Source organism: Patiriisocius sp. 208BN25-11 (genome assembly GCF_058147145.1).
Genome location: NZ_JBYVJY010000013.1, coordinates 1 through 57,671, shown reverse-complemented (window position 1 = coordinate 57,671; position 57,671 = coordinate 1). Strand labels below are relative to the sequence as shown.

Below are 57,671 nucleotides of genomic sequence, written 5' to 3'. Positions count from 1 at the left end.
CGATCTTATTAAAGTCTACGAACAATATGCCCAAGATGGCTATGGAACTCCAGCGATTTACAAAAAATTAGCGAACGGCTATTATTTTAAAAGTGAGTACGTAGCTGCAAAGAAATGGTTTGAGAAGTTATTTCAATCAGAGCAACCTATTTCACAAACACATAGAACACGTTACATACAAACATTACGTGCCTTACAAATGGATGTTACAAACAATCCGTATGTGGCAACAGTAAGTTCTAATTAAACTTCTTGATGCCTAAAACAATAGGTAGCATGATCATTCACCATACCAGTGGCCTGCATATGCGCATACACAACGGTGGTGCCTACAAATTTAAATCCGCGTTTTTTTAAATCCTTACTTATTTGATCACTCAATGGGGTATTAGCGGGTACTTCTTTCATAGAGCCAAAGTGATTGGTAATGGGTTCTCCATCTGTAAAGTTCCAGATGTACCTAGAAAAACTCTCAAATTCCTCTTGAATTTTCATAAAGTTTTGCGCATTGGTAACAGCACTGTACACTTTTAGTTTATTTCTTATAATACCAGCATCCTGCAACAGACTTTCTATTTTTTCACCTTCATACAGTGCAATTTTTTTATAATCGAAGTTGTCAAATGCTTTTCTGAAATTTTCTCGTTTTTTTAATATGGTAATCCAACTTAACCCCGCTTGAAAGGTTTCTAATAACAAGAATTCGAATAAGGTTTTGTCATCACGAACAGGCACTCCCCATTCGGTGTCATGATACGCTACATAGAAGGGGTCTGTGCCACACCATTCGCATCTTCTTTTGTCATCCATAGTTAAAATTTATTAAAAATTTATTTTCAAAAAATTAAAGATAGTAAGTTTACAATAATAAAATCGTCTTAAAGTCTATGAAGACAGAAACCCTACAAACTATCAAAACAAAAGAACAATTATTAACAGATGCTCTAGATACTGCAATATCTTATGAAGCATATCGCGAACTGGTATCAAATCATGTAGCAACAGAAACCAGTACAGGCCCAAATCAAACCGGAGCCTTAAGCAATTATACCAAGCTCAATGATGTGCGCATGCGACGCCTGGATAAAACCATTAAAATTTCAGAAAGTGCACAAGAACTTTTTTCTCATTATGAAAGGAAAGTAACTTGGTTGGTCATGACCGAAAGCTGGTGTGGAGACGCAGCACAATCAATGCCAGTGCTCAATAAAATTGCAGCAATTGCGCCTCATGTAGATTTCAAAGTAGCATTGCGTGATGAGCATGTAGCTCTAATGCAACACTTTTTAACCAATGGCGGAATGTCTATTCCTAAACTAATTGCTATTGATAATGCATCAAAAGTAGTGTTAGGAGAATGGGGCCCTCGACCTTCTGTGGCAACGCAAATGGTAGCCAATTATAAGGCAGAACATGGTTGGTTAACGCCAGAATTTAAAGAAGATTTGCAAGTTTGGTATACCAAAGATAAAGGGGTGTCTATTGTAGAAGACATAGAACGCTTGTTGAAATAAACATTATCCTTGTCCAGGAAATAAATAGGTAATCGTACCCAATTGCTTAGTTGCGCCTGCTTTGGTGTTAAATCGAGATTTATTTGCATACTCAAGTGCGCTGTCTATTAAACAACCATTGGTGGTCGTAGAAGATGCTTTGTTATAGCTTGCTTTTAAAATCTTACCAAGTTCATTTACTTCAATAGTAATAACTACTTTGCCACCAGCCTCACACACATACACTGGATTAGGAAGCTGCATGGCTTTCCTATCTTTTAGGCTATAGCGTATGGTAGTTTTGGTATTAGCACCTTTTTCTTTTGAAGCCTTCTTGGCTTCTTTTTTTGTAGCTGCTGCAGCTTTTTGTTGTTGCAATCGTTGCTTGGCTTCTTGTAAAGCATCTTGCGTATTTGTGCTAAAATCTTCGGAAATGGTAGCTTCCGTTTCAGTTGTTTCTTGGGTGTCTTCTGTCTCGAGGCGTTCGTTTTCGGCTTCTTTTATAAATCGTTCTGCTTCATTATAGGCCCTATTGGTCGTTATTTTTGTAGGGGCTTCGGCTGCGAGTGTTTCCTCTGGAGCGGGCAACATTTCATATTCAATAGGAAGTGTTTCTTGTGTTTCGGGAATTTCCGAAGATAAGCGAATGCTCCACAAGGTAAGGAACAAGATTCCAAACAAAAGGGAGGTGACTAAAAATGCTCGGTATGAATAGTTGAAATTCATAAGTTTAAGATAGCAATTTTGTGGCTTAGTTGTCTTTGCAATTGGTAAAATAAGCCATAAAATCTTCTAGACTCATCGCATTTTCAACGGAAAAGTTTCCAATTTTAGTACGACGTAGCGCAGATAAGTGTCCGCCATTGTCTAAAGCTTTTCCAAAATCGTGTGCCAAAGATCTAATGTAGGTTCCTTTGCTACAAGCGACTCTAAAATGCACATGTGGCATTTCGATACCCGTAATTTCAAAGTCCAAAATATGCACAGGTCGCTTTGGGATTTCAACAGTTTCGCCAGCTCTAGCATATTCGTATAAGCGTTTTCCTTCTTTTTTCAAGGCCGAAAAAAGGGGAGGTTGTTGCAAGATATCGCCTATAAATTGTTGGGTGGCCTTTGTAATGTTATCTTCGGAAATTTTAGTAGTATCAAACCTTTGGTCTACCTCGGTTTCAAGGTCGTAACTAGGTGTGGTAGCACCAAGGGTAATGGTTCCTGTGTATTCTTTATGTTGCGCTTGGTAGCTTTCAATTTGTTTAGTGAATTTTCCTGTACAAAGAATGAGTAATCCAGTGGCTAAAGGATCCAGCGTACCGGCATGGCCTACTTTGATCTTTTTAATGTCAAATTCTTTACGAATTAACCAACGTACCTTATTCACTACCTGGAAAGAAGTCCAATCAAGGGGTTTGTCAAGTAACAACACTTGCCCTGCTTGATAGTCTTCTTTTTGTAGTGATGCTATTTCCATTTGTTACCTGAATTTTACTAAGATGAAATTTATAGTTTTTTCCTCAATCCTAAAAGATGAACTAAAAATTTCATTGATAATCCCTTTGTGCCTCCGCTAAAGCTTCAGCGACACGCGGAAGGGTTTGGGAAATATTAATACAATTTTCATTTTAATTATAAAGCCCTACGCCAATTGCAATGAGTCCTACAATCACACAGTAGATGGCAAAGTAGGAGAGCTTACTTTTCTTTACCAGTTTGATCATCCAAGTACAAGCAATCAAGCCACTTACAAAAGCAGCTACAAAGCCTAAACCTAGTGTTGTAAAATTAGTCGCCTCAGAGGTTAATTCGCCTCCTAGTAGGTCTTTAGCAATCTTACCAAAGATAAGCGGAATTACCATTAAAAAAGAGAAACGCGCTGCTTTGCTTTTATCATTTCCTAGCAACACTGATGTCGAAATGGTAGCACCACTTCTAGAAATACCCGGTAGCATAGCAATAGCTTGAGAAACTCCAATAATGAGAGAGTCTTTAAATGATACAGGTTTTCCTGTATTTTTTGATCGATCTGCCAACCAAAGGAGCAGAGCAGTAACCAATAGCATGGCGCCTACAAAGGCAATATTACCTCCAAAAAAAGCTTCCAGTTGTTCTTCAAATAATAAACCAACAATCACAGCGGGGAGCATAGAAAGCACAATTTTGGTGACAAATTGTGTTTCTTCGTTCCAAGAAAATTTCAGTAAGGCTGTTATAATTTCTAGAATGTCTTTTCTAAATACTACGATGGTACTGAGCGCTGTTGCAAAGTGAAGCACTACGGTAAACAATAAACTTTCTTCTGGGATTGAATTGTCTCCTAAAATGGCTTTTCCGAGTTCTAGATGTCCGCTAGAAGACACAGGTAGAAACTCTGTAAATCCTTGAATGACACCAAGGATAATCGCGTCTAATACTTCCATTTATTTCTTTTTACGCGTGTCTAGTAATATGGCATATACTTCGATGCCAAAGCCAATTAAAATAAGTGCAGGAGCTAAGCGTATGCGTCTCCAGCTATAGATTTCTGGATTAAACACATTAGGGTCGTCGCTACCACCACCGGCCATAAGTATAAAGCCTAAGGCAATTACAGCAGCACCAATGCCCATAAAAATGTAATTTTTACGTTCAAAGATAAAATGTGTTTTAGCGGTTTCTTTTCTTTTTTTCTCTCCCATAGGCAATACCCAAAAATGGGTGTGTTTTATGTTCTTAATTTCAAATCCTGTAACATCCCTCTAAATCTCCCTTCAAAGGGAGACTTTTTTCTTCCTTTTTAAATGAAGGGTGATAATAATATTATTTACAGATTTTAAAGTCTAATGATCTTTTCGAAGCTGCAAAGGTAGGAAATTAAAACTCTGAAAATACAATTTCATCTTCCAAAGCAAGTCTGCTTATATGATTACTTTCTGATCCGAACCAGAATTCAAATACATGTAAGGTGATTTCTTTATTGAGTAACTTTTTTTCTAATTCTTCTAGGGTAAGTCCTTGTTCAAGGCCCCTGTTTATGTAGTAATAGTCACCATTTGCTTCTTCAAATACAATGTCTTTTACGCCGCCTTCATATATTTTATCGACTGTTATTTTCTTGATAACACAGTCCTCTGCCTTTGTGTTGCCTCCGATAATGCAACTTTGAAATAAAAATAAGATACCTAGTACTGCTGAAATTTTAGTAATATAAGTCATCTGTTCTAAGATTTAAAAAGCGCTGTGTTGCAAAATAGGTGCTGGCCCACGAAATGAAGATTCCCATTAAGAATACAAAGCCAAATAAGGCCCCTAGCATTACTTTGTCTTGCAGTAATTGAAGGTCTGGAAAACTTTTGTTGCTGTAATACAATACCACTGCCATTCCCACCATTGCCAACAAGGCACCTACAATTCCAAAACGAATGCTCTTCCATATAAAAGGACGCCTAATAAATCGTTTGGTTGCGCCCACCATTTGCATGGTTTTTATGGTAAAGCGTTTTGCATACACCGATAAACGAATCGAACTATTGATCAATAAAATTGCAATCACTAAAAACAAGGCAGCAATGACCAATATCCAGAAACTAATTTTGGTAACATTATCAGTGAGTTTTTCTATCAAGGGTTTGTCATAGACAATATCATCCACAAAGTCTTTGTCTTTGAGTTCGCTCACAATAGCTTCAATTTTTTCTGGGGTTACAAATCCTGCACGTAGACGTACATCAATACTATTTTGCAGCGGGTTATCTCCTAGGTATTCCATGAAATCTTCACCAATGGTAGCGCTGTGTTCTTCTGCAGCTTGTTCTTTGGTAACGTAAATTGCTTCTTTGGTATACTCGGCTAATGCTAAACTTTGCTTTAATTGGGTAACTTCACTTTCTTTGGCGGTATCTTTTAAAAACACCACTAAAGGTATTTGCTCCTTAAAGTAATCGCCTACTTTTTTACTGTTTAAGACCAGCAAGCCAAGAATACCTAGTAAAAATAAGACCAATGAGATACTAAGTACCACCGAAAAATAAGAAGAGATTAATCTGCGTTTCTGAAATTTTTCGAAAGATGATGCCATAGCTATATAACTAGAATTAGTTGGAATTGTTGTGCCGTAAAAGTACGAAAATCATTGAAACAGTGTAGCGGAAATAGACCGCTTTGCTATTGGACCGTTCACTTGCTCCTTCGCTAAAGCTTCGGCGGCACGAAGTCGTTCTCTGCAAGAAGATAGACCGCTTCGCTATTAGATGTTTTGTTGAAGGTGCAAAGATGCAAAGGGACAAAGTAGTTTATAAGTTTATGGGTTTATGTGTTTAGAAGTTGATGAATGCAAAAAAGCTTCTACTCCCGAAGTTTCGGGACAGCATGCCATGTTTAATTTTCTACCTTTTGATTATTGACACTCTGTCCCGAAACTTCGGAAGTCAAAGGGTTTAAGACACTATGTTTTTAAAAAGACATTTTTTTAAAACGTTACAGTTATCAATAACATTTCCCAAGCGCATTTCAACCTTCAACACAAATTTTCTAACTTTTCAAATTCGATTTCAGTTTCGATTTCGATTTCAACAAGACATCCGTCATCAAACTTCTAACAAAGATAAACCCCTTCATCCCTTTAACATTTCAAACAATACCTTTAAATTTGCCCCTTCAAAAAGCAGGAGTAATGAGCAAGTATCATTTTAATAAAATAGAAGCCAAATGGCAAAAACATTGGGCTGAAAATGGAACCTTTCACGCGAGCAATACCAGCGATAAGCCTAAGTATTATGTGTTAGATATGTTTCCTTACCCTTCTGGTGCAGGACTGCATGTGGGGCATCCGTTAGGATATATTGCAAGTGATGTCTATGCGCGTTACAAACGCCATAAAGGATTTAATGTATTGCATCCGCAAGGCTACGATTCTTTTGGTTTGCCTGCTGAGCAGTATGCTATCCAAACCGGACAGCATCCTGCGCAAACTACCCAAGTAAATATCGAGGGAGGAACAGATAAGCAAGGAAATGTGATTGCGGGGTATAGAAAACAGTTAGATACTATTGGGTTTTCATTCGACTGGAGTAGAGAAGTACGTACTTCAAATCCGGAATACTATAAATGGACCCAATGGATTTTCACCGAGTTATTCAATAGTTGGTATTGCAGACACGGTAACAAAGCATATCATATTTCAGAACTAATCAAAGTATTTGAAGCAGAAGGAAATGCAAATGTAGATGCGGTGTGTGATGACAATGCACCCCTGTTTACAGCAAAAGAGTGGGCTGGTTTTTCTTCGGAAATGCAACAGGAAATTCTATTGGATTATAGGCTTACTTATTTGGCTGAAACGGAAGTAAACTGGTGTCCAGAATTAGGAACCGTGTTGGCAAATGATGAAATTGTAAATGGGGTAAGTGAGCGTGGAGGATATCCAGTTGTTCGTAAAAAGATGAAACAATGGAGCATGCGTATCTCTGCATATGCAGAACGTTTGTTGCAAGATTTAGATACAGTAGATTGGAGTGAGTCAATTAAAGAAACACAGCGCAATTGGATTGGAAAATCTGTTGGGGCTACGGTTACTTTTAAAGTAAAGCCCGATGTCTCGTCGAGCGCAGTCGAGACGTCCCCGACCATTGATGTATTTACCACACGCCCAGACACCATCTTTGGGGTGAGCTTTATGACCTTAGCACCAGAACACGAATTGGTGGCAAAACTCACCACTCCAGAACAAAAAGAAGCAGTTGAGGCCTATGTGCAAGCTACCGCAAAGCGAAGTGAGCGCGAACGTATGGCAGATGTAAAAACCATTAGTGGTGTCTTTACAGGAGCCTATGCAGAGCATCCATTTACCAAAGAACCTATCCAGATTTGGATTGGCGATTATGTGTTGGCAGGCTATGGAACAGGAGCTGTCATGGCAGTACCATCTGGAGATCAACGTGATTACGATTTTGCAAAACATTTTGACTTGCTAATTCCTAATGTGTTTGAAGGGGTTGATATTAGCGAAGGTGCCTTTAGCGATAAAGACACTGCAGTGATTGCCAATAGCGATTTCTTAAACGGTTTGAAATATAAGAAAGCGGTAAAACTTGCCATTTACGAATTAGAGAAAATTGGAGCAGGCGCTGGGAAAACAAACTACCGTTTGCGTGATGCCGTATTTTCAAGACAACGTTATTGGGGAGAACCATTTCCAGTATACTACAAAAACGGAATGCCGCAAATGATCGATGCAGCGCACTTACCAATAGAGCTTCCAAAAATTGAAAAATACCTACCCACCGAAACAGGTGAGCCACCTCTAGGTCGCGCCGATGTTTGGGCTTGGGATACAGAAAAGTGCGCAGTGGTCAGTAACCAGTTGGCAGATAACAAAACAGTGTTTCCTCTAGAACTAAACACCATGCCGGGTTGGGCAGGAAGTAGTTGGTACTTTTTTAGGTACATGGAAAAAGCGCATCGCGATACCGTTTTTGCGAGCAAAGAAGCCTTAGACTATTGGCAAAATGTGGACTTGTATATTGGTGGTAGCGAACACGGTACAGGACATTTATTGTACAGCCGTTTTTGGGTAAAGTTTTTATACGATATGGGACATGTGCCTGTAAAAGAACCCTTCCAGAAAATGATTAACCAAGGAATGATTCTGGGAGAGAGTGCTATTGTTTATAGAGTTTCTGGAACCAATAAATTTGTTTCTAAAGGATTGAAAGATTCGTACGAGGTTGAGGAATTACGTGTTGATGTTAATATTGTGAATACTTCTAATGAGATAGATATTGATGCATTAAAAAAGTGGCAACCGCAATTTGAAAATGCTGAATATATTCTTGAAGATGGAAAGTATTTTGTGGGACGTGAGGTTGAAAAAATGTCTAAACGTTGGTTTAATGTCGTCAACCCAGATGATATCTGTAGCAAGTACGGCGCAGATACTTTGCGTATGTACGAGATGTTTTTAGGTCCGTTGGAGCAAGCAAAACCTTGGAACATGGCTGGGATTTCTGGAGTACACAGTTTCTTGAAAAAGCTCTGGCGTTTGTTTCATACGGGCGCAGAAGAGGCATTTAACATTTCCGAAGCACCTGCAAGCAAAGAAGCTCTAAAGGTGTTGCATAAAACCATTAAGAAGGTAGAAGACGATATCGAGAATTTTAGTTTTAATACCTCTGTATCTACATTTATGATTGCTGTAAATGAGCTAACCGCTCAGAAGTGTAACAATAAAGAAATTTTGGAACCTTTAACCATCTTAATTTCTCCTTACGCACCGCATATTGCAGAAGAATTGTGGAGTAAGCTTGGCAATACCCAGAGTATTTCTGAAGCCCCATTTCCACTATTTGAGCCAAGTCATTTGGTAGAGAGTAGCAAAGAATATCCTATTTCTTTTAATGGTAAAATGCGCTTTAAAATGGAGTTACCACTAGATATGAGCAAAGAAGATATCGAAGCTGCTGTGATGGCGCATGAAAGAACCATACAACAACTCGACGGCCGCACGCCTAAGAAAGTGATTGTGGTACCCGGAAAGATTATTAATATTGTTGGATAACCCTCACCAAGTTCTTGTTCTTTTTGCAGGCTTTACTGAAGTTACAAAGGCTCAACGAAGCAAAGTTGGGGAGTAGCTTAGAAGTTTATGTCTTTAAGAGTTGAGGTTTTGAAGTGAATCTAAAATTTTATTCGGCACCAAGCTTTGTGTACCCCTCCCGAAGCTTCGGGACAAAAGGGAGCAAAGCATCTATGTTATTGATACCATTTTCAAATTATTCAATCTGCCTACTGTATACTTTATTTAAATTTCGACATTCGACATTCAACACCCGTCATCGGTCATCGGTCATCCAACATCTTAAAACGCTTTTTTGTCAGGTATATTGAAATAGCACACTTTTTGTTATCTTTAAATCAAACAAAAAATGAGACTATTATGATGGGATATTATATTGTTGCGGGACTAATCTTTTTGGTGAGTTCTTTTGTAAGCAACAAGTTAAAGAGCAAATTCAAACATTATTCGCAACTTACCTTACGCAATGGCATGAGCGGTAAAGAAATTGCCGAGAAAATGCTGGCAGACAACAACATTACCGATGTTGAGGTGATTAGTGTGAAAGGGCAATTAACAGATCATTACAATCCGCAAAACAAAACCGTTAATTTGAGTGAAGTAGTCTATCATGAGCGCAATGCTGCTGCTGCAGCGGTTTCTGCCCATGAAGTTGGTCATGCCATACAGCATGCCACTGCCTATAGTTGGTTGACCATGCGTAGCAAGATAGTACCTGCAGTAGGGATTGCTAGTAAGTTATCGAATATTGTAATTATGGCAGGGTTAGCACTTTCGGTTGGAGGTTCTGCTTTTGGAAGCAATATATTTCTATTAGGTATTTTGTTATTTGCGGTTACAACTGCTTTTGCTTTTATTACCTTACCTGTAGAGTATGATGCTAGTAATAGAGCCTTGGCATGGTTAGAGAATGAAAACATAGTAACGCAAGATGAATTGGCAGGATCTAAAGACGCTTTAAAATGGGCAGCAAGAACCTATTTGGTTGCTGCGCTTGGGTCTTTAGCAACTCTACTATACTTTATAATGATGTTTTTAAATAGACGATAGTAGCGTAACAATACAAAGAAAAGGTGATTTTGTCAGGTTGAGCGCTCCCGATACTTCGGGACGAAACCTCTTTGACAAAATCACCTTTTATTATCTCACCAATCAACAATCGTTAATCAATTACCCAACTACACTCATCGGGTTGTAGCCTAAATACGGCACTTCTTTTTCCGTAAAGTGAATACCAAACTCTTGTAATTCTTTCAAGATAGGTTCGTACACTTCTTTCTTGATTGGTAATTGCACTCCTGGAGTTGTAATCTCTCCATTAAGTATTCGTAATGCTGCCATGGCTACTGGTAAACCAACTGTTTTTGCCATCGCGGTGTAGGTTTGATCATCACCAATGGCTACCATATTACTATCTATTTGGTGTTTTTTACCATTGAGTTCGTATCCAAATTTGTGATACATTACAATCATATCTTTGTCTTCTGGCGCTAGTGTCCAGCTATCCATCAATATTTTTTGAAGGGCCTGAGCTGGCGTGGCATCTTTAATACCAATGGTTTTGGTCGGATTTAAAAAATCGAGGTCTTCAATTTTTTCCCACATTAAATCGTCTTGGTCAATTTTTAGACTATGACGTAGTTTTAGTTCCACACTATCGGTCGGTGAGTAGGGTAAAAAGCTATTTACAAATTCGCGGTAGCTTAAGTTTTCAGAATTTGGTAAGGTGTAGGTGTCGTCTGTCATTCCTAAGTGTACAAACATGTTCCAAGCTTTGCTAAATCCTACACGACGAATGGTCCCTCTATATAAAGTAAGCACATCTTCAAGACCGTAGACACTTTGGTATTTTAAACTGTTTCGGTTGGCATAGACTTCAAATTTGCCGTAACCTTCCACTTCAATAAATTCTGTTCTTCTAAAGAGTCTGTTGTACGGGATGTATTTAAATTTTCCTTCTTGAATAAACTCTGCGGCGCCTCCTTGTCCAGCCAATACCACATTTCTAGGATTCCAAGTAAATTTATAATTCCATAAATTGTTGTCGCTTTCTGGTGCTACGAGTCCTCCTGTAAAGCTTTCAAACAAAAGCATTTTTCCACCTTTGTCTTTGATGTCGTCTATAATTTGCATGGCACTCATGTGGTCGATACCTGGGTCTAGACCAATCTCGTTCATAAAGACCAAGCCTTTGGCTTTTGCCATAGGATCTAAGAGTTGCATTTCATTACTAATGTAGGATGCAGTCACTAAGTGTTTTCCAAATTCAATACAATCGCGCGCTACTTCAATATGAAATCGTGCTGGAAGCATAGAAATCACTAAATCACTATTTTCTACCGCTTCTCTACGTTGCGGTTCGTTAAATACGTCTAGTAAAATACCACGCCCGTTAGGGTGTCCGCTGGTAAATTTTTGTGCATTTTGTATGTTGAGGTCGCCAATGGTTAAGAATAATTCTTCTGCTTCACTTCTGTCTAGTAAGTACTTTATTAAACTTGTAGCAGAACGTCCGGCGCCTATTATTAATATGTTTCTCATCTGTATGGTTTTGGTTACCTTTATAGCAAGAAAAGGCAGTGACGAAAATACAAATTTGAAGCGTACACCATGATAAAATACCATAAAAAAATAGTGATTACTGCTAGTGTCTTGGCTGCCATAGCTATTGTGCTAGGTGCCTTTGGTGCACATGGTCTAAAAGCACGTATTCCCGAAGCCTCTTTGGCTATTTTTGAAACAGGTGTTAGCTACCAGATTTACCACGCATTGGCATTGTTTACAATAGGGTTGTCTAATGTATTGCCTGCAAAAACAACGAAGTGGGTCCTTCGATTTTTTGTTTTTGGGGTGTTGTTTTTTTCGGGGTCCTTATATTTTCTGGCTTTAAAAAGCATAGTACCCTTTTCGGTTTCTTTTTTGGGTCCCATAACGCCTATTGGAGGTCTGTTATTTATCTTGGGTTGGGCGCGTCTTGTGTATGGTGTTGTAAAAGAAGGAACTCAAATTTCTTAAGTTGTACTTCGGAAATATTAGAAGTCAAATTCTTTGCTTTTTTGAGCGTACAATTGCACTATCCTTTTTGGTTTGATCACTAGTATAAATACATAGGAAGGTTTTTGAGTATTAAAATTTCCGAAGGATGGCACCATATTGTTTTTTAACGAAGAACTTATTAACAGTAAATTAGGATAAATAAGGAAATATAGTCCTAGTATATAGGGATGTTTTGTTACTTTTGCGGGACAACAATTAAACAAAAGTATGGCGGCTGATAACCAAACTACGAAATCGATTTCGATTGCACAATACGGAATCAAAAATGCAAAAGTAAACTACCAGCTTTCTGCAGCAGCATTACACCAAGAAACATTACAAAAAGGACAAGGAAAAGAGTCGGATAACGGCGCACTTGCAGTACATACTGGCGAGTTTACAGGGCGTTCTCCTATGGACCGTTTTATTGTAAAAGATGCTGTGACAGAAGATAAAGTGTGGTGGGGAGATATCAACATTCCTTTTGATGCTGATAAATTTGATGCCTTATATGAAAAGGTCACAAACTACCTTTCAGACAAAGAAGTGTATGTACGCGATAGTTATGCTTGTGCAGATGAAAATTATAAATTAAACATACGTGTGATCAATGAATATCCTTGGTCAAACATGTTTGCCTATAATATGTTTTTACGCCCAACAGAAGCTGAACTTGAAAGTTTTGATCCTGAATGGGTAATTGTAAATGCACCTGGGTTTATGGCAGATGCTGCTGTAGATGGAACACGTCAACACAATTTTGCAATTTTAAATTTTGAAAAGAAAATTGCACTTATTGGAGGTACAGGATATACTGGAGAAATTAAGAAAGGAATCTTTTCTGCCTTAAATTTCATTTTGCCAGTTTACAAAAATACGTTACCAATGCACTGTTCAGCCAATGTAGGAGACAATGGCGAGACGGCTATTTTCTTTGGTTTGTCTGGGACAGGAAAAACAACCTTGTCTGCAGATCCAGCGCGTAAATTAATTGGTGATGATGAACACGGTTGGACTTCAGAAAACACAATTTTCAACTTTGAAGGTGGGTGTTATGCAAAAGTAATTAACCTTTCTGCAGCTAATGAGCCAGACATTTATAATGCAATTAAACCAGGAGCCATCTTGGAAAATGTAATTATGGATGCCAATGGAAAAGTTGATTTTGAAGACATTTCTATTACCCAAAATACACGTGTAAGTTACCCAATACATCATATTGATAATATACAGGTGCCTTCTTCAGGGAAGAATCCTAAAAACATATTCTTTTTAACTGCAGATGCCTTTGGTGTACTGCCTCCTATCTCGAAGCTAACTCCTGGCCAAGCTGCGTATCACTTTATTAGTGGGTATACAGCAAAAGTAGCAGGAACCGAAGCTGGAGTTACCGAGCCAGTACCAAGTTTCTCTGCTTGTTTTGGAGCACCATTTATGCCATTACACCCTACAAAGTATGCAGAGATGCTCAGTAAGAAAATGACAGAAGCTGGTGTAAATGTTTGGTTGGTAAACACAGGTTGGACGGGTGGTCCTTACGGAATAGGTTCAAGAATGAAATTGAAGTACACGCGTGCCATGATTACTGCGGCAATGGACGGATCATTAGACGCGGCAAATGCTGATAATTACCACATACATTCTGTATTTGGATTAAACCAACCTAGAACGTGTCCTAATGTGCCAGACGAGGTGTTGAGCCCAAGAGGTACTTGGAATAATGACGAAGGTTATTACGAAACTGCTCATAAATTAGCAGCTTCCTTTAAGGCAAACTTCAAACAGTTTGAATCGTATGCAAACGAAGAGATTTTAGCAGGAGCTCCTTTAAAAGGATAGCAGCTCACTGGATGATATATAAAAAGCCCGATTTCAGATTTGAAACCGGGCTTTTTTTGTTGGTGTGATAAGAATGTTACTTCTTATTCATTTCTTTAATATATTTTTCAAGAGCCATCGTCATGGACGGTGTTTCTGGAGTAGGTGCTTGGATGTCTACACGCAATCCTTTTTCTACAGATGCTTTTACTGTGGTGTTTCCAAAGACAGCAATGCGCGTATCGTTTTGTTTAAAGTCTGGGAAGTTCTCAAAAAGAGATTCAATTCCACTTGGACTAAAGAATACCAAGATGTCATAATAAACATCTCTTAAATCGCTTAAGTCACTAACTACCGTTTTGTAGAATACAGACTCTGTCCAATCTACTTTTAAGTCGTTTAAAACTCTAGGTACTTCCGATTTTAGTTTATCACTTGCAGGAAGTAAGAATTTTTCTGTCTTGTATTTTTTAATGAGTGGCGATAGCTCGGTAAATGTTCTTTTACCTACATAAATTTTACGCTTACGGTACACCACATATTTTTGAAGGTAATAGGCTACTGCTTCACTTTGGCAAAAGTACTTCATTGTATCTGGTACTTTAAAGCGTAGTTCTTCTGCAATTCTAAAAAAGTGATCAACAGCGTTACGACTTGTTAAAATAATTGCAGTGAAATTATTTAGATCTACCTTTTGAGAGCGTACTTCTTTTCCAGAGACACCTTCGACATGGATAAAAGGAATAAAGTCTATTTTTACCTTTTGTCTGTCGATAAGATCAAAATAAGGGGAGTTTTCTACCTTTGGTTCAGGTTGAGAAACTAAAATAGTTTTCACTTTCATAAGCTTAGTCTGTTTAAAAATCACGCAACTACATAAATACTCTATAAAGTATGATATAAGGTGAAATTTCTAGCGCGCAAAGATACAAAATAAAATAGAAGAAATTGCTAAAAATTAATTTTCCATTTGTTTTGTAGCTGTAAAACAGCGCAATAGCATTGAGGCTGGTAAATACAAGAGATAAGACTATTAAAAACGTTTTGTTAAAAGGAGTGATGTAGACTAAAAAAAATAGGCTTATGAACAGCACCATAGCCATAAGATTGCGATAGCTTAGTTTTTGGTAGAGATATTGATTTACAAGAGACTCAATATTAAAGGCAATTCCTACAATTTTTTCAAAGAGTATTTTTACTATTACAAAGACAATAAAACCAGTGCAAAGTTGAATAAACAAAAAAGGATTTGCGACTGTCATCTCTGGATACCTCCATTGAAGTGCTAAATAAACAACTAATGGAATGCAAATACTTTGAAGCACAAACAATAGTATAGTAAAAGGATGGTAAAAAGGATCGTTTTTACCAAAGACAAAAAAATACTTATTGGTTAAAGGTAGTTTTAAAAATTCTTGAAATCGAAGCGGGTACAGCATTTTTGCTATGGTAATCACAATAACACAGGCTACTAAAAGAAGCGTAATCCAATCGGTAGCGGGGGATATTCTTTCCAGATACTGCACGGTACTTTTTTGCGTTAAAGATAGCGTATTATTGAACATGCAAAGGGGTGTAATTACACTTTTTTACATACAAGATGTACTTAAAAAAAGTACCTTTGCAGTATAAAAATAGATTATGTCAAATGCCTTGGTGGTAATACCAACGTACAATGAAATTGAAAATATCGAGCGCTTGCTTTGTACGGTTGTATCCTTACAGCGAGACTTTGATATTTTGGTAGTTGATGATAACTCACCCGATGGCACGGCAGCGCTTGTTAAAAAAATAGCTAAAGATTTTCTAGGGCGTATACACATCCTTGAACGAGAAGGAAAATTGGGCTTGGGAACTGCTTATATAGATGGCTTTAAATGGGCATTGACAAAAGAGTATAGTTATATATTTGAAATGGATGCCGATTTTTCACACAATCCAAACGATTTAATACGCTTGTATAATGCTTGTGAAAAAGAAGGGGCAGATATGGCCATTGGCTCTCGATATATTACTGGTGTGAATGTGGTAAACTGGCCCATGAATAGAGTATTACTTTCTTGGGGAGCCTCAAAGTATGTGCGGTGGGTCACAGGAATGAATATTCATGATACCACAGCAGGATTTATTTGTTACAAACGCCATGTGTTGGAGACTATTAATCTAGAAGCCATAAAGTTTGTGGGGTATGCTTTTCAAATTGAAATGAAATTTAAAACACACCTTAGTAAATTTAACATAAAAGAAGTCCCCGTCATTTTTACAGACAGAACAAAAGGTACTTCTAAGATGAGTAAAGGCATTATCTCTGAAGCTATTTTTGGAGTCCTAACCATGAAATTGAAAAGTATATTTAACCGATTAGAAATCTAATGAGCACAGTTTTAATAAAAAATGCACAAATTGTCAATGAAGGAACCATCACTAATGGAGACCTTTTAATTGAGGGAGATCGCATTGCCGAGATCGCTAGTAGTATTAGTGTAAAGAGTGCAGACACCAAAGTAATCGATGCAGATGGATGTTATTTAATTCCAGGTATGATAGATGATCAAGTGCATTTTAGAGAGCCAGGACTTACGCACAAGGCAACGATAAAAACAGAGTCTCGAGCTGCTGTTGCTGGTGGGATCACTTCTTTTATCGAAATGCCAAATACAGTACCTCAAGCAACTACCATAGAGTTGTTGGAAGAGAAATTTGCTGTTGCAGCCAAAGATGCACACGCCAATTACTCTTTTATGTTTGGGGGCACTAATGATAATTTATCTGAAATATTAAAAGTCGATAAGACGAAGGTTGCCGGTTTAAAGTTATTCCTCGGAAGCTCTACAGGGAATATGCTTGTGGATAATCCTAAAGTATTAGAGGAAATTTTCAGTAAGACCGATTTGCTAATTTCAACTCATTGCGAAGATGAAGCAACCATCAAGAAAAATCTTGAAGCAGCTATCGCTGAGTTTGGAGAGGATATTCCCATAGAAAAACACCCCGAAATACGTAGCGAAGAGGCTTGTTACATTTCTTCTTCCCAAGCCATTGCGCTTGCTAAGAAAACAGGGGCAAGGTTGCATGTTTTTCATCTATCTACTGCGAAGGAAACTGCACTTTTTGATAAGAAAAAGGCCTTAAAAGATAAAAAAATTACAGCCGAGGTTTGTGTACACCACCTTTGGTTTACCAATGAAGATTACGCTACAAAAGGAACCAAAATAAAATGGAATCCCGCTGTAAAAACGCAAGCCGATAAAGATGGACTCTGGAAAGCACTCAATGAAGGTCGTATTGATGTTATTGCTACCGATCATGCACCGCATACTTTGGAAGAAAAGGATAATGTATATACCAAAGCACCTTCGGGAGGACCTTTAGTACAACATGCATTAGAAGCCTTATTCGAAATGCACCGAAAAGGATATATTACCGTTGAAAAATTAGTCGAAAAAACGGCACACAATCCTGCTATTTTATTCGAGATTAAAGAGCGTGGTTATATTAGAGAAGGCTATAAAGCAGATTTGGTGTTAATTAATCCAAACGCTCCCTGGACTGTCACCAAAGATAATATTGTATACAAGTGTGGGTGGTCTCCTTTTGAAGGCACTACCTTTACCGCAAGAGTAACACATACGTTTGTAAACGGTCACCTTGCCTATGAAAATGGCAAAATATCTAATGTATCAAAAGCAGAGCGTTTAACCTTTAATAGATAATGATGGCTACCATCAAATACATGACTTTTGTAATTACATTTTTGGCTGTCATAGCATGTCAAGATGTAAAGCGACCAGAAGCTCCTGCTAATCTTATACCTGAAGATACCATGGCTGGAATTTTTACAGAAGCCTACTTGATGAATGCGGCGAGAAGTATCGATAATAGAACCATCGTAGCAAAAGGAATTGTATTAGATTCTATTTTGTATTCGAAATATAAGATTGATAGTTTGCAATTTGCACAGAGCAATGCATTCTATTCTTCAGATTTAGAAGCATATAAAACACTATTACTAAAAGTAGAAGAGAATCTAAAAATCGAAAAAGAAAAAAGAGACACCCTATATGCGCAATACAAAAGATCCCAAGAGGCCATTCGTATAAAAGATAGCATTAAAGAGGCAAGAATAGATAGTATGGAATTGGTGTTCCCAAAATTAGAACGGGATAGTTTATTTCAATTATTAAAAACGGCCGATGCAGCGGCATTGTCTAAAATTCAAAAGATTTCTTCAAAAGAATAAGGGCTTACTTTTCTTTATGAAAACGATCTACAATGCGCGATATCGTTTCAGAAAAAGGAATAAAGCGAAGGTTTAAAGCTGTTTCAATTTTTTGTGAACTGTAGTTGCTTATTGTGTACATAGAATGCACAGTTTCTTTTAGTAATCTTCTTTTGTATCCAAATAACAGACTCCCAAAACTATCGACACTACTTGCTAATAATAATTTCCATTTTGCAATTTGCTTTTTAGGAGGTTTTTTATCAAATGCCACCGCTAGTACTGTAATGAGTTCTTGATAAGTTACATTGCTTTCAACAAGAATGTATCGTTCGTTTTCTATGGAGCTATCCATCAATAATTGTAGCGTGTGTACTACATCTTGAACATCAACAACACCTAAACTTCCTGAAGTGAAATAGGGAATTCCTTTATTTGCCATTTTAAATATGGTGCCACTTCCACTATCCCAAAATCCCGCACCTAAAATAACACCTGGGTTTACAATCACAGCAGATAGTCCTTCTTGTGTACCACGCCATACTTCCATTTCTGCGGCATATTTTGTGAGATTGTACACATTGTTTGTGGCGTCTGGATTAAAATCAACTTCTTCTGTAATAGGTGCGCCATCTGGAGTACTTCCTAGTGTTGCAATAGAACTTACATAACATAATTTTGTAATGTTGTGGAGTAACGATAGATTTACAATATTGGCAGTACCCTCTACATTTACCTTTTTTAAGGTTTGATAATTTCGTGGGTCAAAATCGATACGAGCTGCGCAGTGATATACATGTGTACAGTTTGCAAATGCTTTTTGAAGTGCTGGCACATCTGTAATATCTGCCTCTACCCATTCTATACTATTAAAAAGTGTTTTGGCATGTGCTGTTTCAGTATAATATCCAAAGACCTTTTCTACTTGAAACAAGTTGCTAGATGCTCTGTAAATAGCTCGAATTTTTGAGCCAGATGCTGCCAAAAAATAGAGCAGGTGACTTCCAACCAATCCAGTACCTCCAGTAACTAAAATCATCGCACTAAAATACGCTATTATGAGCGGTAAAAAAAGATGATTTATGTAAGTTTGCTGAAATTTTAGAGCGATGAATATTTCAGATTTTGTAGAAGAATTACAATGGCGTGGGATGGTACATGATGTGATGCCAGATACTCAAAAGCATTTACTTGAAACCATGCGAAGTGCCTATGTAGGTTTTGATCCTACTGCAGATTCACTACATATAGGGAACTTAGTACCTATTATGTTATTAGCATTTTTCCAGAAAGCTGGACATAAGCCAGTTGCTTTGGTTGGAGGTGCTACAGGTATGATTGGAGACCCTTCTGGAAAGTCAAGCGAACGTAATTTGTTAGATGAGGCTACCCTTAGACATAACCAAGACTGTGTGAGAAATCAATTGTCGCAATTTCTAGATTTTACATCTGGCGCAGCGAATGAAGCGGTAATGGTAAACAATTACGACTGGATGAAAGAATTCTCTTTTCTGGATTTTATTCGTGATGTAGGGAAGCATATTACCGTAAATTATATGATGGCAAAAGATTCTGTAAAGAATAGATTGTCTGGAGAAAATGCCGACGGAATGTCTTTTACAGAGTTTACCTACCAAATAGTACAAGGGTATGATTTTTTACACTTATACAAGAATAACAACTGCACCTTGCAAATGGGAGGTAGCGACCAGTGGGGAAATATCACCACTGGTACAGAACTTATTCGTCGTATTGGAGGCGGAAAAGGCTATGCGCTTACCTGTCCGTTAATCACCAAAAGCGATGGGAGTAAATTTGGAAAAAGCGAAGGAGGCAATGTTTGGTTAGATCCAAAGAGAACCTCGCCGTATAAGTTTTACCAATATTGGTTGAATACAAGCGATGAAGATGCAGCCAAGTATATCAAGATTTTTACCTTTTTGGATAAGGAGACGATTGATGGTATCATAGCAGATCACGAAGGACAGGAATATGCAAAAGGACTTCAAAAAAGATTGGCTCAAGAAGTAACAACAACAGTGCATGGGGCAGAAGCTTATGCAAAAGCGCAGGAAGCTTCTACTATTTTGTTTAGTAAAACGGCAGCAGAAGACATCAAAAAAATTGACGAAGACACATTTCTAAGTATTTTTGAAGGGGTGCCACAGGCAACCATAGCAAAAGGTGAATTAGAAAATGGCTTAGATATCATAGGAGCCTTAGCAGAGAAAACAGGATTTTTGAAATCGAATGGAGAAGCTAGAAGAGCACTCAAAGAAAACTCGGTTTCTGTAAATTTTTCTAAAGTAAAAGAAGGCCATGCCATTACTACTACAGATTTAATACATGATAAATTTATTTTGTTGCAAAGAGGTAAAAAGAATAAATATATTATTGAAGTAGCATAACCCTACTTAGTCGTATTTAAAACAAAAATGCCCAGACACTGTCTGGGCATTTCCTACATTAACTAACCAACCAATCATGAGTAAGGAGTATCTTCCTTTTTCATATCAATTACTATACTAGTCTTAGTTTTTTGAGTCTCCTTACAAAAAAAGGCTTTTTTTTATAAAAAATTTGTCACACTTGGGTAAGGTACTAATGCACTGATGAGTACTGCAATGCTATTTTTTACAATTAAGGTAATGCTTATTAAAATAGCTACCACTAGAATGGCCACAGCGATATTGTTTTGTTGAATTTCCCTAAACTCATTGACTCCTTTGGTGAGTATAGAAAACAATAAAAAGACGGCACCATTAATAATAACCGAAATAATAAAGCCTATAAATAAATAGAGGCCACTATACATTAATAAATCGGTAACACTCACGGCGGTTTCTTGACGAAGGGAAATGCGAACAACGTTGGTGATGGATGGTAAAATTTCAGAAAGAATCAACCCAATAGAAATAATAATTCCAGAAGTAAATATGGAAAAAGCCATATTGTTTTCTTTTACATCTAGGCTTTTAAAAAAAACTTGCTTGAGTATTTTGTACGATGCAAACATGATAAAGATGGCAAGTACTATAGAAAATAGAATTTCTAATAAAGCAAGGGTGAAAAGTTGTGAGTTCATAAAATGGTTATTTACTTGTGAGTACTATGTTCCAGTGAGAAACATCGTTTGTGGTGCTTGGTAATTCTCCAATGGGAAAATATTTTGCAGTTGTCTCCCAAAGGGTGTATGTTTTGCCTCTGTATTTTTTTTGTTTTCCAGAAGCGGGAATATTAAGTCCTAAAATAGAATGCCTGTAAAAATCACTATTGGCAATCGCTACATCGTAGTTAAAGTGTTTTAAAATGCTGTAAATAAGCACCGTCCTGGTGTCGCAATCTCCTTTTAAATTTTTAATAAAAGACACGGGGTTTTGAATTCCAAATGGGATATTACCAATACAACAATCTGGACAATCTTTTAGCACATACTTTATGTCATCTTCATAGTTATTTGCTGGCAAACAGGTTTCTTGGAACACAAAAGAATAGGGGATATCTTGCACGCAACTCACTACCATTTCTGCAAATTCCATCTGATTCAGATTCTTTTGCTCATGTACATTCGTAAACATTTGCATCACTAAATCTAAGCTAGAGGCATCTTTTTGCTCCATATGTTGGTACAAATCTCCCCAAAAATTTGTGTTGTTTCTTGGCGTGTATTGTTGCATGTAACCGCGAAGTCTTTTATAGTCATTAGCGCGAACCATGAGTTCTCCAGAGTAGGTATTACCAAAGTTGTCCTTCCATCGGCGGTTGCTTTTGTATACGGGAACGGTATCTTGTTGTTCTATGATATAATTTGTGGTAACCGTTTCTTCTTCTGTGAAAACAGCGTGATCTTGATGTGATAGATCAATTAAAAAAGAGCCTACAAATCGCAATCCTGCAAATAGAATACAAAGCACTACCACGTTGTTTATAATGGATTTTAGAGAAGGGATTCCTAAAATTTTATACGTAAATAGAATAGAAATGATAATAGCAATTACAACGGTAATACCTTCATGTAATCCAACAAAAAACTGCAATACACCAAAGGCAACAACGGCAAAAACAAACGTGAGAAATATCCACAGGCAGCCATTACTAAAATTTTGGTTGTTTTTTCTCATTATTGAATCATCAAGTTACATCCGCGAATGTCACTATCATCAAATCTACCTAAAATTTCAAAACTTCCATCAGGATGTATTTTTCCTAGGTCTTGGGTGGCGATAAATGAACAGGAATATTGATTTGCGAGATCTATTACATTAATACCGCCTGTTTTTCCAGCGACCCAAGAAAAAGGGTCTTCTGTATCTCTTGTGAGGATCTTCATCCATGGCGGACAGGTAAATATCCCTTCTCCTTTAGAGTATCCTTGAGAGAGTAACTCTGTCATGCCATATTCGCTGTGAATCGTAGTTAGGCCAAACCCTTTACAAAGCAGTTCATGAAGGGCTTCTTTAATGAGTTCTTTTCTTCTTCCTTTCATGCCGCCAGTTTCCATAACAATAGTATGCTTAAGCTCAAAGTTGTTTTTTTCTAAAAGGTCTAACAATGCATAAGAAACACCTATTAATAGTGTTTTCTTTTTCTGAAATTCTAAAGATCTTAGTGTAGTTGCTAGTTCCTCTAAATTATGGAGATAGAATCCACTCTTTGGTTGTTTGCTTTTTTTGATAAGGGCGTCTACCATATACACTAACGAAGAACCTTCTCTTTCAAGGTAATTTGGTAATAGTGCTAGTATGGTGTAATCTTCAATAGCATCGTATTGTTGTTTGAAAGCTTTTAAAAAGCTGGTTTCATATACCGAAATATCTGCAACGTAGTGCTTGCTTGTCATACTCCCTGTGGTGCCACTGCTTGAAAATGTTTTTTCTGAAGTCATTCCATTTGCAATGATAGCTTCCTGTTTAAAAAACTGAATGGGTAAAAAAGGAATGTCTTTTAGTTCTGAAATGGTATTGGGGTCAATTTTTAATAGCTCACAATACTTTCTATATACAGCCACATGCTCAAACTGAAATCTGAAAACCTGAAGTGTTTTCTCTTTAAATTCAGTTTCTGTTTGTATGTTAAAAATAGGTGTTGTGGGCATGTTAATATTTCCGAAGTGAATACCTCAAAAATACATAATTTAATGATGAGATTTATGGACAAAAAAAAGAGGCCGCCTTAAAAAAGACAGCCTCTTAAAAAGTTTTTTGTTTGCTTACTCAACAATCAACTTGGCAGCAGAAGTTGCTCCATTTTGAGTTGCTTTTACAATATACATTCCACTTGTTAAAGCTTCAATGTTTACACGAGTTGCATCTTGAGTCGCTAATACTTCTTTTCCTAATAAGTCAAAGATTTGTACAGCAATTGTTGCATTGTTTGCAGCACGAAGCTCGATGTGAGTATTCGCCGGGTTAGGAGTCATTACAAACCCTTCAATAAGGTTGTCGTTTGTACCTAAACTATCTCCAAAATCACTTAGTTTTCTAGCAGTGATAAAATAAGAACCATTGTCACGCTCTGTAATAATACCAGATACTAGTAAAGTGTTTATGGTTGGTACATCTCCACCAATGTAATCTGCATCAAAGAAAGAAGTTCTAAAGATATAGTCTCCTCCACCTGTTATCATTTGGTACTCAGTACCAGTAATCCATGTTGGGTTTGTTGCAGCATCTATGATGGTGTTAGAATTGATACGTACATACTCAGATTCGTAGTCATTTGGGTTTGCATTTAAGTCGTCTGCTTGAACCAATTGAGGAACAACAGCGTTTCCTGTAGAAGAAGCAGCGATGTCCATGTTTGGTCTAAACTGCATCATTCCTTGGAATTCTCCTAGTGTACCAGAAAGTCCAGTAATACCATCACCTTCTACTAAAGCAGTAGTGATAACACCATTATTATCATCAATTAAGATAGCTGCAGTAGCATCTTCGATAAATTTCTGTCCTCTAAATTCTTGTACAAATGTTACGATTGCTTCTCCAGAAAGTGTGTATTCATTTCCAATAACTCCAGCTCTTAATTCTGCAATAGTAGCTACAGTTGCAGCAGGCTCACAGGTTGGAGCATTAATAGTGTTTGAAATATCACAAGTAGTACTTGTTACTGTGTAACTGAAATCAACACCTTCGTCTACTCCAGTGATTGTAATTTCTCCTTCATCCATAGTAGATGGGTTGTCACCACCAATAGTACCATCAGTAGCATTGATTGTGTATGTTTCGGTTCCACCACCTGTAAAGTTTAATGTCGTTGTGTAGGTATCTGTACCAGGAGTTACAGTGTCACACGTTACACTTACTACAAATACACTTAAAGGACATACTCCAGAACAGTCTATGTTTGCTGCTCTTGGGGTTGGTGTACCTGCACAAAAGTTGCCAGTAGAGAAATCGTATTGAATAGATTCTACATCTTTCATTCCGTTAGCATTCTCATCCCATTGCGTTGTTTGGTTTAATCCCATTAATAATTCCATATCATCATCATCACTTGTTCCATACACAACTGCGTTAATTAAGTTTGCGTTTGTTACGGGAGTATCATCAGGGAAATTAGCTGCTGAATCTTGGTAGATAGCAATAGCATCTGCACCATTTTGGATAGTATTATCTGGTCCAATTGTTATATCTGCATCAGTAAAAAGGTCTCCTCCAATAAGAAAATATCCATTCGCATCTGATGTAAATCCCGTAAGGTCTATGGTTCTGTAACTTTCATTATCACTTCCATTGTAAAAAACAACAATGAAACCGTCTAATGAAAAATTATCAGATCCTGTTAATATCTCTACAAACTCCATCTCGTCTGTTCCAGTTTGATCGGCATCAATCTCTACAATTTGCAAAGAAAAACCTTCGTTTGACGGGTTTGTAACTGCTTGTTGCGCAAATGTTAAGGTTGTAAAAACAAGCGCAAGTAGTAACGTAATTTTTTTCATTATAATATAAGGTTTAAATTTTGCGCAAAGATACTAAATTAGAGATCTTTAAAAGGAGATTATTTTAATTATTTAACGATAGCTTAATATTGGTTCTATTCTGCCTTTATATCTTTAAAAAATTATAATTTTACAGTACACTTGTTGCTGTATTTATTCAATACGATGAAAAAGAAAGATACCACCATTTTATTAGTTGATGATGAACCAGATATTCTAGAAATTATAGGATATAACTTATCTGCGGAGGGCTACAACGTAATTACTGCCGAGAATGGTATCGTTGCTATTACAAAAGCAAAGAAGCACAAACCTCAATTAATCATCTTGGATGTAATGATGCCAGAAATGGATGGTATTGAGGCCTGTGAAAAACTAAGAACCATACCTGAGCTATCTGAAACGGTGATTACTTTCTTAACCGCTCGAGGAGAAGACTATTCTCAAGTTGCAGGTTTTGATGCTGGTGCAGACGATTATATCACAAAACCAATTAAACCAAAAGTGCTTACTAGTAAAGTTAAATCGTTGTTACGAAGATTCAAAACCCAAGAAGAGCCACAGACTACTATTAAAATTGGAAATATTACAATCGATAGAGAAGGGTATAAGATTTTTGTTGGCAAAGAAGAAATGGTATTGCCAAGAAAGGAGTTCGAATTATTATCCTTGTTAGCCTCCAAACCGGGAAAAGTTTTTAAGCGTGAAGATATTCTCGATCGCGTTTGGGGAAACGATGTTGTTGTTGGCGGACGTACTATCGATGTTCATATTCGTAAACTGCGAGAAAAAATAGGGGATAATGCCTTTAAAACAATTAAGGGTGTAGGCTATAAGTTTGTGGTATAATGTTTAAAAAACTAAATAGAACATACCGTTTCGCAACCCTTACTGCAACGTATATAACCATAGTGCTTAGCATCTTGTTGAGCATTTTTTTTTACACCACTTCGAATGGTAACGTTTGGTATGTAATTGTTTTTGCACTTTGTTGTTTTGTAATTTGTTTTGGATTGATACAACACAGGCTAGAGAAATTTATTTACAACCGTATTAAAAAAATATACGATGATGTTTCACTGCTAGATGCTACCTCTTTTAGTGAAAAGAAAATTTCTACAGATATGGAAACCCTTACTGCTGAGGTAGGCCGTTTTGCAGAAAACAAAAAAATTGAGATTGAAACCTTAAAAATCAGAGAAAACTACCGTAAAGAATTTATCGGTAATGTCTCTCATGAACTTAAAACCCCATTGTTCACAGTACAGGGTTATATCTTAACCTTGTTAGACGGCGCCTATAAAGACAAGTCTGTAAGAAAAAAATATTTGAAACGAGCCAATAAAGGTGTGGAGCGATTGCTTTACATCATCAAAGATCTTGATATGATCACCAAGTTAGAGGCCGGCGGACTTACCCTAGAGAAAGAAAATTTCAATATCATTAAACTCATCAAGAACGTATTTGATTTGTTAGAGATGAAAGCCGCTAAGAAGAATATATCCTTGGTGTTTGATATCGATTATAAAGAAAGTATAAAAGTGTATGGAGATCAAGAGCGCCTCCAACAAGTGCTTACTAATCTTATTGTAAACTCGATAAAATATGGTAAAAAGGATGGCACTACCGAGGTAAGTGTGGAGCACCTTATAAAAAATAAAGTCATTATTAGAGTCACAGACAATGGCGAAGGGATTGAACAAGAGCATATGCCTCGATTGTTTGAACGTTTTTACAGAGTAGACAAAAGTGGTTCCAGAAAAGAAGGGGGTAGTGGTTTAGGACTGGCTATCGTAAAGCATATTATCGATGCCCATGATGAGAAAATCTATGTGGAGAGTCAGCATGGTATTGGTTCAGAATTCTCATTTACCATGGAAAAGTCCAAATAAGGATTCAAAATCTTGATCTGTTTGGTTCATTGAAAATCCTTTATACTGTGCTATTTCGTCTATTTTTTCTTTTCTGAAATATTCTTGGCTACTATAAGGTAGCACACCATGTTCCTGTAATCTTTTTGCCAAATACTCTTGCTCGTACTGTCCAGGTGTGGGTACAAAAAATGCCTTTTTATCCAATACCGAAAGATCCATAATGGTCGTGTAACCAGATCTACAAATAATCAATTCACTTTGGTTCATACACGTTTCGAGTGCAGCTGTTTGTAAATAATTAACAGCAACTATGTTGCCAAAATGCCTTTTAGTTTCTATTGCTTCAACAACACCGCGAACCATAAAAATAGCCCTAGGATCGTTTTTAAATTCGTTGATGAGTTGGGTTTCAAAAATGCTGCGTTGCGGTTCTGGGCCAGAAAGTAATAGCAAGAGATCGTATTTTTTTGGCAACTCTTTTGGGGCCATTCTACTTAGCGGACCTATATATAGTACAGGCAATTTTATAGTGTTACCGTGTCCAAGAATACCGCTTAAATTCTGTGGTCCTGCATGATCTGGCACCCAGCATTGTGTGAACCTTTTTATAAGGCGTTGGTGCATCCAGCTTGATAGTTTTGAGGTGCTACCACTTAGCACGTTTAGTTGGTGTGTCAAAAAAACAGAGGGCACTTTTTTATGTCGTATTCCCCAACGGTTGTCACTTATAATGCCTTGTATATTGTACTGGGCTACCAGTTTTGCTACTTCTTTCTTTTCTTTTGAAATAGTTTTTAAAATATGCGGCATTTTAAGCAGCATCATAGTTTTAAAAAACCGACCCTTCTTGGAATACTTGATGTTATAAGAGGGCAGTGTACATGTGTTTATAGTAGGAAATTCTTTTTGCAGCAATTGCAAAGCAGCGCCATCACTTGCTATAAGAACTTTAAAATTATGGGCAAGGAGCGCATTAATGATGGGAATGCAACGTGTAGCATGTCCTAAGCCCCAGTTAAGAGGTGCTACTAAAATTGTTTTTGGTTGCATCATAAAACAAAAGTACTAATAATTGTCACTGCGTTATATTTCCTTAATTTTGCTAAAAAAATATAGTTTGGGTAGTAAAAATAAATTAAAACGATTTAAAGAGAATGACACCTTTGCCAATGTAGTACAACCTACAAGAGAAGAGGCTGTAAACGATGGTCTAAATTTAAAAGGAAATTGGAACAAAAACTTTTTTAAAAACAACAAACCTATTGTTTTGGAATTGGGTTGTGGTAAGGGAGAATATTCTGTTAATCTAGCCAAAATGTATCCAGAAAAGAACTTTTTGGGAGTCGATATAAAAGGCGCTAGGTTTTGGAGAGGTGCTAAAACTGCTCTTGAAGAAGGATTGGATAATGTTGGATTTTTAAGAACCCAAATAGAACTCATAGATGGTCTTTTTGATGAAAATGAAGTCGATGAGATTTGGATTACTTTCCCAGACCCTCAAATAAAATACAAACGAACCAAACATAGATTGACTAACGAAGACTTTCTTAACAAGTACAAAAAAATCTTAAAGAAAGATGGCCTCATGCATCTTAAAACAGATAGTGAATTTATGCATGGCTATACCCTTGGGTTGCTGCATGGCTTACGATTGCCTATCGAGTTTGCACATCATGATGTGTATGGTATAGGAGACGAAGCACCCAAAGAAGTAACAAGCATTCAAACCTTTTATGAAAGTCAGTATCTAGAAGTAGGTAAAAAAATCACCTATATTAGATTTCGTTTTTCTTCTTAAAAAAAGCGTATCTTGACCGAGTACTTATGACGATACTTTTCAATTTTGTTATTGGTTTTACAGCTGCCTTTATAGGGGTGATACCTCCTGGTTTACTCAATATGTCAGCAGCTAAAATAAGTATGAAAGAAGGCAGAAGAAATGCCATGCTTTTTTCTTTAGGTGTATGCGTTACGGTGATGCTACAAACCTATATTGCCTTATTATTTGCAAGATACCTAGATAAAAACCCCGAAATCATTGAAACCCTACAACAGGTAGCTTTGGGTATTTTTATTTGTTTAACCATCTATTTCTTTTTTATTGCCAAAGACACACGCAGAGATGTGCCCAAAGATTTGGTAAGCAAATCTAAAAAAAGACGTTTTTTTGGCGGTATTTTTATTGCCCTACTTAATGTCTTGCCATTGCCGTATTGGGTGTATATAAGCGTTACGTTTTCTGTCTTTGGATGGTTTTCGTTTGGTACGCCAGAATTGTTGGCTGCCGTATTCGCTTCTGGGTTAGGAACCTTTATTATGCTCGCGTTATACATTCAGTTTTTTAAGCGAAAAGAAACCTCACAAAACACCCCGCCTAAAGTAAATATGAACTACATTATTGGTGGCATTACTGCCATTATTTCATTGATTACGGCATTTAAAATCTTTAAGGATTTGTAGTATGGAAGAGCTGTCTTTTTTTCAAAAAGTGTATCAGGTGGCGGCTCAAATCCCTTGTGGTAGAGTGACCAGTTATGGTGCCATTGCCAAGTATTTAGGTGCCTCCGGAAGTGCCAGAATGGTAGGTTGGGCTATGAATGCTAGTAAAAAGCAAGAAGACGTCCAAGCGCACCGCGTGGTAAATAAAAAAGGCTTGCTCACAGGGAAACATCATTTTGAAGGCACTACCCTAATGCAGCAGTTATTAGAATCTGAAGGGATTGAAGTGGTGAATCATCAAATTCAAAACTTAGAGACCCATTTTTGGGATCCTAGCCTAGAATTGCCCCCTATCAATAGCAGGGGTATTTAACAATAGTTGTTTTTTTAAAGGTTTCTGAAATACTCATATTTCCGAAGTAATTGCTATAAAAACAATCGTTATAGACCCATAAATCATTTCAATAGCAGCCCTTTCTTTTCTTAAGTTTTACGAGTATCTTTGTACTTTAGAATCAATCTAAATATAGAAAAAGAAGTGTTGATGAAATTGAATAAAGGAGACATCCTAAAAGCCCTGGAAACCATTACCATAGCTGGAGCAGGAGAGAATATGGTAGCAAGTGGTGCCGTGACCAATGTAATGACCTTTGCAGATGAAGTAGTGGTTGATATCACCATGGCAACGCCAGCACTGCACATTAAAAAGCGTGCTGAGGCAGATATTATTAAAACCATTCATGAAAAAGTGTCTAGTGAAGCTAAAGTACAGGTGAACATCAAGGTGCAGGCTCCTGAAAAAAAGGAAAATCCAAACCTTATTAAAGGAAAACCAGTACCAGGGATTAAAAATATTATTGCGGTAGCTTCTGGAAAAGGAGGCGTTGGGAAGTCAACAGTAACCGCTAATTTGGCGATTACCCTTTCTAAAATGGGTTTTAAAGTAGGCGTATTGGATGCCGATATTTATGGACCTTCTGTACCCATCATGTTTGATGTAGCGAGAGAGCGACCTTTATCGGTTACGGTAGATGGGAAAAGTAAAATGAAACCAGTAGAAAATTACGGCGTTAAAGTATTGTCTATTGGATTTTTCACAAAACCAGATCAAGCAGTAATTTGGAGAGGACCTATGGCAGCCAAAGCTTTAAATCAATTAATTTTTGATGCGGCTTGGGGAGAACTCGATTTTATGTTATTGGATCTTCCTCCAGGAACGGGTGATATTCATTTAAGTATCATGCAATCGTTGCCTATTACGGGTGCTGTGGTTGTAAGTACACCGCAAACAGTGGCTTTGGCAGATGCTAAAAAGGGAGTGGCAATGTTTCAACAAGAAAGCATTGATGTGCCTGTGTTAGGAATCATTGAGAATATGGCCTATTTTACACCACCAGAATTACCAGAGAATAAATACTATATTTTCGGAAAAGAAGGTGCAAAGCATTTAGCAGAAGATTTAAACACACCTTTTCTAGGAGAGTTGCCTTTAGTGCAAAGCATAAGAGAAGCTGGAGATGCAGGTCATCCTGCAGCTCTACAAACAGGTACAGCCATTGAAGATGCTTTCATTGAAATTACCAAGAATGTAGTGAGTGAAACCGTAAAAAGAAATAAAAACTTGCCTCCTACCGAAGCAATTCAAATTACTACTATGGCAGGATGTAGTGCTGTAAAATAAGACTATGGAACAACAAGATTTAGTGACAAAAGTAGAAACAGCTTTAGATGAAATCCGTCCCTTTTTACAAAGTGATGGCGGAGACATATCTCTTCTTGGAATTGAAGAGGGCACCATTGTTAAGGTACAATTGCAAGGAGCTTGTGTAGGGTGCAGCGTTAACCAAATGACTTTGAAAAGCGGTGTAGAGATGACCATAAAGAAGCATGCTCCTCAAATTGAAAAAGTGATAAACGTAGAAGCGTAATATTGATGTATATCATTTTACAAAGCAAGAATTTAGAATAGTTTTACGAGCGAAATAGCGATTTAAGTACATGATTAAAACAGATATACTAATAATTGGTGCAGGACCTACGGGTCTTTTTACTGTTTTTGAAGCAGGATTATTAAAGTTAAAATGCCACCTTATTGATGCATTACCACAGCCTGGTGGACAATGTAGCGAAATTTATCCCAAAAAACCTATTTACGATATTCCTGCATTTCCTGAAATATTAGCGGGTGATTTAGTATCTAATTTAATGAAACAAATTGAACCGTTTCAGCCCGGATTTACCTTGGGTGAACGCGCTCAAACTATTGAAAAGCAGGAAGACGGATCTTTTATAGTAACAACCAATAAAGGAACCCAACACCATGCTCCAATAGTCGCTATTGCAGGAGGTCTTGGCAGTTTTGAACCAAGAAAGCCACCCATAGCAAACATTACTGAATTTGAAGATGCTGGGGTTGCCTACATTATCAGAGACCCAGAAGTATACAGAGATAAAGACGTAGTGATTGCTGGTGGTGGAGACTCTGCTTTAGATTGGAGTATCTTTTTAGCCGATGTTGCTTCAAGTGTGACCTTAGTGCATAGAAGAAATGAATTTAGAGGCGCCTTAGATTCTGTTGAGAAAGTACAAGAATTAAAAGATCAAGGTAAAATAGATCTCATTACACCTGCCGAAATTGTTGATATCGTTGGCGATACTCATGTAAAAGGTGTGATGATAAAACAAGGTGATACCATTACAGAAAAACCATGTGACAACTTTATACCTTTATTTGGCTTGGCACCAAAATTAGGTCCTATAGCAGACTGGGGACTTGAGATTGAAAAGAATGCCATTAAAGTAGACAATACCTTAGATTACCAAACAAACATACCTGGTATATATGCAATTGGTGATGTGAATACCTATCCTGGAAAATTAAAGCTTATTTTATGTGGTTTCCATGAAGCAACTTTAATGTGTCAGAGTGCCTACCAAAGAATTTTCCCTGACAAAAGATATGTTATGAAATATACAACGGTTGGAGGTGTAGAGGGCTTTGACGGAACGAAAAAAGAAGCTCCAAAAGCCGTGGTAAAAGCAATTAATTAATCGCTATGGAAAACCCAGACATTATACTACACATAACAGATCGAGAAGGCGCAGTACATGAAGTGAAAGCGCCAACCGATATGAATATGAACTTAATGGAAGTGATTCGCTCTTATGAATTAGCTCCAGAGGGGACTATAGGAATTTGTGGTGGTATGGCCATGTGTGCTTCTTGCCAGTGTTATATAGAAAGTGAACATGATCTCCCTGAAATGAGTGATGACGAAGATGCCATGCTTGCCGAAGCTTTTTATGTACAAGACAATAGCAGGCTTGGTTGTCAGTTACACATACACCCAGAACTAGAGGGATTAAAAGTAACCATAGCTCCAGAGTAGTAGGAAAATTAGTACAATTAAAATATAATTGTATATTTACAATCCCCTAATTTACTGAATGTTGTGAGACTACTACAAATTTTAACCTATCTGTGCCTATTATTCTGTGCTGTGATTTCTGCACATTCACAAGAGATAGAGAAACTTCAAGATAATTTTAAGAATGCTATTTCCCCAGAAGAAAAAGCAAAAGCCCTCGGTGATATTGGTGATTATTATGCTTCGAAAGAAGTCTATTATGACAGTGCTTATTTTTATACTGAGAAATCACTTGAAATTGCTCAAAAAGAAAAACTTACAGGACATGAAATTCGAGCGATATTCAATCTAGGTTTCATAAATAATGAAGTAGGTAAAAGAACAAAAGCGATAGGTAATTATGAAGATGCTATTGACTTACTCCTTACATTGGAAATAAATACTACTTTAGGAAATGCATATAACAACCTTGGAGCTGTAAATTTTGAAATTGGAGCTTATGATAAAGCAGAAGTGAACTACAGGAAATCTTTGGAGGTTGCAAATCATTTGAAAGATACCGTAGGGCAAGCAGTATGTTACATGAATATTGGAGAAGTAAATTACATTCAAAAAGATTTACTAGCCTCTAAGGAAAATTTTGAAAAATCTAAGTCAATGCTAGCATCAGCTAATGTTGATTTTCCTACCATTCATCTTTTCTATTCCAGAACTTTGTTTGAATTAGGAGAACTAGAAAAAGCTAAGAAAGAGGCATTTGCTTCACTAAAGCAAGCTAAACAATCGGAATCAATAAAATATATTTCTGAAGCTTCGCAACTATTGGCTCAAATTTTTGAAAAGGAGAATGATTTTAAAAATGCTTTTGAATATCAAAAACAGTACATTGCTTACAATGAAACTTTGAATGAGGCAAAAGAGCTAAATGAAATTGAAAAATTAAAACTCAATTTTGAGCTAAAAGAAAAGAAAGAAGAAATTGCAGTAATATCGCAACGCAATAAATATCAAAACATTATTGCTGTATTGGCAGCAGCTGGTTTGTCACTCCTGGTAGTGCTTATTTTTAGGCAACGTAAGATTGTAAGAATGACTAAAAATATTCATGACATTCAAAAAAGATTAGTAGAGACAGAATTAAAAAATAGAGAGCAAATTGCCTTGAAAAATGCCACAGGTTTTGAAGCTGCAATCTCACAAGATTTAGAGTGAATCTATCTAATCTATTATACACTTTTTGTACCTTTAGATGCATAAATATATGGTATCAAAATCTAAATACTTCACTTTTTTTATAGTGCTATTATGTAGTACTATTTCTGTTTTAGGCCAACACAAAGTTGTTGATAGCCTTAGACAGCAATTACTTACAACAGAAGTTTTAGAGGATAAAGCGAGGCTCTATGGTGATATGGCTAAGGCATTTATCAATACACAAGTATATAACGACAGTAGTTATTTTTATAACAACAAATCGTATGAAATTGCTCTAGAAATAGAAAATAGTGAATTAGAGGGAAGAGCCTTATTTAATTTTGGGATGATCTATAATAATTTAGGAGATTATGATCTCGCATTATCTTATTATCTTAAAGCATTAAACTTCTATGAAGGAACAAGTAATTATGTGAACCAAAGTGTTCTAAATAGTAGTATTGCTGCTTTATATTACAATAAGAAGGATTATAGTTCTTCCAAATCGTATTTTGAGAAAGCCATTCGATTTTCAGAAGTTGAAGAAGACTCGATAGGTATTTTAATTGATTATGTAAATCTAGCTGAAGTTACCTATAAATTAGATGATTTTTTGAAAGCAAAAAAACACATTGAATATGCATTTTTGATCTCCGAAAAAACCAAAGTGGAATTCCCTCAAATGTATGTTACTCGCGGTAATATTTTATTTCATTTTGATAGCTTGTCAAAAAGCAAAGATTATGCTTTACAAGGAAATAGAATGGCAAAAGCTGAGGGAAATATATCGAGTGTAATGGAGGCTAATGATTTGTTATATCAAATAGCATATAAATCAAAAGATTATAAAGAAGCCGTCCATTATTTCGAAGATTTCAAAAAATATGATGATAGCCTGAATCGGTCTAAAGAAATAAATGAAATAGAAAAGTTGAAACTTAATTTTGAGCTCAAGAAAAAGGAAGAGACCTTAGCGTATATTTCAAAACAAAATAAATATCAAAATATCATTTACGTCTTGGGTTTTGTAGGATTGGGTTTATTAATCTTATTGATATTTAGACAGCGAAAGATTGTACGTATGACAGAAGATATGCATACCATTCAAACCGATTTGTTGAAATCTGAAATAAAGCAAAGAACAGATTTAAAAAACGCTACAAGTTTTGACGCAACCCTAGAGCAGGATAAAGAATTATTATAGAAGGAATTTATTCTGTTTTATAATCTGTCAATTTCGTAGGTCCTTCTAGCAATACTCTTATCACACGCAAGGTTCCATTTTCTGAAGTGGAAATTTGCCATTTTATGAGTGAAATAGTACCATTCTCTATTTCGAGTCCTGTAATACTTCTGGGATGAACACAACTTCCGTCATTAAAAAAAGCAATGTCTCCGGGTTCAGGAAAACGGGGTCTATGTGTATGTCCTGTAATGGTGAAAATATTGTTGTTTTCAGAGATCCATTTTTTGGTTCTGCGCTCAACTTTTATAAGCTCCTTGAAATTTTTTGCTGGACTTGTTGGATCACCAATCCCAAATATTTGCAACTGTCTCCATAAAGCGCGCACCATAAATCGGTTAAATTTCCATCCATGATAGTTCATCCAATCTGCCTGATGACCATGTAATAAGAAGATTTCTTGTTTGGTGCTTTCATGTTCTAACACAAGGCCTTCGGTAAATGTAATGCCTGGAAATAAGGGCTTGTCTTTGTGATCCACCTTATCAAAATAGCTATACAAATGCTTTTCTACATATTTTTGATTTCGATAGACCATATCGTGGTTTCCAAGCAATCTATGTAGTCTTCCTTCTGCATAAAAGAGTTTCATTAAATTGAATACATTTTTATGCGCTTCAAGTATAGCTTTAAATTCTATGTTTTCCCATAACTCATCACCATCTCCTACTTCGCAGTAGGTGTATCCTTCTGTGTAATAATGTTTTAGGGCATGATAGTAGATGTTTCTATTGTTTGCAAAATCATCTGCAAAACTATTATCTCCTCGATGACAATCACTAAAAACAATAAACTTAGAGTCGTCATTAAAAGAGACGCGTCTTGCATTTTTATAGGTGTTTGAAATTCTACGCTGAGAAGACATAGGTACAATTGTTTTGTTAAAGATACCAATTGTTTTTAGATGTCTTTATGTGCAGGAAAAGTAAATTGTTTGTGTCTCTAAAATTTCAGCATAAAAAACTGCTCTAAGTTTATGAAACAATAGAGCAGTTTGTCTTAAAAATTAGCTTGTTATTGCACAATGAGCTTTTTAATTTCTGTAAAATTCTCTCCAGAAATTTTAAGTAAGTAGGTGCCTGAAGCCATTCCTTCTAAAGAGATGGTTTGTTGCATTGCATCTCCTTTTATAACACGTATTTCTTGTCCTAGGGTATTGTAGATTAGAACTTCCTTTATAGGTGTGTTGGCAGTAAGAACAGTGAAATTACTTGCTGGATTTGGACTCACTGCAATATCTGTGGTTGTTTCAGAAGAAGTTGTATTTAGCGCAGCTCCTTCTTGAATGAATACATTAAATGTAGCGTTTTCGGGCATGTTTGATTGATCTTCTATGTAAACAGACCATTGAGAGCCTGTGTACCATACTCCAATAGTTTTGTCTATGATGACATTTGAAATGTCACCTGTTGAATTTCCCCAATTGTGTTGCGCCATTACAATAGCATCTGGATTTCCATTTAGATCTGGATGGTCTATGGTAGTATAATTAAAGTTAATAGTAGCAGCTGTAGCTTGATGTTTAAACGCTGTAATTTGATCTCCACTTTCTTGAATTAATAACTTGTAAGCTGCTCCCGCAGGTTGATTGGCTATATCTTCTGCAAATAAATTCCATCGATTACCACCAACGTCATACCAAAACCCATAGTTTTGAAGATTATATACCCCGTTCGGATTCCAGTGTTTTGCCATTAATAAAGTTGCATCTGGATCGTTGTTAATTACCGTGCTATTAATTGGAAGCGTGTAGTCTGTGCCATCACTTTCTAAGGAAGTTGTTAATCCATCTTCGGCAATATAGATATTAAAGACATCGCCAGGAACTAAGTTTGCGATGTCTTCCGAAAACAACGTCCAATTGGCTCCATCATACCATGTTCCTATGGGATGATCATAAATAATCCCACTAGATTCATAGTTGTGCGTTACAAATATGGTGGCATTTTCATTTCCATTTAATAGCGGGTGATCTATCACTGAAATGTAATCTGTGCCTGTGACTTCATGTTTTATTAAAATATCACCTTGTGCATGTAGCAAAGATGAAAGTAGCAAAGAGAGGCAAAATGTAAAAATAGTTTTCATAATGAGAATTTTTTAAAATTTATTTTCTCATTAATGCAACCTTTTAAATTAGGTTAACATGATTTTAAAAAAAATGACCATTTCTTGAGTAGAAATGGTCATTTAGTATTTTAGAAAAACGGATTTTATTTAAAGGCATTTAGGCCAGTAATGTCTAGTCCAGTAATTAATAAGTGGATGTCATGTGTTCCTTCATAAGTAACAACACTCTCGAGGTTCATCATATGTCTCATGATAGAATAGTCACCAGAAATACCCATACCTCCAAGCATTTGTCTTGCATCACGTGCAATTTTTAATGCCATATCTACATTGTTACGTTTTGCCATAGAAATTTGTGCAGACGTAGCTTTGTTTTCGTTTTTAAGTTGTCCAAGACGTAAGCAAAGTAATTGCGCTTTTGTGATTTCTGTAATCATCTCGGCTAATTTCTTTTGTTGTAATTGGAATTGCCCAATTGGTTTTCCAAATTGGATACGTTCTTTAGAATAACGTAACGCAGTGTCATAACAATCCATTGCTGCGCCAATAACACCCCAAGCAATACCATAACGAGCAGAATCTAAACAACCAAGTGGTGCTCCTAGACCAGATTTGTTAGGTAATAAATTTTCTTTAGGCACTTTTACATCCTGAAATATGAGTTCTCCTGTAGCACTTGCTCTTAACGACCATTTGTTGTGCGTTTCTGGAGTAGAAAATCCTTCCATACCACGCTCTACGATAAGTCCGTGAATACGTCCTTCTTCATTTTTTGCCCATACCACTGCAACATCACAAAATGGAGAATTAGAAATCCACATTTTAGCACCATTTAATAGATAATGGTCTCCCATATCTTTAAAGTTGGTAATCATACCTCCAGGATTACTTCCGTGATCTGGTTCGGTAAGACCAAAAGATCCCATCCATTCTCCAGAAGCTAATTTTGGTAAGTACTTATTTCGTTGTTCTTCGTTTCCGTATTTCCAAATAGGATACATTACTAAAGAGGATTGTACAGAGGCTGTAGAACGAACACCACTATCACCACGCTCGATTTCTTGCATGATAAGTCCGTATGAAATTTGATCTAAACCAGCACCCCCGTATTGTTCTGGAATATAAGGGCCAAAAGCTCCAATTTCAGAAAGTCCAGGAATAATAGATTTTGGAAATGTTGCTGTTTGAGCAGCTTCTTCAATAATAGGAGATACATCACGCTTTACCCAAGAACGAGCAGCATCACGTATTAATTTATGCTCTTCAGTTAATAAATCATCAATATTGTAATAATCTGGAGCTTCAAATAAATCGGGTTTCATAGTGTGGTTTTTTATTCGCTGTAAAGATAAATACCACTCTCATAGTTTCCTACATTTTAAGGTAAAAATCTTTGACTAAATTTTTATAGGCTTCTGTGTATTCGTGCCTTGAAATTTCTATAGTAAGTGCTTCTGAAATTTCCTTGGTTTGTATTCTTGAAAATTCTAATAAACAACGTTTTACAGGAGCTGTTTCAGTCCCACGTACCTTGCATATTTTTTTTAGGTATAATCCGCTACTTTTTGCAAGTTCGATAAAGGAAGCAGTTTCATGTTCTGGTAACACCGTTGCAAATATTCCTATTTCAGAAAGTAAATGCGCAGCACAAACAATAAGATGTTGAAAGGGTAAGGTGTCTGTAAAGCGAGCTTTAGCTCTTGCTTCATTTGGAAGCTCTTTTTGATTTTCTGTAGTATGAGGAGCTTCAAAAAAAGGGGGGTTGCTTACAATTAAATCGTATGCTTCTTCTATTTCACTAGCAAATTCTTGTACAGAGGCATGATAACAAAACAATCGGTCTCCCCAAGGAGATTGTTCAAAATTAGACATGCATTGCGCGTGTGCCTCATCATCAATTTCGATGGCGTCTATGGTGTCTGCAAAACTGCGTTGTGCTAATTGCAATGCAATAATCCCTGTGCCAGCTCCTATGTCTAGAATAGATTGAGGTTGGTGGTCAATAGTCACCCAGGCACCTAATAATACACCGTCTGTGCCAATTTTCATAGCGCATTGGTTTTGAGAAACAGTAAATTGTTTAAATTGAAAAGGCTGCTGAGACATTATAGGTAGAGTTCAATAAGGCCTTCTGGAACATCTAAGGAGAGTACTTTATTTTCGCGATCCACGTCCTTGATAAAAAGATCATTTACGGGAATTAAAATTTCATTTCCTTGATACTCAATAATAAATAAATGCTGTGCAGTTTTATCGTTGACGCCAACAATAATGCCTGCTTCTCCAAAACGTTTGTCGGTTACTTTAAAACCAATAATTTCATGGTAATAAAATTTCGTCCCTTCTAGTTTTGGCAAAAAAGACAGTGGAAGATATAATTCAGTACCCAACATTTCATTGGCCGTAGCCTCATCATACACATCTTCAAATTGTACACGCAGCAGTGTGGATTTGTGTAACTGACTATGTTCAATAAAAAATGGAATCAGTGTTTTGTGTTGTTCCACAAAAACCGATTCCATCTCTAAGAATAATTCAGGTTCGTCTGTGTCTAATTTGACTAAGAGTTCCCCTTTAAAACTATATTTTTTAACGACTTTGCCAACGAAGAAACAGTCTTCCTTTTGCATTGTCTCAAGTTTTATTCTTCTTCTTTAGTAGCATCTGCAGCAGGAGCATCTACCTCAACAGCAGCTTTCTCTTCTTCTACAACAGGTGCATTTGCAGCGATACGTGCTTCATTAACTGCTTTTTCTGCAGCCAATGCTTCCGCTTTCGCTTTTCCTTTAGCATCTGCAAGAGTTGCTCTTTTAGCATCAATTCCTTTTGCTTTTTCTTCTAACCAAGCAGTAAATTTTGCTTCAGCTTGCTCTTCTGTTAAAGCACCTTTACGAACACCGCCCATTAAATGATTTTTCATCATTACTCCTTTGTAAGAAAGGATTGTTCTGGCAGTATCTGTTGGTTGCGCTCCATTTTGAAGCCATTGTACAGAACTATCAACATCTAAGTCAATTTGTGCAGGGTTAGTGTTTGGATTGTATGTTCCTAATTTTTCAAGGTACTTACCATCTCTTTTGGCGCGGGCATCTGCCGCTACGATCCAGTAAAAAGGTTTTCCTTTTTTACCGTGTCTTTGTAGTCTGATTTTTACAGGCATAACATTAATTTTTGAAGTACACGACTCCGGTTTTAATTGTATTACATTTTCAAAGGGATCTGTTTTAAAGTATTGTTTTTGTTAAACACCCTTATCACAGATTTTTGAGTGCGCAAAGATACTGTAAAATATCTTTGTAACTCAAGCAATTGCATTATTTTTTATACATTTGCGATTGCCTGTTTATGCCTCCTTGTTATGAAAAACCTTTTTTATAGTGTAATTGCGAGTTTTTTATTGATTTCTTGCTCTGAAAGTGTTAGCGATAACAGTCCTGCTTTACAAGGGTTTGTAGATAATGTTTTGTTTATGGCAGATGGTCCAACAGCTAGTTCAGATGGCGATGGAGGGTATATCATAAAAGGGGCTAGCCTAAACGAAGGAATTAAACTTCGTGTTTCAAGTGGAGCAGTAGGTACCTACCCACTTGGCGGGTCAAGTTCAAACTATGCTACTTATAATGATGCGGCTGCTAATGGGTATACTACCAGTCCAAATGGTAATGGGCAAATTGTGGTAACTAGCTTTAATCAACAAGCGGGTACTATTTCTGGCTCGTTTAAATTTGAGGCTATGCAAGCCGATGTTGATACTGTTTTTGTGAAAAATGGAATCTTCTTCGAAGTTCCTTTTGTTGCTATCCCTGAAGTGATTATTGATCCAGAAGAACCTGAAGTGCCTCCTATAGGGCCTTGTAACGCAGGGACTTTTGTTTCTCTTGTGGATGGAGATCCATTACAACAAGGAAATAATTTATGTGTTCAAGCAGTTATTTTCCAAGAAAAGATTGTGATTACTGCATCAGATCCAGATGATGAGATTCAATTAAGAATGCCTCTTAGTATTGGTACAGGTCAAAATGTATTGCCAAAAGAAGGATTTGCTGGAACGTATAAAAATCTAGTTACAGGAACTTTAGAAACATTAACTGTAGGGAACTTGGTGATATTGAGTCATAATACCCAAGCAAATTTAATACGAGGTTCTTTTTCTTTTGAGACACCAAACCACACTATTACTATTGGTAGTTTTAATGTCACGTATCAATAAAAAACAAACACAAAATATGTAGAAAGACCGAATCTGTATTCGGTCTTTTTTTTGTTCAAAATGTGAACAACTCTACATAACTTTTAGTCGCTAAAAAAGCATATTTTTTTACATTTACCAATAGCATATTTCTGCTTCTTTCTTCGGAAATTTTAAATGTTGGTGTTGTGTTAAATCATGTGGCCTTCTAATATTTCCGAAGTAAAATTTCTAACGCAGACCACTAAACTGGAAACAAGCCTATGTACTTAATTTTTGATACCGAAACCACTGGACTTCCAAGAAATTGGAACGCCCCATTGAGTGATAGTGATAACTGGCCACGCTGTATACAAATAGCATGGCAGTTGCATGATGGTATGGGAAACGTGTTAGAACATCAAGATTATTTGGTGCAGCCAGAAGGGTTTAATATTCCTTTTGATGCAGAGAAAATTCACGGTATTTCTACAGAACTAGCAGATGCAGAGGGAATCCCGCTTACCGAAATGATGGCGAAGTTTCAGGAAGTACTCAGGAAAACCAAGTTTATTGTCGGTCAAAATGTAGGTTTCGATCTCAATATCATGGGTGCAGAGTTTTTGCGTCTAGGTATGGAGAATCCCTTGCCAGAAATGCCCTTGCTTGATACTTGTACCGAAACTACCGCGCAGCTTTGTCAAATTCCAGGAGGAAGAGGAGGTAGATTTAAGTTGCCTACCCTTACAGAACTGCATCAGTTTTTATTTAATCAGCCTTTTGCAGAAGCGCACAACGCAACAGCCGATGTAGAAGCAACTACACGTTGTTTTTTAGAGTTGATTCGTCGTCAGATTTTCACACAAGAAGAACTTGACGTACAGCCAGATTATTTCGAAAATTTCAGTAGAGAAAATCCAGCCACAATTGAACTTATTGGCCTAAAGCACATCAACCTTAAAAAGGCTTCTGAGAAAATTAGAAAAGAATTGGAGGCGGCTACGGTACCCCAAGAAATTTCTACTGAAGAAATAAAAGAAAATATTGCTGCCTTAGCCGAGGCTCCTTATGCACACCTGCACAATCATTCGCAGTATTCAATATTGCAATCCACCTCAAGTACTCAGGATTTGGTGAATGCTGCCGTGGCAGACAACCAACCCGCGGTTGCCATTACCGATACGGGAAATATGATGGGTGCGTTTCATTTTACACGCGCCGTTAACAATCACAATAAAAAGATAAAAGCCGCATACAAAGAAGCATTGGCGGCCTATGAAGCAGTAGACGATACCGCTACAGATTTCGAGGGTGTTGTGCCCAACATGCCAACAGAGCCTACCTATTTAAAAGCGGTTGTGGGCTGTGAGTTTTTTGTGTGTAACGACCACAATGATAAATCACAAAAAGACAATGGCTATCAAATAGTACTAATTGCAAAGAACAAAAAAGGATATCACAACCTGGCTAAAATGGCTAGTATTGCCTATACAGAGGGCTTTTACTATGTACCAAGAATAGATCGTGAAGTGATCTTACAGTACAAAGAGGACGTCATGGTGCTTTCTGGAAGTATGTATGGTGAAATCTCTAGTAAGGTATTGAATATAGGAGAAAAACAAGCCGAAGAAGCTTTGCTATGGTGGAAAGAAAACTTTGGTTCAGATTTTTACTTAGAAATCATGCGCCACAATCAAGAAGATGAAAACAGGGTGAACCAAACCTTAATTTCATTTTCTAAAAAACATGATATTCCTTTAATTGCTGCAAATAATACCTATTACATCGATAAAGAAAGTGCCAATGCACATGATATTTTGCTCTGTGTAAAAGATGGTGAAAAGCAGGCAACGCCTATTGGTCGTGGTAGAGGATACCGCTACGGACTCCCAAACCAAGAGTATTATTTTAAGAGCCAGGCAGAGATGAAGGCGCTTTTTAAAGATCTTCCACAGGCTATTGCCAATATAAGTGAGCTCATAGAAAAGATAGAACCTTTTAGTTTGCAGCGGGATGTCTTACTTCCAAAATTTGATATTCCAGACGATTTTAAAGTCCCAGAAGATGAAGTGGATGGTGGGAAAAGAGGAGAAAATAAATTTTTAAGACACCTCACTTTTGAGGGTGCTAGAAAAAGATATCCGGCCTTATGTGGCGACAGCGAAGAAGACAAAGAAGAAGCAAAAGTTATTACCGAACGTCTCGATTTTGAATTAGATGTTATTGAGAAAACAGGCTACCCCGGGTATTTCTTGATTACCGAAGATTTTATTAGGGAAGCCCGAAATATGGATGTTTCTGTAGGACCCGGACGTGGATCCGCTGCAGGATCTGTGGTTGCCTATTGCTTATGGATTACCAATATAGATCCCATTAAGTACGACCTGCTTTTTGAGCGTTTCCTAAATCCAGATCGTGTGTCTATGCCCGATATCGATATCGACTTTGATGATGAAGGACGTAGTAGAGTTATGGACTATGTTATCGAAAAATACGGAAGCAACCAAGTAGCACAAATTATTACCTATGGAACTATGGCGGCAAAATCGGCTATACGTGATACGGCGCGTGTATTAGATTTACCCTTGAGTGATGCCGATCGTGTGGCGAAGTTAATACCCAACATGACCAAGCTCAACAAGGTATTTAACATGGACGAGAAGACACTTCGAAGTAAATTTAGAAGTGATGAGTTGCCCAAGGTACAAGAGTTAATTGGCCTTGCAGATGGAACCGATTTAACTTCAGAGACCATTAACCAAGCGAAGATTTTAGAAGGCTCTGTGCGTAATACAGGGATTCATGCCTGTGGGGTGATTATTACTCCAGATGATATTACAAATTTTGTTCCCGTAGCCCTCGCAAAAGATAGTGACTTGTATGTGACCCAGTTTGATAACTCGGTGGTAGAAGATGCTGGTTTGTTGAAAATGGATTTCTTGGGCTTAAAAACACTTACGCTCATTAAGGATACCGTAAAAATTGTTAAGCATAAACATGATATATTACTCGATCCAGATAATTTTCCTTTAGATGATGTAAAGACGTATGAGTTGTTCCAGCGTGGAGAAACTGTTGGTATTTTTCAATACGAATCTGCCGGGATGCAGAAGTACATGAAAGAGCTAAAACCAACTGTGTTTGCAGATCTTATTGCCATGAACGCCTTGTATCGTCCTGGTCCGTTGGAGTATATTCCTAGTTTTATTCGCCGTAAAAATGGGGAGGAAGATATTGAATATGACCTTCCCGCTATGGAAGAATATTTAAAAGAAACCTATGGAATTACGGTCTACCAAGAGCAAGTAATGTTGTTGTCTCAAAAGCTCGCCAACTTTAGTAAAGGTGATGCCGATGTCTTGCGTAAAGCCATGGGTAAAAAGCAAAAGGCGGTACTTGATAAAATGAAACCTCGCTTTATTAAAAATGCGGTTGAGAATGGGCATGATGCAGAAAAGTTAGAGAAAATCTGGAAAGATTGGGAAGCCTTTGCGAGTTATGCCTTCAACAAATCGCACTCTACTTGTTATGCCTGGATTGCCTATCAAACGGCTTATCTAAAAGCCCACTATCCAGCCGAATATATGGCTGCCGTGTTGAGTAATAACATGCGCGATATCAAACAAGTGACCTTCTTTATGGAAGAATGTAAGCGCATGGGCTTAAAAATTCTTGGACCCGACATTAATGAAAGTTTCTATAAATTTTCTGTAAACGATGAAGGCGCCGTTCGCTTTGGAATGGGTGCCATAAAAGGAGTGGGAGGAAACGCAGTTGCAACCATTGTTGAGAATAGAAAAGATGGAAACTACAAGTCTATTTTCGATTTGGCAAAGCGCATCGATTTGCGTGCGGCCAATAAAAAAGCCTTTGAAAATTTGGTGTTGGGAGGCGGCTTTGATAGCTTCGGAAATCACCGCGCCCAATACATGCATGAAGATGGTGATGGGATCACTTTTTACGAAAAGGTGTTAAAATATGCCGCGCGATACCAAGAAACCCAAAATAGCAGTCAGGTGAGCTTGTTTGGTGAAGCTAGTGAAGTGCAAATCCCCGAACCAGAAGTGCCTCCTTGTGAAGATTGGGGAACCATGAAAAAGCTAAACTTTGAGAAAGAGGTAGTGGGAGTTTATATAAGTGGGCATCCATTAGACGACTTTAAAGTAGAGATGGATACCTTCACTAATTGTAGGGTAGCCGATTTCTACGAACTTGAAAAACACGTAGGTAAAGAACTCACTTTTGGAGGTGTTGTTACCGATGTGCAACACCGAGAAACCAAAGCTGGAAAAGGCTGGGCAATTTTCACGGTAGCCGATTTTGGAGAGAGTTTTGAGTTTAAGATCTTTAATGAAGACTACTTAAAATTGCGACACTTTTTAGTGCCCAACACTATTATCTATGGTAAGGTATATATTAAAGAAGGTTGGATACAAAAAGATACTGGAAAAAGAGGCGATCCAAGAATGCAGTACAATGGCATGCAATTATTACACGATGTTATGGATAGTCAGGCGAGAAAAATCACCATCCAAATGCCTATTGAGGCTTTGCAAGATGACACGCTTGACTTTTTAAAAGAGATGGTCGCTGCACACAAAGGAGACAAGCAATTGTATTTTACCATTTATGAAATGGAAAACAAGATAAAACTCAACATGCCCAGTAGAACTCATAAAGTAAATATTTGTAATGAGCTGTTACTAGGTTTGCAAGAGCGAAAGTTGAAGTATCGGTTAAATTGAGTAGGTGACGGATGACGGATGACGGGTGACAGATGTGGTTAATGTTTTTTGTTTGATTTTCTTCGGAAATTTTAGTACACCAAATTGTTTTAGTAAATTTCTTAAAATAGCACATGTATGAGTAACCAAAAACGGAAAAGCTGGAAGTCATATTTTTTAGATTTTTTTATGTTATTTCTTGCGGTTTCTTTTGGATTTCTAGCCGATAACTATAGAGAGAAAATTTCGGAACGGACCAAAGAGAAGGAGTACATTCAGTCTATGGTGGAAGATGTTACAACCGACAGAAAGAACCTTGAAGGGCTTATTCAAAAAAACACAGAAAGAATACAAGGCTTGGACGCATTAAAAGCGCAATGTTTTAAAAGCAAACTTTCTATTGAAGATAAAGAGGCCTTGTATCAAAATCTTATACATCTTATTTTACATCCAGAGTTTATTACACCCAGTGAGTTGACGATGCAGCAGCTTAAAAATGCAGGTGGTATGCGCCTTATAAAAAGTAAAGAAGCCATCAATGCTATTATTAGGTATGATTCTGAAGCTAAAAAGTTAGCCAACCAACAACAGTACTATGAAAATTACCAAAATAAGGCCATCGCCGTTGGGACGGAGGTTTTTAATTTCCAGCAATTAACCTCTAAGTTGTTAAATTCAAATATAGTGGCTGCAGAAGATCTTGAGTTTATTGACACAAGTCCAGAAAAACGCAAAGAGTTTGGGAATAGTGTGACTATGTATCAGGGCATTATGAATTATTATTTGGTTCTCTTGAAAGGTATGGATGCCCAAGGCGCTCTGTTGTTGGAGACGTTGGAGGCTTCGTATGAGCTGTAAACGATGTTTATGAGTTGAGGTGTTTTATATTTTAACCAAAGACTGTCATTAAGTATGCAGTAGCAGTCGCAGTTGGCAGCAAGAAGATTTGAAAATTTGAAGATGTACCAATTTGAAAATTCAATATTGTTACTCCAGATTTTCAAATCTTTGTCCCTTTGATCCTTTGCTACTGCCACTGAACACTACGCACGAACCCCCGGGTAGGGATAGCAGTGGAAACCCCACAGTCTTTGTAGCTGTGACGGAGGAACGGCGAAAGAGACGAGGAGTTGGAACGTATAGCCCGGTGCGGTGCGCGTTGGAGGTAGTGCTGGCAAACCGTAACCCGCCATATAAATAAAACCAATCATCACATTGATGAAACTAATACTTTGGCTGTAAGGTTTGGAACAAAATTTGACTACTTTTGTGAATCGATTATTAATGAGTTTTCTGGATTTCCAGAAGCTATAAAGAAAAATTAAAATGGCATTAGAAATAACAGACGCGACATTTGAAGAAACAGTATTAAAAAGTGATAAGCCCGTAGTGGTTGATTTTTGGGCAGCATGGTGCGGACCTTGTAGAATGGTTGGACCTATCATTGACGAATTAAGCAATGACTACGAAGGAAAAGCAATTGTAGGGAAGATGGATGTAGATGCAAACCAAGAATTTGCAGCAAAATATGGAGTACGTAACATTCCTACTGTATTGGTGTTTAACAACGGTGAGTTGGTAGGACGTCAAGTAGGTGTTGCACAAAAAAGTGTATATGCAGAGGCAATCGATAGCCTTTTGTAGTCTATAAAATTAAATTAGTTAAAAGGCTTGGCGTTATGTTAAGCCTTTTTTATTTTTAGGAAATAGTTATAGTAGTTTTTCTTCGGAAATATTAGATGCTATTTTGTCCGTTCGAACGCAGTCGAGAACTATATGTTTAGGGCAATACATAACCTCTCGACTGCGTTCGAGCTTTAGCAGATAACATATGAGTACTGATAAGAAACAAAAAGTACAAGATAAAATTGATAATCAACAACTAGAAGACCGTACCATATTTTTATGGGGTATGGTAAGTGATAAAACAGCGCGTCACGTTGTTGATCGTTTGTTGTATCTAGATTCGATAAGCCATGATGAGATTAAATTATACATTAATAGCCCTGGAGGATATGTGACCAGTGGTTTTTCTATGTATGATACTATTAAGCAAATAAAGAGTCCGGTATCTACTATTTGCACAGGATTGGCTGCCAGTATGGGGAGTTTGTTACTAAGTGTAGGAGAAAAAGGCAGAAGATTTATACAGCCACATGCACGTGTGATGATTCACCAACCAAGTGGAGGAGCACGCGGACAAGCAAGTGATATAGAGATTACCGCGCAAGAAATTTTAAAGACTAAAGAGATTAGCGCTAAAATATTAGCAGACAATTGTGGACAGACTTTCGAGAAAATCATGAAAGACTTTCAGCGTGACCACTGGATGGACGCAGAAGAAAGTGTGAAGTATGGTATTGTAGATGGAGTTTTGTCTTAGTGATTAGTGACTAGTGATTGGTGAATCGTATTAGCTTTTGATATATGAATCATAAGGAAATGGATGTTTGGAAAAAGAGCATGGACTTTGTTGAAATGATCTATACCCTTAGTGCATCTTTTCCAGTAGATGAAAGATTTGGTCTAACGAGTCAAATAAGACGTGCTTCGGTATCTATTCCTTCAAACATAGCAGAAGGAGCAGCAAGGAAAAGTGATAAAGAGTTTATTCAGTTTATCAGTATTGCTATGGGCTCACTTTCTGAAGTTGAAACACAATATCATTTAGCGATTCGATTAGGCTTTATTCAAAAATCAATAGAAACAGATACATTACTTATCTCGGTTTCCAAATTATTAATGGGAACTCGGAATTACCTCATTAAAAAACAAAATTAGGCGAGTCACTGCTCACCATTCACTTTTCACTACCAACAATGGAATTAGAAAAAGAAATAAACGAAATAGTCGGGTTTAAAAACCTTGAGTTACTCGCTACCCAAGTGGTAGAAGGGTTTATTTCTGGGCTTCATAAATCGCCTTTTCATGGTTTTTCTGCCGAGTTTGCAGAACATAAAATTTACAACAATGGCGAAAGCACCAAACATATAGATTGGAAGTTGTATGCCAAAACAGATAAGTTATACACCAAGCGCTATGAAGAAGAAACCAACTTGCGTTGCCACCTTATTATAGACAATAGTAGTTCTATGCATTATCCAACCTTAAAGGAAATGCATATTGATAGCTTGAATAAAATTGGTTTTGCGAGTCTGGCCAGTGCAGCTATTATGAACCTCATGAAACGACAGCGAGATGCTGTTGGGATGAGTATTTATAGTGATCATTATGAGTTTTATAGTAATGAAAAAGGGAGTGAACGTCACCATCAAATGCTATTGCAACAATTACATAATGCAATAACACGATTAAACAAGGATACACCTACCAAAACATATACGCATTTACATCTTATTGCCGAAAAGCTAAAGCGTAGAAGCCTGGTCTTTCTGTTTACAGATATGTTTCAGAGCGATACTGAGGAAGAAAAACTTTTTGAAGCTTTGCAGCATCTTAAGTACAACAAACATGAGGTGGTTTTGTTCCATACCTATGACAAAGAAAAAGAGCTGCAATTTGATTTTAACAACCGCCCGAAGCGTTTTGTAGATGTGGAGACCGGCGAGCATGTAAATGTATACGCCGACAATATTAAAGAAAACTACGAAGCAGCGGTGCAGCGATATTTTGATGAATTGGCTGTAAAATGCGGTCAGTATAGAATTAAATATGTACCCGTAGACATAAATGAAAGTTTTAATACCATACTTACTACCTACTTGGTAGAGCGTGGTAAGTTTGGGTGATTAGTGTATCGTATTTATTTTACTATGATCAACATGTTCTGAGAATTCTTTGAGTAGCATTTCTAGTTTTGGTGTGATGTAATTTTTGCAAAAAGGCTTCTCAGGATTTTTGTAATAATAATTGGTGATTTCTTCTCGAGATGGTTTAAAGCTTTTAAAAGGAAGTGCTTTTGTAATAAGTGTTTCTTTAAAGTCTTCTTGTGAGTCTGTTAAGTGCGATAAGATTTCTTTTTCTTGAAAGGCTTCCATAAAATATACAGCAGAACGATAGATTTCTCTCATGCTATGATTAGAAGTACTCTTGTGTGTATGCAAGTGAATTTGAATAAGTGTTTTTAGATTAATTTTATTGGAATCGTAGTGTACGACTACTGCTTCAGAAAAGTTGTTATTCTCATTGTTAGAAGCAACATACCCTTGTGCTACAGAAATAACGCCTTTTAGTGATTGAAATACAGCTTCGGTACACCAATGACAGCCGCCGCCTAAAGCTATTTTGGATAAATCGTTTTTCATTTGATTAAAGATAAGAATACCATTGCTGCCTTTACGTATGGCGCGTCATTTTAACAGTTTGATCAATTTAATCTCTTTGAAAACTATTATTTTTACAAATGCACATTGTATTATCTAACAGAATTGCATCATGAGAAATCCACTTTCCTCAATACTACTCTTTTTGTTTTCTATGGCTATGTACGGTCAAGATCCAGTGTATGAGTTGGTTTGGTCTGATGAATTTTTTGCTGATGGCCCTGTTAATGCTAATAATTGGTATCATCAAACATTACTTCCCAATGGTGATAGTTGGTATAATGGAGAAATACAACACTACACCAACCGTATTGAAAATTCATTCGCAAGTAATGGGTTTCTTAAAATTTCAGCAATAAAAGAAACATTTACAGACCAGGGTGTTACAAAACAATATACCTCTGCAAGATTGAATTCTAAATTTGCATTTACCTATGGAAAGGTTGAAATACGTGCAAAACTACCTTTTGGTGTTGGCACATGGCCAGCTATGTGGACCTTGGGTCAAAACATCATTGAGCCTGGGGGCTATTGGACAGAACAATTTGGTACAACCTCTTGGCCAGCCTGCGGTGAAATAGATATCATGGAACATTGGGGAGATAACCAGAATTTTATACAAAGCGCAACACATACACCTTCAAGTTTTGGGAATACCATCAATAAAGGAGGACAATCCATTCCAACTGCTTCCAACGAATTTCATGTGTATGCCATGGAGTGGACAGAAGATAAAATTACTTTTAGCGTAGATGATGTATTGCATTATACCTATGAACCTGAGGTTAAAACTCCAGAAACATGGCCCTTTGATGAGAAACAATACATTCTTTTAAATGTGGCGATACTGCCAAATATTACCCCTTCATTTACAGAAAGCTCTATGGAAATAGATTATGTTCGTGTATATCAAGAAGAAATTCTAAACACAGACAACAATCTTCTTGAAAGTGTTAGTTTGTTTCCTAATCCAGCGAATGATGTTTTAAACATAAAAGTACCACAAAGCTATATCGGTATGGAAGTGTCACTATTTACTGCCATGGGTCAAAAAGTACACACAAAGAATATTACTGATAAAAATGTAGCCTTCGATGTTTCTGAGTTACATCAAGGGACTTACTTTGTTCATTTCATTGGTACTACTAAGGCAGCTACAAAAATGTTTTTGAAGCTTTAATTGTTTGTTATTTCCTTAATAAAGCGCATCCATTGATTAGCTCTTCCTAAACCTTCATTTTTAAGTAAGTGGATACTACATTATCAAATACTTTCTGAATTTCGCTTTTTATTATATATACCTAAAAAATACATCTCAGAAACTCTACAACTAAATCGGGTATAAATACCCAGTGATGGGTATGAATAGATAAGTATATTTAATTAGTTTTATACTCTAACCAATTCAAAATGTTATGAATAAGGTATTTATCACACTAATAGTTATATTAATTTCTTCAGTTTCCTTAATAGGCCAAGAAATTAAGAAAGAAGATTCTACCTTGTTTAGTGAGCGATTTAAAAGGTATCAAGCGGCTCAAAAAACATTGTTAGACAATTATAAATTTAAAGATGATGGCGATTATGGGAAAAATGGTTATTTGCAAGTAATGGAACCAGATCTCTTAAATGAAAAAATAGAGGGAATATTTAATCAATTAGTTTTTTCAAATAGTGACTTAGTTGGTAGTGCTAGTGCATTTGGATATTCTCAAAACAAAGAAAAAACTAACATTTCAGTAAGCAATAATTTTAAAGTTATTGATGGTAATTATTTATCATATTTAAAAGTTGGTGTAAACGCTACGGGAACTGGTAGTGTGTTCAACTTGTATTCAGAGGAAACCTGGAAGAACAACGTAGGTGTTAGTATTGGTGGTATAATAAAACTAGGTGTTGCAAGTCAATTTGTTGTAAAAGGATATACTGAAGAAAAGTTTAAAAAAGATCAAGCAGGAAGGAGAGTTTTTAGTGGAGAAGCGCTAAGAAATGAACAAATTTATGAATATACTCTTGCGTCGAGACTTGAATTACTCAAACTTGATATGGAAAATAATATTTCATCAAATACACTTCTTACAAAGTATAGCGCTCTATTGGATGTTCACAAGGATATAAAAGAGAAAATTGAAAAGAATGATTACGTTGAGGCATACAAAATTGTTGTAACTAAATTCGAAAATCGAATGGCCTTTGTCAAAATGGACTCAGAAAAAACTGAATATAAAAAGCTAATTAAAAAGAAGTTACAAGAGTATGACAAAGCCAATGACAGACTAGAAGGATATTCCATTAAATGGATTGATTTTGGTGTAAATCTCGCAAACAGTAACTTTCAATTTACAGATGAAACTATAAATGCTAATTTGATCCCAATGTTTAATGATGAGCGTTCATTGAATAAATTATTAGCTTCTGCATCTGCAAACTATAATTATTCATTAAATAATGCGAATCGAATATTTTATTATCAACTTGGAGCAAGCTTTTTTAGTGGCTCGTTTTTAAACAGTAATTTAATTGATGGTACTCCAAAAGTAAACTTAATCGAAAATGAAATGTTTCTTATTACAGACGAAAATGATGTTGTGCTTGGTAGCTACAACAACATCAAAGGAGAAGCATTACAATATTTTGATATACATAGCTATGCCGCATTATTCTTTACTAAGCAAAAAAACTTTGGGGTTAATATATCTGCAAAACACAACTTTTTGAGCAAACAACCTATAAATACTAATTATAAAAACAATTTCTCAGCTTTTATTGGTCCTGTATTCAGAACTATAAAGGGGGAATCATCAGGTTTAACATTCGGGTTAGATGTTGGATTTGAAAATGCAATTTATAATACTAAAATTACGAATGATTTTTCGGCACGATTAAGAGTAGGTATTCCTTTCAAAATTTATAAAAAGAAGGAAGAAAAAAAATAGCCTAAAACAAAAAAAGCCCATTCGCCACGGGCGAATAAAGCTTCTCATCGGTCTAACCTGTTACCGCGAAAGCGGTAATCTGTAAACCACATCCCGATTAGTATCGGGACAACACAACATTTTTCTCACTCTTATGAGGAGACACCTTTCTTCAAAGGTGTTTAGCGGTCTGGACGAGACTCGAACTCGCGACCCCCTGCGTGACAGGCAGGTATTCTAACCAACTGAACTACCAGACCGTGCTACTATTTTAAAGACTTTAAAAGCTTGTCTTACTTCTCCCGAAGCTTCGGTATTAGAAGCGAGTGCAAATATAAAACTAGATTCTATATCTACAAACGTTTTTGAGGAAAAAATAAATTTTTTTTGAAGCCTCTCTGTTATGGATGTTATAATTCATGTCTTTACTCAAAAATGATTTCCCTGAGGTAAATTACTGTATCTGTTACTTACTCACTCCACAACCCCTTTCACCTCAATAATAGTCACTTCTGGAGATGCGTTGCTGCCTAAGTTTTGTTAGCTAATTGTTTAATTTGTGTTAGTTCCTTCGCTACAGACATATTTATTAATCATATAGACAGTTATGGGTTTAAGCGTTTTTCCTGTTTCTGGATGTAAACCTAGAGCAGTAAAATATTCTAATTCTTTTTTTGCATTCTTTCCATACCAAATTCTTGGTTTTCCTTTGGTATCAAAAAATACAGTGTCACAAGTTACAGTTACCTTTTTGAAATCTTTAATTCGTTCTTCCTTGTATAGTTTAAGTTGATTGTTTTGAAGTTTTATTGCGTCAAATTGAGATTCTACATAATGATCTTTTTTCCATTCCATCCATCGAGTTTTGTCTATTGAAATATAAGTGATAATTGAAATAAGTGCTATAAAAGCTAAACTTATAAGAAGAATAGTAATTACTTTTTTAGAAAGGTTAGGAATTTTTGAAGTAAAACCAACTTCAGTAGGTTTAATAGACTTAACATTCTTTTTAACAACAAAATCAGAATAATTTTTATAACCCAAATATTTACACAATGCATCTACCACTAGAGGTTGTTTAATCTCTACATCTATTTTCTTCTCATCTTTTGCTAGGTTATAAAGATCACGGAGGCTTCTTTCTCCAAAAGGGATGTTCTTCTTTTCTTCAATTTTGTCTGAAAGAAATATTGCGCAACTCCTATTGGAAGGGTTCCCTCCATTATTTTTTTTTAAATCTTCTTCAGCTTTCTTAAAAGATTCAAGAATAATTTCACTATGCATTACGTATTGAATTTCAGCTAATTAGACACTTAATTTCTATATAGAAATTTATTGGAAAATATTTTCCAAAACCTTTCCAATTCTTTTCCATCACTTTTTTTCGATCACCCTTTTATTTGCTTCAGAATTAATGCTTACCCAGTCGTATTGGGTTCTTACGAAAGATATTAATTCTATAAGAGAGCCGCAAGGTAAAGCAATGTAAACATTTGAGAAGTAACTACTTGCTTTACTAATGCGCTCTCCACTTCTCATGTAAGAGAGACGTCTCTTCAATTTTTTTTGAGCGATTTATATCGCATCAATTCAATCCATTTAATAATCTGGACAGCCACAGGTGTGTCCAATTTAAAGCAAATAAAAATGAGAAAAATAACCTTTATAGTGTTTACGGTTTTCCTCAATAGCGTGTTCTTTTCATGTACACCAGATAGTATTGTTGAACCCCTAACAAAACAAGCGTGCTGTGGTGACGATATTTTAATACCGCCACCTCCACCACCTCCACCGCCAGATGGAGATTAATAATTGAAATAAGTATTATCTTAGAGGAATGAAAAAAAATACGTTTTCATTCCTCTTTTTTTTGTTGCTACTAAGTGTCCTTTTTCTCCACAAAGGATATTCGCAAAAACCTGTTGATAGTATTGGATATCACAGTAATCATATAATAAATTTTAAAAATGATGATGAAGTATTAAATGCATTAGATTTTTTTATTAAAAAAAATGAAGTAGCAATACAAGAAAATGACTCAATAAGAGCATCTTATTTTTATGAAATAATTGCACTGGGGCAATTTAAAATAAGCCAAGAACAGGATAGTGAGCAAAATGCAGTAAATGCACTAAGAATTCTAGACGCTCTTGATGTATCAGACCCAGTATACAAAAAGAATGCTCAATTAAGAATTTACAATCACTTAGGAGCAGTATATAGGTCTTTATATAGTTATGATAAAGCTATTAGATACTATGCCAAAGCATTATCCTTACAAGAAGATGTAAACCTTAAAATTTCAATTATAAATAACATTTCAAACACCTATAAAGACAATAAAAATTATACAAAAGCAATTCAAAGTTTAGATGCCGTATATTCTGAAATTTTAGCTCTTAATAATGTTAAAGATAAAGCTACGGCATTAGATAATTTGGGGTTTAATCAATCAAAAATGAATATTGTTGAAGGGATTAAGCATATGCAAATGGCACTGGAATTACGCTTAAAAGAAGATGATTTTTCTGGGTTATTTTCAAGTTATATTAATCTTTCAGAGTATTACAAAGACAGAAAAGAGCTGCGTAAAGCAAAAGATTTTGCTGAAAAAGCACTAACAATAGCAGATTCATTAGAAAGTAGTAAATATCAATTTAAAGCTTTAGAAACTTGTATAGATTTAGGCGAAGAGTCTCTTTTAAATAGATACATGACATTAAATACTAGCATTAACAGACGCAAACAGTTACAAGAAAATAATTATGCAAAAATGAAGTATGATGTTGAAAAACAAGAAAAACAAACTCAAAAAGAAAGATTAGAAAAAGAAAAAGAAAAAAGAAATAGGCAGATGTTTCAATTTATAGGAGCTTTTCTCTTATTGTCAGGAATATTTGTAGTGCTCTTTTTGAAATTTAAACACAAAAAAGAAAAGATAGCAGAAGTATATAAAACAGAAACACGGATTTCCAAAAAAATACATGATGAAGTTGCTAATGATATATTCTTGGTCATGACCAAATTGCACAATGACACTAATATTTCACAAGAATTAGTAGATGATGTTGAGCATATTTATACAAAAACGAGGGACATTTCAAAAGCGAATAGTGTTATTGATATGGGGCATAATTTTTCTGAAACTTTACATGATTTATTATTGAGTTACAAAAATGATAAGCTGGAAATTATAACGAAGAATATTTCTAAAGTAGAATGGAACTCTATTTCAGACCTCAAAAAAGCAGCCTTATATAGAGTGCTGCAAGAGTTAATGACCAATATGAAAAAGTATAGTAATGCAACGATTGTTGCGATTGCTTTCGATCGCAATTCTAAGAGCTTGTCTGTTTCTTATAAAGATAATGGTACTGGGACATCTTTAGTAAAAGGAAATGGTTTGTTGAATGCGGAAAACCGTATTAAAACATTGAAAGGGACTATTATATTTGAGTCTAATGAAAACGAAGGTTTTAAATCAGTAATTAGTTTGTAATATATGTTTCAAAAGGTCTTAATTTCAGATGATTTAGGTAGCATTAATAAAGGGGTTCTTTCTGTTCTTGAGGGACTAGCTATTAAAGATATTACTCAAGTTCAGTATTGTGATGATGCTTACCTAAAAGTAAAAGCTTCATTCAAACAAAGTATTCCTTACGACCTCTTTATAACCGACTTGTCTTTTGAATCAGACCATAGAGAACAACAATTTGCATCTGGAGAAGCTCTTATTGAGCGATTAAAAAAAGAGCATCCAGAATTAAAGATTATTGTATTTACTGTAGAAGATAGGTTGCAGAAAGTGCGAAACCTACTTACAATTCATAATGTAAATGCATACGTCTGTAAGGGTAGAAAAGGGCTTACAGATTTAACAAAGGCTGTAAAGAGTGTCTTTATTAACAATAGGTTTGTGTCTTCTGATGTGAGCCAAGCGTTAGATGATAAAACAGATCTAGAAATGAATGATTATGACGTAGCACTCTTAAAGCAACTTTCTAAAGGCCTATCACAAGATCAAATCAGTAGCCTCTTTAAAGAGCAAAACATTGTTCCTAGTAGTCTAAGCTCTATTGAAAAAAACCTTAACAGACTTAAAATACAATTCAAGGCAAATAATGCAATTCATTTAGTTACTATCACAAAGGACTTGGGGCTTATTTAAAAACAGTTACAATGTATTTTACTATCTAAGGATTCCCGTAAGGAATCCTTTTTTTTATGGGATTAGTTTTGGGTTAGTATTAATTTAAAAATTTTATTGATTGTCCGTAAACACTCATAATTGATAATTATTTTGTATTTTAGATTAAAATAATGGATATGAATATATTTAGT

Annotated in this window: 57 protein-coding genes and 1 tRNA gene (1 of these 58 running past the window's edge); 33 read left to right on the top strand and 25 right to left on the bottom strand. The window is 36.4% G+C overall.

All coding sequences use genetic code 11. The features are described 5' to 3' along the window. A protein-coding gene (locus tag ACY2RS_RS13415; protein ID WP_490099181.1) for a hypothetical protein crosses the window boundary here: on the top strand, positions 1-247 show its 3' portion. Its footprint begins 104 nt before the window's first position; only the last 247 of its 351 coding nucleotides appear in the window; its start codon lies off the left edge, out of view; its stop codon occupies positions 245-247. Here the strand turns inward: ACY2RS_RS13415 and ACY2RS_RS13410 are convergent. After that, on the bottom strand, positions 244-810 hold the full coding sequence (locus ACY2RS_RS13410) for a DNA-3-methyladenine glycosylase I (protein ID WP_490099180.1): 567 nt from the start codon (positions 808-810) through the stop codon (positions 244-246). The two genes, ACY2RS_RS13415 and ACY2RS_RS13410, sit on opposite strands and share 4 nt — an antisense overlap. Before the next feature lie 77 nt (positions 811-887). Between ACY2RS_RS13410 and ACY2RS_RS13405 the strand changes: the two genes are divergently transcribed. Further along, a complete protein-coding gene (locus ACY2RS_RS13405; RefSeq protein ID WP_490099179.1) occupies positions 888-1,514 on the top strand; it encodes a thioredoxin family protein in 627 nt (208 codons plus the stop codon). A 3-nt stretch (positions 1,515-1,517) separates the two neighbouring features. On the opposite strand, the gene ACY2RS_RS13400 is transcribed toward ACY2RS_RS13405, so the two are convergent. From ACY2RS_RS13400 to ACY2RS_RS13375, 6 genes are all read right to left on the bottom strand, one after another. Next, entirely contained in the window at positions 1,518-2,219 is a 702-nt protein-coding gene (locus ACY2RS_RS13400; protein WP_490099178.1) for a hypothetical protein, read from the bottom strand. Between the two features lie 25 nt (positions 2,220-2,244). Further along, the gene (truB, locus tag ACY2RS_RS13395) at positions 2,245-2,961 is read right to left on the bottom strand and encodes a tRNA pseudouridine(55) synthase TruB (protein WP_490099177.1); all 717 of its coding nucleotides are present in this window, start codon (positions 2,959-2,961) and stop codon (positions 2,245-2,247) included. A 151-nt stretch (positions 2,962-3,112) separates the two neighbouring features. Continuing rightward, a complete protein-coding gene (locus tag ACY2RS_RS13390) occupies positions 3,113-3,907 on the bottom strand; it encodes an undecaprenyl-diphosphate phosphatase (protein WP_490099176.1) in 795 nt (264 codons plus the stop codon). After that, positions 3,908-4,165 carry a DUF3098 domain-containing protein gene (locus ACY2RS_RS13385; RefSeq protein WP_490099175.1) on the bottom strand — a complete coding sequence of 86 codons (258 nt, stop codon included), beginning with the start codon at positions 4,163-4,165 and terminating at the stop codon, positions 3,908-3,910. A 175-nt stretch (positions 4,166-4,340) separates the two neighbouring features. Further along, positions 4,341-4,682, bottom strand: coding sequence for a hypothetical protein (locus ACY2RS_RS13380; protein WP_490099174.1), 342 nt, complete (start codon positions 4,680-4,682; stop codon positions 4,341-4,343). Continuing rightward, positions 4,666-5,544 (bottom strand): cell division protein FtsX, encoded by an 879-nt coding sequence (locus ACY2RS_RS13375; RefSeq protein ID WP_490099173.1) that lies wholly within the window; start codon positions 5,542-5,544, stop codon positions 4,666-4,668. The genes ACY2RS_RS13380 and ACY2RS_RS13375 overlap by 17 nt, the downstream gene beginning before the upstream one ends. A gap of 594 nt (positions 5,545-6,138) precedes the next feature. On the opposite strand from ACY2RS_RS13375, the gene leuS reads away from it, so the two are divergent. Beyond that, positions 6,139-9,021 (top strand): leucine--tRNA ligase, encoded by a 2,883-nt coding sequence (gene leuS, locus ACY2RS_RS13370; protein WP_490099172.1) that lies wholly within the window; start codon positions 6,139-6,141, stop codon positions 9,019-9,021. A gap of 378 nt (positions 9,022-9,399) precedes the next feature. Then, a complete protein-coding gene (locus tag ACY2RS_RS13365; RefSeq protein WP_490099171.1) occupies positions 9,400-10,089 on the top strand; it encodes a zinc metallopeptidase in 690 nt (229 codons plus the stop codon). 120 nt (positions 10,090-10,209) lie between these two features. Here the strand turns inward: ACY2RS_RS13365 and ACY2RS_RS13360 are convergent, their stop codons facing one another. Further along, complete coding sequence (locus ACY2RS_RS13360) at positions 10,210-11,580, bottom strand: saccharopine dehydrogenase family protein (RefSeq protein WP_490099170.1); 1,371 nt, start codon at positions 11,578-11,580, stop codon at positions 10,210-10,212. Positions 11,581-11,649: 69 nt separating this feature from the next. Here ACY2RS_RS13360 and ACY2RS_RS13355 point away from each other — a divergent pair, with 69 nt between their 5' ends. Together ACY2RS_RS13355 and pckA are read left to right on the top strand one after the other, a co-directional pair. After that, the gene (locus ACY2RS_RS13355; RefSeq protein ID WP_490099169.1) at positions 11,650-12,054 is read left to right on the top strand and encodes a DUF423 domain-containing protein; all 405 of its coding nucleotides are present in this window, start codon (positions 11,650-11,652) and stop codon (positions 12,052-12,054) included. 249 nt (positions 12,055-12,303) lie between these two features. Continuing rightward, positions 12,304-13,914 carry a phosphoenolpyruvate carboxykinase (ATP) gene (pckA, locus tag ACY2RS_RS13350; protein WP_490099168.1) on the top strand — a complete coding sequence of 537 codons (1,611 nt, stop codon included), beginning with the start codon at positions 12,304-12,306 and terminating at the stop codon, positions 13,912-13,914. A gap of 76 nt (positions 13,915-13,990) precedes the next feature. Here the strand turns inward: pckA and ACY2RS_RS13345 are convergent, their stop codons facing one another. After that, positions 13,991-14,737: a uroporphyrinogen-III synthase gene (locus ACY2RS_RS13345; protein ID WP_490099167.1), complete on the bottom strand. Its 747-nt coding sequence runs from the start codon at positions 14,735-14,737 to the stop codon at positions 13,991-13,993. A 28-nt stretch (positions 14,738-14,765) separates the two neighbouring features. Beyond that, positions 14,766-15,419, bottom strand: a complete 654-nt coding sequence (locus ACY2RS_RS13340; RefSeq protein WP_490099166.1) for a DUF4271 domain-containing protein — start codon at positions 15,417-15,419, stop codon at positions 14,766-14,768. A 115-nt stretch (positions 15,420-15,534) separates the two neighbouring features. Here ACY2RS_RS13340 and ACY2RS_RS13335 point away from each other — a divergent pair, with 115 nt between their 5' ends. Genes ACY2RS_RS13335 through ACY2RS_RS13325 form a run of 3 tightly spaced genes read left to right on the top strand, consistent with a single transcriptional unit; the run spans position 15,535 to position 18,133 of the window. Next, positions 15,535-16,266: a polyprenol monophosphomannose synthase gene (locus tag ACY2RS_RS13335; protein ID WP_490099165.1), complete on the top strand. Its 732-nt coding sequence runs from the start codon at positions 15,535-15,537 to the stop codon at positions 16,264-16,266. Beyond that, positions 16,266-17,606, top strand: coding sequence for a dihydroorotase (locus tag ACY2RS_RS13330; protein WP_490099164.1), 1,341 nt, complete (start codon positions 16,266-16,268; stop codon positions 17,604-17,606). Before ACY2RS_RS13335 ends, ACY2RS_RS13330 begins: the two co-directional genes overlap by 1 nt. Continuing rightward, positions 17,606-18,133 carry a DUF4296 domain-containing protein gene (locus ACY2RS_RS13325; protein WP_490099163.1) on the top strand — a complete coding sequence of 176 codons (528 nt, stop codon included), beginning with the start codon at positions 17,606-17,608 and terminating at the stop codon, positions 18,131-18,133. Before ACY2RS_RS13330 ends, ACY2RS_RS13325 begins: the two co-directional genes overlap by 1 nt. 4 nt (positions 18,134-18,137) lie before the next feature. Here the strand turns inward: ACY2RS_RS13325 and ACY2RS_RS13320 are convergent, their stop codons facing one another. Next, positions 18,138-19,151 carry an NAD-dependent epimerase/dehydratase family protein gene (locus ACY2RS_RS13320; RefSeq protein ID WP_490099162.1) on the bottom strand — a complete coding sequence of 338 codons (1,014 nt, stop codon included), beginning with the start codon at positions 19,149-19,151 and terminating at the stop codon, positions 18,138-18,140. A gap of 70 nt (positions 19,152-19,221) precedes the next feature. On the opposite strand from ACY2RS_RS13320, the gene tyrS reads away from it, so the two are divergent. Continuing rightward, positions 19,222-20,520, top strand: coding sequence for a tyrosine--tRNA ligase (tyrS, locus tag ACY2RS_RS13315; protein WP_490099161.1), 1,299 nt, complete (start codon positions 19,222-19,224; stop codon positions 20,518-20,520). A 161-nt stretch (positions 20,521-20,681) separates the two neighbouring features. On the opposite strand, the gene ACY2RS_RS13310 is transcribed toward tyrS, so the two are convergent. From ACY2RS_RS13310 to ACY2RS_RS13295, 4 genes are all read right to left on the bottom strand, one after another. Continuing rightward, positions 20,682-21,197 (bottom strand): DUF350 domain-containing protein, encoded by a 516-nt coding sequence (locus ACY2RS_RS13310; protein ID WP_490099160.1) that lies wholly within the window; start codon positions 21,195-21,197, stop codon positions 20,682-20,684. Between the two features lie 7 nt (positions 21,198-21,204). Then, on the bottom strand, positions 21,205-22,233 hold the full coding sequence (locus ACY2RS_RS13305) for a hypothetical protein (RefSeq protein WP_490099159.1): 1,029 nt from the start codon (positions 22,231-22,233) through the stop codon (positions 21,205-21,207). Next, on the bottom strand, positions 22,233-23,207 hold the full coding sequence (locus ACY2RS_RS13300) for a LuxE/PaaK family acyltransferase (protein ID WP_490099158.1): 975 nt from the start codon (positions 23,205-23,207) through the stop codon (positions 22,233-22,235). The genes ACY2RS_RS13305 and ACY2RS_RS13300 overlap by 1 nt, the downstream gene beginning before the upstream one ends. Positions 23,208-23,321: 114 nt before the next feature. Continuing rightward, positions 23,322-25,052 carry a T9SS type A sorting domain-containing protein gene (locus tag ACY2RS_RS13295; RefSeq protein ID WP_490099157.1) on the bottom strand — a complete coding sequence of 577 codons (1,731 nt, stop codon included), beginning with the start codon at positions 25,050-25,052 and terminating at the stop codon, positions 23,322-23,324. Between the two features lie 165 nt (positions 25,053-25,217). Here ACY2RS_RS13295 and ACY2RS_RS13290 point away from each other — a divergent pair, with 165 nt between their 5' ends. Together ACY2RS_RS13290 and ACY2RS_RS13285 are read left to right on the top strand one after the other, a co-directional pair. Then, positions 25,218-25,901, top strand: a complete 684-nt coding sequence (locus tag ACY2RS_RS13290; RefSeq protein ID WP_490099156.1) for a response regulator transcription factor — start codon at positions 25,218-25,220, stop codon at positions 25,899-25,901. Further along, positions 25,901-26,944, top strand: a complete 1,044-nt coding sequence (locus tag ACY2RS_RS13285) for a sensor histidine kinase (RefSeq protein WP_490099155.1) — start codon at positions 25,901-25,903, stop codon at positions 26,942-26,944. The genes ACY2RS_RS13290 and ACY2RS_RS13285 overlap by 1 nt, the downstream gene beginning before the upstream one ends. Here ACY2RS_RS13285 and ACY2RS_RS13280 read toward each other — a convergent pair. Next, positions 26,918-27,979 (bottom strand): glycosyltransferase, encoded by a 1,062-nt coding sequence (locus ACY2RS_RS13280; RefSeq protein WP_490099154.1) that lies wholly within the window; start codon positions 27,977-27,979, stop codon positions 26,918-26,920. The genes ACY2RS_RS13285 and ACY2RS_RS13280 overlap by 27 nt on opposite strands. A gap of 64 nt (positions 27,980-28,043) precedes the next feature. On the opposite strand from ACY2RS_RS13280, the gene trmB reads away from it, so the two are divergent. The 9 genes from trmB (at position 28,044) to ACY2RS_RS13235 (ending at position 35,131) form a co-directional block, all read left to right on the top strand. Continuing rightward, positions 28,044-28,724 (top strand): tRNA (guanosine(46)-N7)-methyltransferase TrmB, encoded by a 681-nt coding sequence (gene trmB / locus ACY2RS_RS13275; RefSeq protein ID WP_490099153.1) that lies wholly within the window; start codon positions 28,044-28,046, stop codon positions 28,722-28,724. 26 nt (positions 28,725-28,750) lie between these two features. Continuing rightward, positions 28,751-29,386 (top strand): LysE family transporter, encoded by a 636-nt coding sequence (locus ACY2RS_RS13270; protein WP_490099152.1) that lies wholly within the window; start codon positions 28,751-28,753, stop codon positions 29,384-29,386. 1 nt (position 29,387) lies between these two features. Continuing rightward, entirely contained in the window at positions 29,388-29,738 is a 351-nt protein-coding gene (locus ACY2RS_RS13265) for an MGMT family protein (RefSeq protein WP_490099151.1), read from the top strand. 171 nt (positions 29,739-29,909) lie between these two features. After that, positions 29,910-31,046 (top strand): Mrp/NBP35 family ATP-binding protein, encoded by a 1,137-nt coding sequence (locus ACY2RS_RS13260; RefSeq protein WP_490099150.1) that lies wholly within the window; start codon positions 29,910-29,912, stop codon positions 31,044-31,046. A 4-nt stretch (positions 31,047-31,050) separates the two neighbouring features. Beyond that, the gene (locus ACY2RS_RS13255) at positions 31,051-31,293 is read left to right on the top strand and encodes a NifU family protein (protein ID WP_490099149.1); all 243 of its coding nucleotides are present in this window, start codon (positions 31,051-31,053) and stop codon (positions 31,291-31,293) included. A 70-nt stretch (positions 31,294-31,363) separates the two neighbouring features. Continuing rightward, positions 31,364-32,416, top strand: coding sequence for an NAD(P)/FAD-dependent oxidoreductase (locus ACY2RS_RS13250; RefSeq protein WP_490099148.1), 1,053 nt, complete (start codon positions 31,364-31,366; stop codon positions 32,414-32,416). 5 nt (positions 32,417-32,421) lie between these two features. Then, positions 32,422-32,754, top strand: coding sequence for a 2Fe-2S iron-sulfur cluster-binding family protein (locus ACY2RS_RS13245; protein WP_490099147.1), 333 nt, complete (start codon positions 32,422-32,424; stop codon positions 32,752-32,754). A 63-nt stretch (positions 32,755-32,817) separates the two neighbouring features. Beyond that, positions 32,818-33,945 (top strand): tetratricopeptide repeat protein, encoded by a 1,128-nt coding sequence (locus tag ACY2RS_RS13240; protein WP_490099146.1) that lies wholly within the window; start codon positions 32,818-32,820, stop codon positions 33,943-33,945. A gap of 37 nt (positions 33,946-33,982) precedes the next feature. Next, positions 33,983-35,131, top strand: a complete 1,149-nt coding sequence (locus tag ACY2RS_RS13235) for a tetratricopeptide repeat protein (protein WP_490099145.1) — start codon at positions 33,983-33,985, stop codon at positions 35,129-35,131. A 7-nt stretch (positions 35,132-35,138) separates the two neighbouring features. Here ACY2RS_RS13235 and ACY2RS_RS13230 read toward each other — a convergent pair whose 3' ends face one another. From ACY2RS_RS13230 to ACY2RS_RS13205, 6 genes are all read right to left on the bottom strand, one after another. Next, positions 35,139-36,035: a metallophosphoesterase family protein gene (locus tag ACY2RS_RS13230; protein WP_490099144.1), complete on the bottom strand. Its 897-nt coding sequence runs from the start codon at positions 36,033-36,035 to the stop codon at positions 35,139-35,141. A 149-nt stretch (positions 36,036-36,184) separates the two neighbouring features. Further along, complete coding sequence (locus tag ACY2RS_RS13225; RefSeq protein WP_490099143.1) at positions 36,185-37,258, bottom strand: T9SS type A sorting domain-containing protein; 1,074 nt, start codon at positions 37,256-37,258, stop codon at positions 36,185-36,187. A 125-nt stretch (positions 37,259-37,383) separates the two neighbouring features. Continuing rightward, a complete protein-coding gene (locus tag ACY2RS_RS13220; RefSeq protein WP_490099142.1) occupies positions 37,384-38,562 on the bottom strand; it encodes an acyl-CoA dehydrogenase family protein in 1,179 nt (392 codons plus the stop codon). 49 nt (positions 38,563-38,611) lie between these two features. Then, entirely contained in the window at positions 38,612-39,289 is a 678-nt protein-coding gene (locus tag ACY2RS_RS13215) for a tRNA1(Val) (adenine(37)-N6)-methyltransferase (RefSeq protein ID WP_490099141.1), read from the bottom strand. Between the two features lie 56 nt (positions 39,290-39,345). Continuing rightward, entirely contained in the window at positions 39,346-39,870 is a 525-nt protein-coding gene (gene rimM / locus ACY2RS_RS13210) for a ribosome maturation factor RimM (protein ID WP_490099140.1), read from the bottom strand. Positions 39,871-39,881: 11 nt separating this feature from the next. Beyond that, complete coding sequence (locus ACY2RS_RS13205) at positions 39,882-40,400, bottom strand: 30S ribosomal protein S16 (RefSeq protein WP_490099139.1); 519 nt, start codon at positions 40,398-40,400, stop codon at positions 39,882-39,884. A gap of 198 nt (positions 40,401-40,598) precedes the next feature. Here ACY2RS_RS13205 and ACY2RS_RS13200 point away from each other — a divergent pair, with 198 nt between their 5' ends. The 7 genes from ACY2RS_RS13200 to ACY2RS_RS13170 all read left to right on the top strand — a co-directional run bounded on the left by ACY2RS_RS13200 (position 40,599) and on the right by ACY2RS_RS13170 (position 49,881). Further along, positions 40,599-41,450: a DUF6252 domain-containing protein gene (locus tag ACY2RS_RS13200; protein ID WP_490099138.1), complete on the top strand. Its 852-nt coding sequence runs from the start codon at positions 40,599-40,601 to the stop codon at positions 41,448-41,450. A gap of 242 nt (positions 41,451-41,692) precedes the next feature. After that, positions 41,693-46,153, top strand: a complete 4,461-nt coding sequence (dnaE, locus tag ACY2RS_RS13195) for a DNA polymerase III subunit alpha (RefSeq protein WP_490099137.1) — start codon at positions 41,693-41,695, stop codon at positions 46,151-46,153. A 117-nt stretch (positions 46,154-46,270) separates the two neighbouring features. Then, the gene (locus ACY2RS_RS13190; protein ID WP_490099136.1) at positions 46,271-46,990 is read left to right on the top strand and encodes a hypothetical protein; all 720 of its coding nucleotides are present in this window, start codon (positions 46,271-46,273) and stop codon (positions 46,988-46,990) included. A 468-nt stretch (positions 46,991-47,458) separates the two neighbouring features. After that, complete coding sequence (trxA, locus tag ACY2RS_RS13185; protein WP_490099135.1) at positions 47,459-47,776, top strand: thioredoxin; 318 nt, start codon at positions 47,459-47,461, stop codon at positions 47,774-47,776. A gap of 187 nt (positions 47,777-47,963) precedes the next feature. Further along, positions 47,964-48,515, top strand: a complete 552-nt coding sequence (locus tag ACY2RS_RS13180; protein WP_490099134.1) for a ClpP family protease — start codon at positions 47,964-47,966, stop codon at positions 48,513-48,515. Positions 48,516-48,559: 44 nt separating this feature from the next. Continuing rightward, positions 48,560-48,913 (top strand): four helix bundle protein, encoded by a 354-nt coding sequence (locus ACY2RS_RS13175; RefSeq protein ID WP_490099133.1) that lies wholly within the window; start codon positions 48,560-48,562, stop codon positions 48,911-48,913. A 38-nt stretch (positions 48,914-48,951) separates the two neighbouring features. Continuing rightward, on the top strand, positions 48,952-49,881 hold the full coding sequence (locus tag ACY2RS_RS13170; protein WP_490099132.1) for a DUF58 domain-containing protein: 930 nt from the start codon (positions 48,952-48,954) through the stop codon (positions 49,879-49,881). On the opposite strand, the gene ACY2RS_RS13165 is transcribed toward ACY2RS_RS13170, so the two are convergent. Continuing rightward, positions 49,882-50,397 carry a peptide-methionine (S)-S-oxide reductase gene (locus ACY2RS_RS13165; protein ID WP_490099131.1) on the bottom strand — a complete coding sequence of 172 codons (516 nt, stop codon included), beginning with the start codon at positions 50,395-50,397 and terminating at the stop codon, positions 49,882-49,884. 130 nt (positions 50,398-50,527) lie between these two features. Here ACY2RS_RS13165 and ACY2RS_RS13160 point away from each other — a divergent pair, with 130 nt between their 5' ends. Both ACY2RS_RS13160 and ACY2RS_RS13155 read left to right on the top strand, forming a co-directional pair. Further along, positions 50,528-51,595, top strand: a complete 1,068-nt coding sequence (locus tag ACY2RS_RS13160) for a family 16 glycosylhydrolase (RefSeq protein ID WP_490099130.1) — start codon at positions 50,528-50,530, stop codon at positions 51,593-51,595. A 235-nt stretch (positions 51,596-51,830) separates the two neighbouring features. Next, entirely contained in the window at positions 51,831-53,351 is a 1,521-nt protein-coding gene (locus ACY2RS_RS13155) for a hypothetical protein (RefSeq protein WP_490099129.1), read from the top strand. 165 nt (positions 53,352-53,516) lie between these two features. Here ACY2RS_RS13155 and ACY2RS_RS13150 read toward each other — a convergent pair. Then, positions 53,517-53,590: transfer RNA gene (locus tag ACY2RS_RS13150), tRNA-Asp, on the bottom strand. Between the two features lie 292 nt (positions 53,591-53,882). Next, on the bottom strand, positions 53,883-54,614 hold the full coding sequence (locus tag ACY2RS_RS13145; RefSeq protein WP_490099128.1) for a hypothetical protein: 732 nt from the start codon (positions 54,612-54,614) through the stop codon (positions 53,883-53,885). A 363-nt stretch (positions 54,615-54,977) separates the two neighbouring features. Between ACY2RS_RS13145 and ACY2RS_RS13140 the strand changes: the two genes are divergently transcribed. Genes ACY2RS_RS13140 through ACY2RS_RS13130 form a run of 3 tightly spaced genes read left to right on the top strand, consistent with a single transcriptional unit; the run spans position 54,978 to position 57,498 of the window. After that, a complete protein-coding gene (locus ACY2RS_RS13140) occupies positions 54,978-55,139 on the top strand; it encodes a hypothetical protein (RefSeq protein ID WP_490099127.1) in 162 nt (53 codons plus the stop codon). 28 nt (positions 55,140-55,167) lie between these two features. Further along, a complete protein-coding gene (locus ACY2RS_RS13135; RefSeq protein ID WP_490099126.1) occupies positions 55,168-56,829 on the top strand; it encodes an ATP-binding protein in 1,662 nt (553 codons plus the stop codon). A 3-nt stretch (positions 56,830-56,832) separates the two neighbouring features. After that, complete coding sequence (locus ACY2RS_RS13130) at positions 56,833-57,498, top strand: response regulator (protein WP_490099125.1); 666 nt, start codon at positions 56,833-56,835, stop codon at positions 57,496-57,498. Positions 57,499-57,671 lie beyond the last annotated feature (173 nt).

Bases quoted from the DNA above. Each gene is read 5' to 3' on its own strand.
- ACY2RS_RS13410 (WP_490099180.1), bottom strand. From the start codon at position 810: ATGGATGACAAAAGAAGATGCGAATGGTGTGGCACAGACCCCTTCTAT.
- ACY2RS_RS13405 (WP_490099179.1), top strand. From the start codon at position 888: ATGAAGACAGAAACCCTACAAACTATCAAAACAAAAGAACAATTATTA.
- ACY2RS_RS13400 (WP_490099178.1), bottom strand. From the start codon at position 2,219: ATGAATTTCAACTATTCATACCGAGCATTTTTAGTCACCTCCCTTTTG.
- truB (WP_490099177.1), bottom strand. From the start codon at position 2,961: ATGGAAATAGCATCACTACAAAAAGAAGACTATCAAGCAGGGCAAGTG.
- ACY2RS_RS13390 (WP_490099176.1), bottom strand. From the start codon at position 3,907: ATGGAAGTATTAGACGCGATTATCCTTGGTGTCATTCAAGGATTTACA.
- ACY2RS_RS13385 (WP_490099175.1), bottom strand. From the start codon at position 4,165: ATGGGAGAGAAAAAAAGAAAAGAAACCGCTAAAACACATTTTATCTTT.
- ACY2RS_RS13380 (WP_490099174.1), bottom strand. From the start codon at position 4,682: ATGACTTATATTACTAAAATTTCAGCAGTACTAGGTATCTTATTTTTA.
- ACY2RS_RS13375 (WP_490099173.1), bottom strand. From the start codon at position 5,544: ATGGCATCATCTTTCGAAAAATTTCAGAAACGCAGATTAATCTCTTCT.
- leuS (WP_490099172.1), top strand. From the start codon at position 6,139: ATGAGCAAGTATCATTTTAATAAAATAGAAGCCAAATGGCAAAAACAT.
- ACY2RS_RS13365 (WP_490099171.1), top strand. From the start codon at position 9,400: ATGATGGGATATTATATTGTTGCGGGACTAATCTTTTTGGTGAGTTCT.
- ACY2RS_RS13360 (WP_490099170.1), bottom strand. From the start codon at position 11,580: ATGAGAAACATATTAATAATAGGCGCCGGACGTTCTGCTACAAGTTTA.
- ACY2RS_RS13355 (WP_490099169.1), top strand. From the start codon at position 11,650: ATGATAAAATACCATAAAAAAATAGTGATTACTGCTAGTGTCTTGGCT.
- pckA (WP_490099168.1), top strand. From the start codon at position 12,304: ATGGCGGCTGATAACCAAACTACGAAATCGATTTCGATTGCACAATAC.
- ACY2RS_RS13345 (WP_490099167.1), bottom strand. From the start codon at position 14,737: ATGAAAGTGAAAACTATTTTAGTTTCTCAACCTGAACCAAAGGTAGAA.
- ACY2RS_RS13335 (WP_490099165.1), top strand. From the start codon at position 15,535: ATGTCAAATGCCTTGGTGGTAATACCAACGTACAATGAAATTGAAAAT.
- ACY2RS_RS13330 (WP_490099164.1), top strand. From the start codon at position 16,266: ATGAGCACAGTTTTAATAAAAAATGCACAAATTGTCAATGAAGGAACC.
- ACY2RS_RS13325 (WP_490099163.1), top strand. From the start codon at position 17,606: ATGATGGCTACCATCAAATACATGACTTTTGTAATTACATTTTTGGCT.
- ACY2RS_RS13320 (WP_490099162.1), bottom strand. From the start codon at position 19,151: ATGATTTTAGTTACTGGAGGTACTGGATTGGTTGGAAGTCACCTGCTC.
- tyrS (WP_490099161.1), top strand. From the start codon at position 19,222: ATGAATATTTCAGATTTTGTAGAAGAATTACAATGGCGTGGGATGGTA.
- ACY2RS_RS13310 (WP_490099160.1), bottom strand. From the start codon at position 21,197: ATGAACTCACAACTTTTCACCCTTGCTTTATTAGAAATTCTATTTTCT.
- ACY2RS_RS13305 (WP_490099159.1), bottom strand. From the start codon at position 22,233: ATGAGAAAAAACAACCAAAATTTTAGTAATGGCTGCCTGTGGATATTT.
- ACY2RS_RS13300 (WP_490099158.1), bottom strand. From the start codon at position 23,207: ATGCCCACAACACCTATTTTTAACATACAAACAGAAACTGAATTTAAA.
- ACY2RS_RS13295 (WP_490099157.1), bottom strand. From the start codon at position 25,052: ATGAAAAAAATTACGTTACTACTTGCGCTTGTTTTTACAACCTTAACA.
- ACY2RS_RS13290 (WP_490099156.1), top strand. From the start codon at position 25,218: ATGAAAAAGAAAGATACCACCATTTTATTAGTTGATGATGAACCAGAT.
- ACY2RS_RS13285 (WP_490099155.1), top strand. From the start codon at position 25,901: ATGTTTAAAAAACTAAATAGAACATACCGTTTCGCAACCCTTACTGCA.
- ACY2RS_RS13280 (WP_490099154.1), bottom strand. From the start codon at position 27,979: ATGATGCAACCAAAAACAATTTTAGTAGCACCTCTTAACTGGGGCTTA.
- ACY2RS_RS13270 (WP_490099152.1), top strand. From the start codon at position 28,751: ATGACGATACTTTTCAATTTTGTTATTGGTTTTACAGCTGCCTTTATA.
- ACY2RS_RS13265 (WP_490099151.1), top strand. From the start codon at position 29,388: ATGGAAGAGCTGTCTTTTTTTCAAAAAGTGTATCAGGTGGCGGCTCAA.
- ACY2RS_RS13260 (WP_490099150.1), top strand. From the start codon at position 29,910: ATGAAATTGAATAAAGGAGACATCCTAAAAGCCCTGGAAACCATTACC.
- ACY2RS_RS13255 (WP_490099149.1), top strand. From the start codon at position 31,051: ATGGAACAACAAGATTTAGTGACAAAAGTAGAAACAGCTTTAGATGAA.
- ACY2RS_RS13250 (WP_490099148.1), top strand. From the start codon at position 31,364: ATGATTAAAACAGATATACTAATAATTGGTGCAGGACCTACGGGTCTT.
- ACY2RS_RS13245 (WP_490099147.1), top strand. From the start codon at position 32,422: ATGGAAAACCCAGACATTATACTACACATAACAGATCGAGAAGGCGCA.
- ACY2RS_RS13235 (WP_490099145.1), top strand. From the start codon at position 33,983: ATGCATAAATATATGGTATCAAAATCTAAATACTTCACTTTTTTTATA.
- ACY2RS_RS13230 (WP_490099144.1), bottom strand. From the start codon at position 36,035: ATGTCTTCTCAGCGTAGAATTTCAAACACCTATAAAAATGCAAGACGC.
- ACY2RS_RS13225 (WP_490099143.1), bottom strand. From the start codon at position 37,258: ATGAAAACTATTTTTACATTTTGCCTCTCTTTGCTACTTTCATCTTTG.
- ACY2RS_RS13220 (WP_490099142.1), bottom strand. From the start codon at position 38,562: ATGAAACCCGATTTATTTGAAGCTCCAGATTATTACAATATTGATGAT.
- ACY2RS_RS13215 (WP_490099141.1), bottom strand. From the start codon at position 39,289: ATGAAAATTGGCACAGACGGTGTATTATTAGGTGCCTGGGTGACTATT.
- rimM (WP_490099140.1), bottom strand. From the start codon at position 39,870: ATGCAAAAGGAAGACTGTTTCTTCGTTGGCAAAGTCGTTAAAAAATAT.
- ACY2RS_RS13205 (WP_490099139.1), bottom strand. From the start codon at position 40,400: ATGCCTGTAAAAATCAGACTACAAAGACACGGTAAAAAAGGAAAACCT.
- ACY2RS_RS13200 (WP_490099138.1), top strand. From the start codon at position 40,599: ATGAAAAACCTTTTTTATAGTGTAATTGCGAGTTTTTTATTGATTTCT.
- dnaE (WP_490099137.1), top strand. From the start codon at position 41,693: ATGTACTTAATTTTTGATACCGAAACCACTGGACTTCCAAGAAATTGG.
- ACY2RS_RS13190 (WP_490099136.1), top strand. From the start codon at position 46,271: ATGAGTAACCAAAAACGGAAAAGCTGGAAGTCATATTTTTTAGATTTT.
- trxA (WP_490099135.1), top strand. From the start codon at position 47,459: ATGGCATTAGAAATAACAGACGCGACATTTGAAGAAACAGTATTAAAA.
- ACY2RS_RS13180 (WP_490099134.1), top strand. From the start codon at position 47,964: ATGAGTACTGATAAGAAACAAAAAGTACAAGATAAAATTGATAATCAA.
- ACY2RS_RS13175 (WP_490099133.1), top strand. From the start codon at position 48,560: ATGAATCATAAGGAAATGGATGTTTGGAAAAAGAGCATGGACTTTGTT.
- ACY2RS_RS13170 (WP_490099132.1), top strand. From the start codon at position 48,952: ATGGAATTAGAAAAAGAAATAAACGAAATAGTCGGGTTTAAAAACCTT.
- ACY2RS_RS13165 (WP_490099131.1), bottom strand. From the start codon at position 50,397: ATGAAAAACGATTTATCCAAAATAGCTTTAGGCGGCGGCTGTCATTGG.
- ACY2RS_RS13160 (WP_490099130.1), top strand. From the start codon at position 50,528: ATGAGAAATCCACTTTCCTCAATACTACTCTTTTTGTTTTCTATGGCT.
- ACY2RS_RS13155 (WP_490099129.1), top strand. From the start codon at position 51,831: ATGAATAAGGTATTTATCACACTAATAGTTATATTAATTTCTTCAGTT.
- ACY2RS_RS13145 (WP_490099128.1), bottom strand. From the start codon at position 54,614: ATGCATAGTGAAATTATTCTTGAATCTTTTAAGAAAGCTGAAGAAGAT.
- ACY2RS_RS13140 (WP_490099127.1), top strand. From the start codon at position 54,978: ATGAGAAAAATAACCTTTATAGTGTTTACGGTTTTCCTCAATAGCGTG.
- ACY2RS_RS13135 (WP_490099126.1), top strand. From the start codon at position 55,168: ATGAAAAAAAATACGTTTTCATTCCTCTTTTTTTTGTTGCTACTAAGT.
- ACY2RS_RS13130 (WP_490099125.1), top strand. From the start codon at position 56,833: ATGTTTCAAAAGGTCTTAATTTCAGATGATTTAGGTAGCATTAATAAA.